This is a genomic window from Edwardsiella sp. A.80236 (assembly GCF_044540725.1).
Classification (GTDB): Bacteria; Pseudomonadota; Gammaproteobacteria; order Enterobacterales; family Enterobacteriaceae; genus Edwardsiella; species Edwardsiella tarda.
The window spans coordinates 402488-459070 of the sequence record NZ_JBIUCY010000001.1; the positions used below are offsets into that span (position 1 = coordinate 402488).

The 56583-nt window shown below is 59.3% G+C and carries 53 protein-coding genes, 1 pseudogene and 1 riboswitch (2 of these 55 only partly in view); of the genes and pseudogenes, 30 read left to right on the forward strand and 24 right to left on the reverse strand.

Annotated features, from left to right (window positions below; all coding sequences use genetic code 11):
• A riboswitch (cobalamin riboswitch) is annotated at positions 1-148 on the forward strand; it begins 30 nt to the left of the window's first position.
• A 94-nt stretch (positions 149-242) separates the two neighbouring features.
• From ACEQFP_RS01810 to ACEQFP_RS01865, 12 genes are read left to right on the forward strand one after another with little or no spacing between them, the layout of a single operon-like run.
• Positions 243-1622: a cobyrinate a,c-diamide synthase gene (locus ACEQFP_RS01810; protein ID WP_005293958.1), complete on the forward strand. Its 1380-nt coding sequence runs from the start codon at positions 243-245 to the stop codon at positions 1620-1622.
• Positions 1619-2578 carry an adenosylcobinamide-phosphate synthase CbiB gene (gene cbiB, locus ACEQFP_RS01815; RefSeq protein ID WP_370547393.1) on the forward strand — a complete coding sequence of 320 codons (960 nt, stop codon included), beginning with the start codon at positions 1619-1621 and terminating at the stop codon, positions 2576-2578. Before ACEQFP_RS01810 ends, cbiB begins: the two co-directional genes overlap by 4 nt.
• A 10-nt stretch (positions 2579-2588) precedes the next feature.
• Positions 2589-3227, forward strand: coding sequence for a cobalt-precorrin-8 methylmutase (locus tag ACEQFP_RS01820; protein WP_035597680.1), 639 nt, complete (start codon positions 2589-2591; stop codon positions 3225-3227).
• A complete protein-coding gene (cbiD, locus tag ACEQFP_RS01825; protein ID WP_005286987.1) occupies positions 3224-4363 on the forward strand; it encodes a cobalt-precorrin-5B (C(1))-methyltransferase CbiD in 1140 nt (379 codons plus the stop codon). Before ACEQFP_RS01820 ends, cbiD begins: the two co-directional genes overlap by 4 nt.
• On the forward strand, positions 4357-4962 hold the full coding sequence (locus ACEQFP_RS01830) for a cobalt-precorrin-7 (C(5))-methyltransferase (RefSeq protein ID WP_005293967.1): 606 nt from the start codon (positions 4357-4359) through the stop codon (positions 4960-4962). The genes cbiD and ACEQFP_RS01830 overlap by 7 nt, the downstream gene beginning before the upstream one ends.
• Positions 4952-5521: a decarboxylating cobalt-precorrin-6B (C(15))-methyltransferase gene (locus ACEQFP_RS01835; RefSeq protein ID WP_098143109.1), complete on the forward strand. Its 570-nt coding sequence runs from the start codon at positions 4952-4954 to the stop codon at positions 5519-5521. The genes ACEQFP_RS01830 and ACEQFP_RS01835 overlap by 11 nt, the downstream gene beginning before the upstream one ends.
• Positions 5514-6287, forward strand: a complete 774-nt coding sequence (locus tag ACEQFP_RS01840; RefSeq protein WP_035597688.1) for a cobalt-precorrin-4 methyltransferase — start codon at positions 5514-5516, stop codon at positions 6285-6287. Before ACEQFP_RS01835 ends, ACEQFP_RS01840 begins: the two co-directional genes overlap by 8 nt.
• On the forward strand, positions 6268-7323 hold the full coding sequence (gene cbiG / locus ACEQFP_RS01845) for a cobalt-precorrin 5A hydrolase (RefSeq protein WP_005286969.1): 1056 nt from the start codon (positions 6268-6270) through the stop codon (positions 7321-7323). The genes ACEQFP_RS01840 and cbiG overlap by 20 nt, the downstream gene beginning before the upstream one ends.
• Before the next feature lie 38 nt (positions 7324-7361).
• Positions 7362-8048 (forward strand): precorrin-3B C(17)-methyltransferase, encoded by a 687-nt coding sequence (locus tag ACEQFP_RS01850; protein ID WP_370547547.1) that lies wholly within the window; start codon positions 7362-7364, stop codon positions 8046-8048.
• Entirely contained in the window at positions 8045-8830 is a 786-nt protein-coding gene (locus tag ACEQFP_RS01855; protein ID WP_005286963.1) for a cobalt-precorrin-6A reductase, read from the forward strand. The genes ACEQFP_RS01850 and ACEQFP_RS01855 overlap by 4 nt, the downstream gene beginning before the upstream one ends.
• A 10-nt stretch (positions 8831-8840) precedes the next feature.
• Positions 8841-9635 carry a sirohydrochlorin cobaltochelatase gene (locus ACEQFP_RS01860; protein WP_005286960.1) on the forward strand — a complete coding sequence of 265 codons (795 nt, stop codon included), beginning with the start codon at positions 8841-8843 and terminating at the stop codon, positions 9633-9635.
• Positions 9632-10363 carry a cobalt-factor II C(20)-methyltransferase gene (locus ACEQFP_RS01865; protein ID WP_047059669.1) on the forward strand — a complete coding sequence of 244 codons (732 nt, stop codon included), beginning with the start codon at positions 9632-9634 and terminating at the stop codon, positions 10361-10363. The genes ACEQFP_RS01860 and ACEQFP_RS01865 overlap by 4 nt, the downstream gene beginning before the upstream one ends.
• 299 nt (positions 10364-10662) lie before the next feature.
• Here the strand turns inward: ACEQFP_RS01865 and ACEQFP_RS01870 are convergent, their stop codons facing one another.
• Together ACEQFP_RS01870 and ACEQFP_RS01875 are read right to left on the reverse strand one after the other, a co-directional pair.
• On the reverse strand, positions 10663-11067 hold the full coding sequence (locus ACEQFP_RS01870; protein ID WP_109578907.1) for a PPC domain-containing protein: 405 nt from the start codon (positions 11065-11067) through the stop codon (positions 10663-10665).
• 177 nt (positions 11068-11244) lie between these two features.
• The gene (locus ACEQFP_RS01875; protein ID WP_005286951.1) at positions 11245-12183 is read right to left on the reverse strand and encodes an ATP-grasp fold amidoligase family protein; all 939 of its coding nucleotides are present in this window, start codon (positions 12181-12183) and stop codon (positions 11245-11247) included.
• A 423-nt stretch (positions 12184-12606) separates the two neighbouring features.
• On the opposite strand from ACEQFP_RS01875, the pseudogene ACEQFP_RS01880 reads away from it, so the two are divergent.
• The 6 genes and pseudogenes from ACEQFP_RS01880 to ACEQFP_RS01905 form a co-directional block, all read left to right on the forward strand.
• Positions 12607-13035 (forward strand): annotated as a pseudogene (locus tag ACEQFP_RS01880) (transposase); the annotation flags it as partial.
• A 15-nt stretch (positions 13036-13050) separates the two neighbouring features.
• Positions 13051-13398 (forward strand): hypothetical protein, encoded by a 348-nt coding sequence (locus ACEQFP_RS01885; RefSeq protein ID WP_098143115.1) that lies wholly within the window; start codon positions 13051-13053, stop codon positions 13396-13398.
• A gap of 103 nt (positions 13399-13501) precedes the next feature.
• Entirely contained in the window at positions 13502-14470 is a 969-nt protein-coding gene (locus ACEQFP_RS01890; protein ID WP_098143116.1) for a LysR family transcriptional regulator, read from the forward strand.
• Between the two features lie 722 nt (positions 14471-15192).
• Positions 15193-17877: a ZirU family protein gene (locus ACEQFP_RS01895; RefSeq protein WP_370547394.1), complete on the forward strand. Its 2685-nt coding sequence runs from the start codon at positions 15193-15195 to the stop codon at positions 17875-17877.
• Positions 17878-18031: 154 nt separating this feature from the next.
• Complete coding sequence (locus ACEQFP_RS01900; protein WP_254654755.1) at positions 18032-18727, forward strand: ZirU family protein; 696 nt, start codon at positions 18032-18034, stop codon at positions 18725-18727.
• Between the two features lie 171 nt (positions 18728-18898).
• A complete protein-coding gene (locus tag ACEQFP_RS01905; RefSeq protein ID WP_068870915.1) occupies positions 18899-20257 on the forward strand; it encodes an invasin domain 3-containing protein in 1359 nt (452 codons plus the stop codon).
• Positions 20258-20614: 357 nt separating this feature from the next.
• Here the strand turns inward: ACEQFP_RS01905 and ACEQFP_RS01910 are convergent, their stop codons facing one another.
• A complete protein-coding gene (locus ACEQFP_RS01910; protein WP_005286922.1) occupies positions 20615-21418 on the reverse strand; it encodes a DeoR family transcriptional regulator in 804 nt (267 codons plus the stop codon).
• Between the two features lie 339 nt (positions 21419-21757).
• On the opposite strand from ACEQFP_RS01910, the gene rbsK reads away from it, so the two are divergent.
• The 3 genes from rbsK to ACEQFP_RS01925 are packed head-to-tail and all read left to right on the forward strand — an operon-like array spanning position 21758 to position 25048.
• A complete protein-coding gene (gene rbsK, locus ACEQFP_RS01915) occupies positions 21758-22678 on the forward strand; it encodes a ribokinase (protein ID WP_005286919.1) in 921 nt (306 codons plus the stop codon).
• Between the two features lie 28 nt (positions 22679-22706).
• Positions 22707-24035 carry an L-fucose:H+ symporter permease gene (gene fucP, locus ACEQFP_RS01920; RefSeq protein ID WP_047059683.1) on the forward strand — a complete coding sequence of 443 codons (1329 nt, stop codon included), beginning with the start codon at positions 22707-22709 and terminating at the stop codon, positions 24033-24035.
• Entirely contained in the window at positions 24035-25048 is a 1014-nt protein-coding gene (locus ACEQFP_RS01925) for an aldose 1-epimerase family protein (protein ID WP_370547395.1), read from the forward strand. The genes fucP and ACEQFP_RS01925 overlap by 1 nt, the downstream gene beginning before the upstream one ends.
• Positions 25049-25149: 101 nt before the next feature.
• Here ACEQFP_RS01925 and ACEQFP_RS01930 read toward each other — a convergent pair whose 3' ends face one another.
• The 10 genes from ACEQFP_RS01930 to ACEQFP_RS01975 form a co-directional block, all read right to left on the reverse strand.
• Positions 25150-27231, reverse strand: a complete 2082-nt coding sequence (locus ACEQFP_RS01930; protein WP_370547396.1) for a TonB-dependent receptor family protein — start codon at positions 27229-27231, stop codon at positions 25150-25152.
• Between the two features lie 86 nt (positions 27232-27317).
• Positions 27318-28457: an ABC transporter substrate-binding protein gene (locus tag ACEQFP_RS01935; RefSeq protein ID WP_370547397.1), complete on the reverse strand. Its 1140-nt coding sequence runs from the start codon at positions 28455-28457 to the stop codon at positions 27318-27320.
• A 49-nt stretch (positions 28458-28506) separates the two neighbouring features.
• Positions 28507-29679: a type III PLP-dependent enzyme gene (locus ACEQFP_RS01940; RefSeq protein ID WP_068870921.1), complete on the reverse strand. Its 1173-nt coding sequence runs from the start codon at positions 29677-29679 to the stop codon at positions 28507-28509.
• A complete protein-coding gene (locus ACEQFP_RS01945) occupies positions 29676-31436 on the reverse strand; it encodes an IucA/IucC family siderophore biosynthesis protein (RefSeq protein WP_005286899.1) in 1761 nt (586 codons plus the stop codon). The genes ACEQFP_RS01940 and ACEQFP_RS01945 overlap by 4 nt, the downstream gene beginning before the upstream one ends.
• Entirely contained in the window at positions 31411-32595 is a 1185-nt protein-coding gene (locus tag ACEQFP_RS01950) for an MFS transporter (RefSeq protein WP_370547398.1), read from the reverse strand. The genes ACEQFP_RS01945 and ACEQFP_RS01950 overlap by 26 nt, the downstream gene beginning before the upstream one ends.
• A gap of 1 nt (position 32596) precedes the next feature.
• Positions 32597-34309 carry an IucA/IucC family protein gene (locus tag ACEQFP_RS01955; protein WP_370547399.1) on the reverse strand — a complete coding sequence of 571 codons (1713 nt, stop codon included), beginning with the start codon at positions 34307-34309 and terminating at the stop codon, positions 32597-32599.
• Positions 34306-35475: a siderophore biosynthesis protein PvsA gene (locus tag ACEQFP_RS01960; protein ID WP_370547400.1), complete on the reverse strand. Its 1170-nt coding sequence runs from the start codon at positions 35473-35475 to the stop codon at positions 34306-34308. The genes ACEQFP_RS01955 and ACEQFP_RS01960 overlap by 4 nt, the downstream gene beginning before the upstream one ends.
• A 14-nt stretch (positions 35476-35489) precedes the next feature.
• A complete protein-coding gene (locus ACEQFP_RS01965; protein ID WP_005286887.1) occupies positions 35490-36287 on the reverse strand; it encodes an HpcH/HpaI aldolase/citrate lyase family protein in 798 nt (265 codons plus the stop codon).
• A 386-nt stretch (positions 36288-36673) separates the two neighbouring features.
• On the reverse strand, positions 36674-37453 hold the full coding sequence (locus ACEQFP_RS01970; RefSeq protein WP_097364555.1) for an ABC transporter ATP-binding protein: 780 nt from the start codon (positions 37451-37453) through the stop codon (positions 36674-36676).
• Complete coding sequence (locus tag ACEQFP_RS01975; protein ID WP_068871056.1) at positions 37453-38481, reverse strand: iron ABC transporter permease; 1029 nt, start codon at positions 38479-38481, stop codon at positions 37453-37455. Before ACEQFP_RS01975 ends, ACEQFP_RS01970 begins: the two co-directional genes overlap by 1 nt.
• A gap of 397 nt (positions 38482-38878) precedes the next feature.
• Here ACEQFP_RS01975 and ACEQFP_RS01980 point away from each other — a divergent pair, with 397 nt between their 5' ends.
• From ACEQFP_RS01980 to ACEQFP_RS02015, 8 genes are all read left to right on the forward strand, one after another.
• Positions 38879-39142: a type B 50S ribosomal protein L31 gene (locus ACEQFP_RS01980; RefSeq protein ID WP_005286872.1), complete on the forward strand. Its 264-nt coding sequence runs from the start codon at positions 38879-38881 to the stop codon at positions 39140-39142.
• On the forward strand, positions 39139-39264 hold the full coding sequence (gene ykgO, locus ACEQFP_RS01985) for a type B 50S ribosomal protein L36 (protein ID WP_005286868.1): 126 nt from the start codon (positions 39139-39141) through the stop codon (positions 39262-39264). Before ACEQFP_RS01980 ends, ykgO begins: the two co-directional genes overlap by 4 nt.
• An 825-nt stretch (positions 39265-40089) precedes the next feature.
• Entirely contained in the window at positions 40090-40731 is a 642-nt protein-coding gene (locus ACEQFP_RS01990; RefSeq protein ID WP_047059698.1) for an N-acetyltransferase, read from the forward strand.
• Positions 40732-40761: 30 nt separating this feature from the next.
• Complete coding sequence (locus ACEQFP_RS01995; protein ID WP_370547401.1) at positions 40762-41073, forward strand: NAD(P)H-dependent oxidoreductase; 312 nt, start codon at positions 40762-40764, stop codon at positions 41071-41073.
• A 114-nt stretch (positions 41074-41187) separates the two neighbouring features.
• Positions 41188-41370, forward strand: coding sequence for a hypothetical protein (locus ACEQFP_RS02000; protein WP_370547402.1), 183 nt, complete (start codon positions 41188-41190; stop codon positions 41368-41370).
• Between the two features lie 42 nt (positions 41371-41412).
• Positions 41413-42540, forward strand: a complete 1128-nt coding sequence (locus ACEQFP_RS02005) for an alkene reductase (protein ID WP_370547403.1) — start codon at positions 41413-41415, stop codon at positions 42538-42540.
• 142 nt (positions 42541-42682) lie between these two features.
• Positions 42683-43135, forward strand: coding sequence for a cupin domain-containing protein (locus tag ACEQFP_RS02010; RefSeq protein WP_370547404.1), 453 nt, complete (start codon positions 42683-42685; stop codon positions 43133-43135).
• A 45-nt stretch (positions 43136-43180) separates the two neighbouring features.
• Positions 43181-44656, forward strand: coding sequence for an MFS transporter (locus ACEQFP_RS02015; protein ID WP_370547406.1), 1476 nt, complete (start codon positions 43181-43183; stop codon positions 44654-44656).
• A gap of 10 nt (positions 44657-44666) precedes the next feature.
• Here ACEQFP_RS02015 and ACEQFP_RS02020 read toward each other — a convergent pair whose 3' ends face one another.
• From ACEQFP_RS02020 to ACEQFP_RS02055, 8 genes are all read right to left on the reverse strand, one after another.
• Positions 44667-45572: a LysR substrate-binding domain-containing protein gene (locus tag ACEQFP_RS02020; RefSeq protein WP_034164297.1), complete on the reverse strand. Its 906-nt coding sequence runs from the start codon at positions 45570-45572 to the stop codon at positions 44667-44669.
• A gap of 75 nt (positions 45573-45647) precedes the next feature.
• A complete protein-coding gene (locus ACEQFP_RS02025; RefSeq protein WP_370547407.1) occupies positions 45648-46871 on the reverse strand; it encodes a cytosine permease in 1224 nt (407 codons plus the stop codon).
• Between the two features lie 24 nt (positions 46872-46895).
• The gene (locus ACEQFP_RS02030) at positions 46896-47288 is read right to left on the reverse strand and encodes a hypothetical protein (RefSeq protein WP_035597932.1); all 393 of its coding nucleotides are present in this window, start codon (positions 47286-47288) and stop codon (positions 46896-46898) included.
• 18 nt (positions 47289-47306) lie between these two features.
• Positions 47307-48266: a carbamate kinase gene (locus ACEQFP_RS02035; RefSeq protein WP_116605216.1), complete on the reverse strand. Its 960-nt coding sequence runs from the start codon at positions 48264-48266 to the stop codon at positions 47307-47309.
• Positions 48263-49684, reverse strand: coding sequence for a DUF1116 domain-containing protein (locus tag ACEQFP_RS02040; protein ID WP_370547408.1), 1422 nt, complete (start codon positions 49682-49684; stop codon positions 48263-48265). The genes ACEQFP_RS02035 and ACEQFP_RS02040 overlap by 4 nt, the downstream gene beginning before the upstream one ends.
• Positions 49681-51243, reverse strand: a complete 1563-nt coding sequence (gene fdrA, locus ACEQFP_RS02045; protein ID WP_035597940.1) for an acyl-CoA synthetase FdrA — start codon at positions 51241-51243, stop codon at positions 49681-49683. The genes ACEQFP_RS02040 and fdrA overlap by 4 nt, the downstream gene beginning before the upstream one ends.
• A 100-nt stretch (positions 51244-51343) precedes the next feature.
• Positions 51344-52201: a DUF2877 domain-containing protein gene (locus ACEQFP_RS02050; protein ID WP_370547409.1), complete on the reverse strand. Its 858-nt coding sequence runs from the start codon at positions 52199-52201 to the stop codon at positions 51344-51346.
• Between the two features lie 5 nt (positions 52202-52206).
• On the reverse strand, positions 52207-52875 hold the full coding sequence (locus tag ACEQFP_RS02055; RefSeq protein ID WP_035597944.1) for a cysteine hydrolase family protein: 669 nt from the start codon (positions 52873-52875) through the stop codon (positions 52207-52209).
• A 369-nt stretch (positions 52876-53244) separates the two neighbouring features.
• Between ACEQFP_RS02055 and fumC the strand changes: the two genes are divergently transcribed.
• Complete coding sequence (gene fumC / locus ACEQFP_RS02060; RefSeq protein WP_370547410.1) at positions 53245-54645, forward strand: class II fumarate hydratase; 1401 nt, start codon at positions 53245-53247, stop codon at positions 54643-54645.
• 71 nt (positions 54646-54716) lie between these two features.
• Here fumC and nikE read toward each other — a convergent pair whose 3' ends face one another.
• The 3 genes in view from nikE to nikC are tightly spaced (each overlapping or abutting the next) and all read right to left on the reverse strand, a layout consistent with a single transcriptional unit that may run on beyond the window.
• Entirely contained in the window at positions 54717-55529 is an 813-nt protein-coding gene (nikE, locus tag ACEQFP_RS02065) for a nickel import ATP-binding protein NikE (protein WP_035606254.1), read from the reverse strand.
• Positions 55526-56290: a nickel import ATP-binding protein NikD gene (nikD, locus tag ACEQFP_RS02070; protein WP_370547411.1), complete on the reverse strand. Its 765-nt coding sequence runs from the start codon at positions 56288-56290 to the stop codon at positions 55526-55528. The genes nikE and nikD overlap by 4 nt, the downstream gene beginning before the upstream one ends.
• On the reverse strand, positions 56290-56583 hold the 3' end of the coding sequence (gene nikC / locus ACEQFP_RS02075; protein WP_005294026.1) for a nickel ABC transporter permease subunit NikC. Its footprint extends 540 nt past the window's final position; the window shows 294 of its 834 coding nt (coding positions 541-834); its start codon lies off the right edge, out of view; the stop codon is at positions 56290-56292. Before nikC ends, nikD begins: the two co-directional genes overlap by 1 nt.

The following is a 56583-nucleotide window of genomic DNA, read 5'->3' on the forward strand; positions in this document are numbered from 1 at the left end:
GTGTATGGCAGGGAAGGGGGTGTGAATCCCCCGCAGCCCCCGCTGCTGTGATGCTGACGACCCCGTAGATACCACTGATCGCAAGATTGGGAAGGACGGGCGAGGAGGACGCTAAGCCAGAAGACCAGCCTGTCGGTGACGATCAACAACTTCGGTGGGAAGTGGGTTGCTCAGATGCACACCGTCGCCAGAGCGCTGGCGTGCGTCGATACATCCCTACCACCCTGAATAGGATCAGGGTCATGACGGCGAAGCCGTATGCGTTTGTGTTGGCTGGCACCGGCAGTGGCTGTGGTAAGACCACGGTGACGCTGGGCCTGCTGAGGGTATTGCAGCAGCGTGGATTACGCGTGCAGCCCTATAAGGTGGGGCCCGACTATCTCGATACTGGCTGGCACACGGCGGTCTGTGGTGTCACCTCCCGCAATCTCGACAGCTTTATGCTGCCGACCCCGACGCTGAATGCGTTATTCAACGAGCAGATGCAGCAGGCCGACGTCGCCGTCATCGAGGGCGTGATGGGGCTGTATGATGGCTATGGCACCGATCCCGCCTATTGCAGTACGGCGGCGATGGCCAAGCAGCTCGGCTGCCCGGTGATCCTGCTGGTGGATGGCAAGGCGGTGTCCACCTCCATCGCCGCGACGGTCATGGGGTTTCAGCACTTTGACCCGAGCCTGAATATCGCCGGGGTGATCGTCAATCGGGTCAACAGCGCGGCGCATTTTGCGTTGCTCAAGACGGCGATCGAACAGTATTGCGCCCTCCCGGTCCTCGGCCATGTGCCCAGCGTCGAGGGCATCTCCCTGCCGGAGCGTCACCTGGGACTGGTGACCGCGCGCGAATCGTTCGTGACGGCGCAACCCTGGCGTGACTTCGCCGCCACGCTCGAACAGACGCTCGATATCGATCGGCTGCTGGCGCTGAGTCCGTTATCCGCGTTGCCCCAGGGGGCCTGGCCGGCGCTGCCCGCCGCCGATGCCGGACGCGGGCTGAGGCTGGCCCTGGCCGATGACGAGGCGTTCAACTTCTATTATCCGGACAATATCCTGCTGCTCGAACGCTGCGGCGTCGAGATCGTGCGCTTTAGCCCACTGCATGATGCCCAGCTGCCCGACTGCCAGATGGTCTGGTTGGGGGGCGGCTACCCGGAGCTGTATGCCCGGGCGCTGGCGGCGAACCAGACCATGCTGAATAGCCTGCGCCAGGCGCACCGGCGTGGCGTGGCGATCTATGCCGAGTGCGGCGGGTTGATGTATCTCGGCGGCACCTTAGAGGACGCGCAGGGCGAGACGCACCGCATGGCCAATATTATTCCCGGTCATAGCAAGATGGGAACACGGCTCACCCGCTTTGGCTATTGTGAGGCGCAGGCGTGCCAGGCGACGCTGCTGGCGGCGCCCGGCGAGGTGCTGCGCGGCCACGAGTTTCACTATTCCGATTTTACTCCGCAGACCCCGGCGCTGCTGGCGTGCCGCAAGGTGTGCGATGGCCAAACGCGCCAGACCTGGTCGGGGGGCTGGCAGGTGGGCAGCGCCTTTGCCAGCTATCTGCACCTCCACTTCGCCCAGCGGCCGCTGATGCTTACGCATTGGCTGGCGGCGGCCAGGAGGGCGCAATGACGTTGTTAGCCTGGTGTGTCGCCTGGCTCATCGACAGCCTGATCGGCGATCCCGCGCACTGGCCGCATCCGGTACGCTGGATCGGCGGTGGGATCAACCTGGTGCAACGCCAGGTACGGCGCTATTGCCACAGTGAGCGGGCGCTACGTATCGGCGGTGGGGTGATGTGGCTGTTGGTGGTCGGCGTGACCTGGGGCGTGGCCTGGGGAGGATTAGCCCTGGCGCGGGCCATCCATCCTTGGTTGGGCTGGATCGTCGAGGTGTGGATGATCTTTACCGTGCTGGCGGGGCGTTGTCTGGCGGAGGCGGCGCGTGCGGTGGCACGGCCGTTACAGGCGGGGCGGCTTCAGGAGAGTCGTGAGAAGCTGGCCTGGATCGTGGGGCGTGACACCCGCCAGCTGCAACCCGAGCAGATCAATCGCGCGGTGGTCGAGACCGTCGCAGAGAACACGGTGGATGGCGTCATCGCGCCGTTGTTCTTCCTATTGCTGGGTGGCGCTCCGTTGGCGATGGCCTACAAGGCGGTCAATACCCTCGACTCGATGGTGGGTTACAAGCAGGAAAAATACCGGGCGATCGGCATGGTCAGCGCCCGCCTGGATGATGTGGCGAACGCCATCCCGGCACGGTTAAGCTGGTTGTTGCTGAGTTTCGCGGCGGGCATATGCCGCGACGATTTCATCGGTGCGCTACGCATCGGCTGGCGCGATCGCTATCAGCATAGCAGCCCCAACTGCGCCTGGGCGGAGGCGACCGTGGCCGGTGCATTGGGCATCCGTCTCGGTGGCCCCAACGATTACTTTGGTGAGCGGGTCGAGAAGCCCTGGATCGGCGACGCGCTGCGCCCGATCGCCGTTGCCGATATCTCCCGTACGATTCGACTGATGTGGGTCGCCTCGACCCTGGCGTTGCTGCTGTTTATCGCCGCGCGCTGGCTGGTCGTCGGCGCGGCCTGAGGAGCAGAACATGCACTACATCCAACAACCCCAGGCGATCGAAAGCAAGAGCTTCGCCATTATCGACGAGATCATCCGGGAGACGCGGCCGAGTTATCGCTTCGCCAGCCCGCTGCATGAGGCGATTATCAAGCGGGTGATCCACACGACCGCCGACTTCGATTGGCTGGATATTCTCTGGTTTTCTCCGGATGCGCTGGCGCGTCTCACCGCGGTGTTGAGCCGGCCGTCGATCCTCTATACCGACACCACCATGGCGCTCTCTGGCATCAACAAGACCCTGCTGGCCCACTTCGGCGGCGAGTGCCGTTGCTATATCCGTGATGCGCGGGTGATGGCGCAGGCACAGGCGCAGGGGATCACGCGCTCCATGGCGGCGGTGGATGTCGCACTGACGGAGGCGGAAGGCGAGGCGTCGCTGTTCGTCTTCGGTAACGCGCCGACGGCGCTGTTCCGTCTGTTAGAGCACGGCGCTACGGTCGGCGGTGTGATCGGGGTCCCGGTGGGTTTCGTCGGGGCGGCGGAGTCGAAGACGGCGCTGACGCATAGCGCCTTGCCCGCCATCGCCGCGCTTGGGCGTAAAGGGGGCAGCAATGTGGCGGCGGCGATCGTCAACGCAATACTTTACCACCTGCGGGAGGCCGGATGAGCGATCCCACATTTAGCGCCCCGGTATGGCACCACGGCAAGGCCTTGCGTAAGGGGTATACCACCGGCTCCTGCGCGACGGCGGCGGCCAAGGTCGCCGCGCTGATGGTGCTGCGCCAGCATCTGATCCACCAGGTCTCCATCGTGACGCCGAGCGGCGTCACCCTATGCCTGAATGTCGAGTCACCGCATATCGCGGGGCAACAGGCCCTCGCCGCGATTCGTAAAGATGGCGGCGACGATATCGACGCGACGCACGGCATGCTGATCTTCGCGCGGGTGACGCTCGACGACAGCGGCGAGATCCGCCTGCGCGGCGGCGAGGGGGTGGGGACCGTGACGCGGAAAGGCATCGGCCTGCCGATCGGCAGCGCGGCGATCAATCGAACGCCGCGCCAGACCATTGAGGCGGCGGTACGCGAGGCGATCGGGCCGGCGCGCGGCGCCGAGGTCGAAATCTTCGCCCCCGAGGGGGCGGTCCGCGCGCAGCAGACCTATAACGCCCGTCTCGGCATCGTGGGGGGGATCTCGATCATCGGCACCACGGGTATCGTGACGCCGATGTCGGAGGAGAGCTGGAAACGCTCCCTGGCGTTGGAGTTAGAGATGAAGCGGGCCGCCGGGCTGACGCGCGTGGTGTTGGTGCCGGGTAATCACGGCGAGCGTTTCGCCTGCGCCCATCTGGGCATCGATGCCGAGGCGGTGGTCACCATGAGTAACTTCGTCGGTTATATGATCGAAGAGGCGGTCCGCTTGGGCTTTCAGCAGATCGTGTTGGTCGGCCATCCCGGCAAGCTGATCAAGGTCGCCGCCGGCATCTTTCACACCCACAGTCATATCGCCGATGCCCGCATGGAGACGCTGGTCGCGCATCTGGCGCTGCTCGGCGCCCCGTCGGCGCTGCTGAAAGCGGTCAGTGAGTGCGACACCACCGAGGCCGCGCTGGAGCCGATCGCGGCCTACGGTTTTCAGGCGATTTATGATCACCTGGCCGCGCGTATCTGCCAGCGTGTCCACGAGCGGCTGCGTTTTACCCGCCAGCCCTTGATCTGTGATGCCATCCTGTTCTCCTTCGATAACCAGGTGTTGGGTAGCAATCGCCCACTGGCCGCGATCGCCGAGGCGCTGCAATGTTAACGGTGGTGGGAATGGGACCGGCCGGGGGAGAGCTGATGACGCCCGCGGCGCGTGCGGCGATCGCGTGCGCCGAGATCCTGGTGGGGGGGCGGCGTCATCTGCAACAGTTTCCCGACTTTGCCGGAGAGACCTTCGTCCTGGGGGCCAATATTGCCGAGCTCCTGTGCTGGCTAGAGGCACAACAGGGGCGGCGGGTGGTGATCCTGGCCTCGGGGGACCCGCTGTTTTACGGCATCGGCACGCGACTCTTGGCGCATTTCGGCCGTGAGCGGGTGTGCATCATCCCCGGTATCAGCGCGCCGCAATACTTGTGCGCACAGGCGGGGATCGCGATGAACGAGATGTGGCTCACCAGTAGCCACGGGCGGGCGCTCGACTTTGATGCGTTGGCGCGCCATAGCAAGGTGGCGCTGGTCACGGATGCGCGCTGCGGCCCGCGTGAGATCGCCGCGCAGCTGGTGGCGCGTGGCCAGGGGCAGCGCTGGATGGTGGTGGGGGAGAATCTAGCGATGGAGAACGAGCGCATTCACTGGCTGCGCGCCAGTGAGGTCGATGGCGAGTATGACATGAATACGGTGGTGATCCTCGATGAAAGATGAGTGTTTCTTACGCGGCGAGACGGTGCCGATGACCAAGGAGGCGGTGCGTGCCGTGGTGCTGGCGAAGCTGGAGCTGCACCACGCCCATCACCTGATCGATGTCGGAGCCGGCAGCGGGAGCGTCTCGATCGAGGCGGCGCTACAGTGCCCGTCCCTGCGGGTGACGGCGATCGAGAAGGCGCCGGCGGCGCTGCGCCTGCTGGCCGACAATCGGCAGCAGTTCGCCTGCCATAACATGACGATCCTGGCAGGAACGGCGCCGTTGGCCGGGGTCGCGCCGGCCGACGCCCTGTTCATCGGTGGTAGCGGTGGCCGATTGACGGCGCTGATCGACTGGTCCCTGGCACAGCTTCGCCCCGGCGGTCGGCTGGTGATGACCTTTATCCTGCAGGAGAACCTGCACGAGGCGTTGACCCACCTGCGGCGTTGCGACGTCGCGGCGCTCGATTGCCTACACCTGCAGATCGCCACCCTGAGCGCGCTCGGGAGCGGCCACTACTTCAAACCGAATAATCCCGTCTTTGTCCTCGCCTGCCAGAAGGAGCAGCAGCATGTCTGAACGTTTCGATCCCCAGTGTGTGTGGTTTGTCGGCGCCGGACCGGGCGACCGAGAGCTGATCACCCTCAAGGGTTACCGCTTGTTGCAGCAGGCACAGTTGGTCATCTACGCCGGTTCGCTGATTAACCCGGCGTTGCTGGATTACTGTTCGCCCGAGACCGAGTGTCACGACAGCGCGACGCTGCATCTGACGCAGATCCTCGACCTGATGGAGGCCGGGGTGAAGGCGGGCAAGACCGTGGTGCGTCTGCAGACCGGCGACGTCTCGCTCTATGGCTCGGTTCGCGAGCAGGGCGAGGAACTGACGAAACGCGGCATCGCCTGGCGGGTGGTGCCGGGCGTCAGCGCCTTCCTCGGCGCGGCGGCCGAGCTTGGCGTGGAGTACACCGTGCCGCAGCTCTCCCAGAGCCTGATCATCACCCGCCTCGCCGGGCGTACCCCGGTACCGGAGGGGGAGCAACTGGAGGCGCTGGCCAGCCATCGAAGCTCGATGGCGATCTATCTCTCGGTTCAGCGTATTCAGCGGGTCGTCGAGCGGCTGATCGCCGGCGGCTATGCTCCCCAGACACCGGCGGCGGTGATCTATAAGGCCACCTGGCCGGAGAGCCGGACCGTGCGCGGCACCCTGGCGGACATCGCGCAGCAGGTGCAGGCCGCCGGCATCCGCAAGACGGCGTTGATCCTGGTCGGGGACTTCCTGGGCGATGAGTATCACTACTCCCGACTCTATGCGGCGGACTTTAGCCATGAATACCGTCAAGCCTGAATCCATCGCCTTGTTTTGTCTCACCCCCGGCGGCGTAGCGTTGGCGAAACGGCTGGCGGCGCAGCTACCGATCAGCTGCTTTACCAGTGACGCGCTGTTGGCGCCGGGATTTCTGCCGTGCGAGGGCGGCTTTGCCCAGGCGGTGCGTACGGCCTTCGCCCACTACTCGGCGCTGATTTTCATCGGCGCGACCGGCATCGCCGTGCGCGTGTTGGCCCCCTGCCTGCAAGACAAGCTATGCGATCCGGCGGTGGTGGTGATCGACGAGCGTGGCCAACATGTCATCAGCCTACTCTCCGGCCATGCCGGCGGCGCGAACGCGCTGACGCGCTATCTGGCGGGACGACTGGGCGCCGACGCGGTGATCACCACCGCCACGGATGTCAACGAGCTGGCGGCGTTGGATTCGCTGGCCATCCAGTTGCATGCCCGGATGCACGACTTTCGCGCGGCGGTCAAGCGGGTCAACCAGATGCTGGTGAGTCAACAGCGGGTGGGGCTATGGGCGGATAGCGTCTGGGCGGAGGCCCTCAGCCAGTGTGATCTGCGCGGGTTTATCCGCGTGGACGATCTACAGCGGCTTCCACCCTTGGATGGCCTGGTTTGCGTCACGTGGCGAGACACGCTGCCGCCTGTGGCGCTGCCGCACTGGAAGCTGGTGCCCCAGCGGGTGGTGGCGGGCATCGGTTGTCGACGCAACACGCCCTTTGCCTTGCTGGCGAGCTTGCTGGCGCGCCAACTGGCGGCGCAGGGTATCGATCCGTTGGCGCTGACGGCGATCGGCAGCGTGATGCAGAAGCGAGATGAGGCGGGGCTATGTCAACTGGCGGCCCATTGGCGGGTGCCCTTTACCCCGTTTACGGTCGAGGCGCTGCGCGCGCATGAGCATCGTTTTCCCGCCTCGGCATTCGTCCGCCGTACGCTAGGCGTCGGTAGCGTCTCGGCGCCGGCCGCCTGGCTGTTGAGCCAGGGACACTTATTGGGTGACACCCTGCGTGAGCAGGGCGTCACCATCACGTTGGGAGTGACACAGTGACATTAACCGTAATCGGGATCGGTCCCGGATCACAGGCCATGATGACCCAGGAGGCCATCGAGGCGTTACAGGCGGCGGAGATCGTCGTCGGCTACAAGACCTATACCCACCTGGTGAAGGCCTTTACCGGCGATAAGCAGGTGATCAAGACCGGCATGTGTAAGGAGATCGAGCGTTGCCAGGCGGCGATCGATCTGGCGCAGGCCGGCTATCATGTCGCGCTGATCAGCAGCGGTGACGCCGGGATCTATGGCATGGCGGGGTTGGTGCTCGAACTGGTCGCTAAGCAGCGGCGCGATCTGGAGGTGCGCCTCATTCCTGGCATGACCGCCAGTATCGCCGCCGCCGCTCTGCTTGGCGCACCGTTGATGCATGACTTCTGCCATATCAGCCTCAGCGATCTCTTGACCCCCTGGCCGGTGATCGAAAAACGCATCGTCGCCGCCGGGGAGGCGGACTTCGTCATCTGCTTCTACAACCCGCGCAGCCGAGGGCGGGAAGGGCATCTGGCGCGCGCGTTTGCGCTACTCGCCGCCAGCAAGCCGGCACAGACGCCGGTCGGGGTGGTGAAGTCCGCCGGGCGGAAGAAGCAGGAGAAGTGGCTGACCACCCTGGGCGAGATGGACTTCACGCCGGTGGATATGACGAGCCTGGTGATCGTCGGCAACAAGGCGACCTACGTGCAGGATGGCCTGATGATCACGCCGCGCGGGTACACGCTGTGACGGCGGGCGAGGTGCTGGTCATCGGCGGCACCAGCGACGCCCGGGCGTTGTGCCAACAACTGGATGCGGCGGGGGTGAACTATACCCTGTCGGTGGCGACACCGACGGGCGGGGCGTTGGCCGCAGGGCTCCTCGGCCAGGTGCGCTGTGGCCGCATGGAGCGCGCGCAGATGGAGGCCTGGCTACGGGCGAACGGTACACGCTGGGTGATCGATGCCTCGCACCCCTATGCCGAGCTGGTGAGCCGCAACATCGGCGCGGCCTGCCAGGCGCTGGGCGTGACGTTGACCCGCTACCAGCGGCCGACACAGCTCAGCGCGTTGACGCACCCGTTGCTCCATCGTGCGGCGGATATCGAGGCGGCCTGCGCGCTGGCGCGGCCTTTAGGCCAACGGGTGTTGCTGACCACCGGCAGCAAGGATCTGGCGCGTTGGTGCGCCGGCTTGCCGGAGAAGACCTTGCTGGCCCGGGTGTTGCCGCTGCCCGAGGTGGTGGCGCAATGCGCCGCGCTCGGCCTGGGCGTCGGGCAGATCTTCGCGCTGTGCGGCCCCTTCGACGCAGCGTTTAATGCCGCCTTCTATCGCCACTGCCGCGCCGACGTGGTGATCAGCAAAGACTCCGGCGCGGAGGGCGGCTACCAGGAGAAGGTGCTGCCTTGCCTCGATGCCGGTATCCCTTGCATCGTCGTGAGCCGCCCAACCCCGCCGGTGACGGGGGAAACCGTATTGGACAGTCCGTCCGCATTTCAACAGCGTTTGGCGCGCTGGTTGGCCGAGAATTAAGGAGTATCAGATGAAAAAGGCGCTGTTGGTGGTGAGTTTCGGGACCAGTTATCACGAGACCGGCGAGAAGAATATTGTGGCCTGCGAACGCGATCTGGCGGCCAGTTGCCCCGATCGGGAGCTGTTTCGGGCCTTCACCTCCGGGATGATCATTCGCAAGCTCCGCGAGCGGGATGGGCTGGCGATCGATACCCCCTTACAGGCGTTGCAAAGGCTGGCGCAGCAAGGCTACCAGGATGTGGCGATCCAGTCGCTGCACATCATCAACGGCGATGAGTACGAGAAGATCGTGCGCGAGGTCCAGATTATGCGCCCCTTGTTCGCGCGTCTTACCCTGGGCGGGCCGTTGCTGAGCAGCCATGCGGATTATCAACAGTTGATGCAGGCGTTGCGTCAACAGATACCGACGCTGGCGGCACGCGAGCGGGTGGTGTTTATGGGCCACGGCGCCAGTCATCACGCCTTCGCGGCCTATGCCTGCCTCGACCACATGATGACGGCGCAGGGCTTCCCCGGCCGGGTCGGCGCGGTAGAAAGCTACCCGGAGGTCGAGGTGTTGATCGCGAGTCTACGCCACGCGGGGATCGAGGCGGTGCATCTGATGCCGCTGATGCTGGTCGCCGGCGATCACGCAATCAATGACATGGCCTCCGACCAGGCGGACTCGTGGAAAACGCGCTTCAATGCGGCGGGTATCCCGGCGACGCCATGGCTGAGTGGCTTGGGCGAGAATCCGGCGGTTCGGGCGATGTTCGTCGCGCATTTGCAACAGGCGCTCAATGGCGGCATGGAGGCGGCGGCATGACGGGCAGACTGTACGCCCTGAGTACAGGGCCGGGGGCCGCCGATCTGGTCACCGTGCGCGCCGCGCGTCTCCTCGCCACGCTGGATGTCCTCTATGCCCCGGCGGGACGGCGCGGCGGCGACAGCTTAGCGCTCTCCATCGTGCGGGAGTATCTCACGCCGCAGACCGAGATCCGTTGCCGCCACTTCCCGATGAGCGGCGACAGTGCGGAGAAGGAGGCGGCATGGGATGGCATCGCCGCCGAGCTGATTCAGGCGGTCGAGGCCGGGCAGCGCGTCGGCTTTATCACTCTCGGTGATGCCATGCTGTTCAGCACCTGGGTCTTCCTGCTCCAGCGTATCGGCAGCCCCGCGTGGCTGGAGATCGTACCCGGCGTGACCTCGTTCGCCGCCATCGCCGCGCGGGCGCAAACGCCGCTGGCGATGGAGCAACAGTCGCTGGCGGTGATCGCCTGTACCGCGCCGGAGGCGGAGATCATCCAGGCGTTGCAGCAGCATGACAGCCTGGTACTGATGAAGGTCTATGGCCGTTTTGCCCGCATTAAGGCGTTGCTGGCGCAGGCCGGACTACTGGAGTGCGCGTTGATGATGGCCGAGGCGACCCTCCCCGGCGAGCGCTGCTGGCGCCATCTGGATGAGGTCGACGAGGAACAGCCGCTGGCCTACTTCTCGACCATCCTGGTCAATAAACGCTGGCGGCAGACGCGATGCGATACGAATACTCAATGAGGCGCGGGTCATGCGGCGCGGGGGGCGTTATGCCTGCTGGCAGCACCGCCACCGGCGTTGGCAATGCACATCATGGAGGGTTTCTTGCCGCCGATGTGGGCGCTGGCCTGGTGGCTGCTGTTTTTACCTTGTCGCTGGCGGCGATGGGGCGCTCGCTAGCGGCGGTGCTGCCGGAGTGGCCTGACGGGCGCCTGCGGCGAATGGCGCAGGCGAGGTTGGCGAGCGTCTCCGCCAGTGGCTCTGGGCGCAAAGCCGTTGACGCGCGCGGGCGGAGCATGGGTCCACGGATGTGGTGGCGGTTAGTTCGTTATTTGCAGATCGAAACGATAGGGCTTCTGCTCATGGCGTCGCGCCTCCGCACGGCTCTGTAAGACGCGGATCTCATACTTCCCACTGGCGGGTAAGGTGTAGCGACCTTGGTTATCCAGGGCCGACGAGTATTTCCCTAAGTCGATCGAATCGTCGATCCCCGGTCCGAATAGCACCGCATCGACCGTCTCCTTGGACAGGGTGAGACGCAGGTGTTGATCTTTGTTGGCGCGGAAGACATAGCTATCGTAATCGTACCCCTTGATGCGGCCAGAGTAATGCGCGCTATCCTGTCCCCGGGGGAATTCGACGTTGATCTGCTTGCCAGCGGCGTAGGCGGTGCTGCCGAGGGTGGAGAGCAGTAAGCTGAGTGCGGCGATGGCTGTGCGGTTCATGTACGGTGATCTCCTTAGTGCGGATAGGGGGCGATGTTAGCGCGAACGCGGTGCGCGGTTTAAGCGGATTTTTCTGGTAACTTCGTGGGGCGGGAGGGCTTTCCCCCCCCGCCGGGAGGGGCGTTGCGGCGGTCACCTGGGCCGCCACGGCTGATCCCATCAGCCGGGCGACGTCATCTATCGTGCCGTTCGCTTGCTCTCGGGATGGATCTGTTGCTGCCACGCCGCCCCGAAACGGTAGTCAAACTCCGCGGGGAAGAAGCGCATCCGCCCGGCGTAGGGCGTAAAGGTGAATTCGCTGAAGTAAATATCGTCACCGACTACGAACCAATCCATCCGGCAATAATCGAAGTCGGCGGTCAGTTGGCGTGAGAGAGCCAGCATTTCGTCGAGCTTGGCGGGCTTACTGATACGCGGATCGAGATTGTTGGGGTAATGGGTTTGGCGATAGCCTACACGGACATCTTGGCGTTGCCAGTTTTCATCATAAATATTGACCGACTCCCGCCCCCGGCTATCACTAAAATCGACTTCGATAAACTTAGGCTGCCCCGAGAAACAATGTACCCGAAATAGTTCGGGAGTAATATCTTGATCGCGCTGAGCAAAGACATCCAAGTATTTCTCACAGATTATTCTCGGAGTTATATTTTTATAGTGTCTTTCGCGCGTGGTTACATACATATTGCGAGATAAGTAAAAGTTTATTTTTGCACGCGCGCCGGCTATGTCGAACCGTGCTTTATCGGTGCAGACGATGGCGCTGGCGCTATCGTGCGAACATTTAATCACGAATTTCTGCGGCAGCGTATTAAAATCGATATGATCGAAGGCGGAATATACTCCTAACGTCGCTACCACATACTTTTCACCGATCTGTTGACGAATGAAATCACGGGCGATGACCTTGTCAGCCAGCTCCGTAAAGCGTTTATTTCTATCGAAAATCATACGGAATATGATTTTTTCATTGAACGTCTGCGGTGGTGATAGTTGTAGCTCTCGGCCAAAATCATCATAAAAGCGCTTGGCTTTAAATCGTCTATCGCTTTGTAACCAGGCGCGTAATACTTTTAGGCGATACTCAACCCTTTTTAACAGCCATTTATTTTTCATGGCGAATTTCCCTTGTCTAAAAACAATGCCGCAGAGTGTTATTTGTCGTTGCTGTACGAGTAATTGTGTGATTTATGTGCGGCATAAATAATACCTATTTTTTGCCTTGAAAAATAAATGCCAGGTAAACGGGATAGCACTTTATGATAATTTCTATTTTGAATTATAACTTCGGTTACTGTGTATTGTGCCGGATGTGGGGCATCTGGTTGCGCTATCGGATTATGGTATATCGACAATAATCCCTACGCTCATACGGTAGATTGTTTCATCCAAAAGAAAAAAAGGATATGGGGATTTCCCAACCAATCAAACCACTCACAACGATTGGGCGCTCGTAGGCCATGATAAAGAGAGCGCGAGTGAGTTAGTGAAATCACGCCGTCCTATCGATGATCGGACTTATCTCGACAACATTGCCGGGCACTGAACAATGTTATCGATGCTGAGGCTTTCCTGGGACTGATCCGGCAGACCCTGCGAAAAATCAGGCCAGCGGCGGCGGGGGCTGATTACGACACCCGGTGGTGTCACGATGAACTGCGGCGTAAGAACATCTGCCCCCTCATCCCTCCTCGAAAGGGGGCAGGTGACTGGCCGGGTGAGTATGCAGATCGTAATCGCGCTGTTGCGCATCAGCGGCCGAGTGAGAACGATGTACGCTGGAAAGGGACAATAGATGATAACCGGCGGTCGATAGCGGAAACGGCGATGTACCGCGTTAAACAACGGTTCGGTGGTTCATTGACACTACGGGATGATGATGCACAGCTTGCAGAGGCGTGGGCCATGATGTGTGCGCTGAATAAAATGATGAAGGCAGGAATACCAGAGAGCGAGCGTATTGACTGACAGCAGCAACCTGCAATGGGGATACTTATCCTAACTCTGATTTATTTAACCAAGCCAGCCTCTGCCATGTGCGTCAATGTCGTGGATCCAGAAAATCTCTTTTGCCAAATCGCTGTCGATGGTTTTAATGGTCATGATGGTCGCTCTGCTTTAGTCGTGACGATTTATCGTCCCACTGTGCTACAAGATGCAGGAGGCGACGATCCCATTAACAATGGCCCCCTAGATGTGGTTACACCAATGCGTGATAGCAAAGCCTCTGTCATTGTGAGGGTTGAGTATAAGCATATTTTTCACCATTTATTCAATGTCCTTCTTTTTATCATGCTCAGAATAAAATTTATCTGTTTATGTTTGATATAACATTATGGCATTGTCTTGAATTTTTAATTATTTTGTACCATATTGTTTTGTAGAGATAACTATAGCAGAATGTATAGTTTCAAACCATAGGGTGATTTTTATCATGAAAGATTTACTTAAATTGAATGACATGATTATTATTCAGGAGTTGGCTAAAACAGGAAGCGTGTCTTTAGCTGCAGTAAACTTAGGGCTAGCCCAAGCCAATATGAGCCGAATGTTGCATCAGTTAGAGTCAAGAATCGGTGTTAAAATATTCGATCGTGATGCTCGCCCATTACGTCTGACTACATTTGGTCATGATATTTTACCTCATATAGATCGAGTCTTAGCTAATAATGAGTTGCTCAAGTTATATATTCACAATCATAAAAAATCCCCTGGAGGAGTAGTTAACATTCATCTTCCTATCTTTGCACAAACTCTATTGAGTCTGGATTTTATTCCAAGATTTAGTCAAGAGCATCAAGATATAAAGCTTGTTTTCACTACAAGATCAATTGCCAGTAAAGAATATTTTGAGGGTGTGAAATACCCAAAGGATTGCGATATATTAATAACATTTACCTCACCTACTGATGAAAATCTTATTGCTCGTAAGCTTCTTACTATGGAGTTGTCGATCTGTGCGAGCAAGGATTTTATAGCAGATAAAAAAATATCAACATTGCAAGATCTACAACTTTATCCATGGGTTTTACAACAGGCGTGGCTTAATGATGATTATTGTAATCCAATCTCATTGGTAAATAAAAAGACTGATGAAAAAACAAGTATTGTGACGCAAGGAAGTATTGTTTGTGATAATTTTCTTTCTGCTATTCATATAGCTACCCATGGCATGGGTTTTGTTCTTGTGCCTAAATACATTCATGTGAATTATCCAGTTGGTTCTCAGCTTGTGCCAGTTCTCATGGGTGATTACTCTATTAACCTAGATATTTTTATGGTGTATAGAAAACGCGAACTACAACCATACCGGCTTGGTTTAGTCGTTGATGCTATCTTTAATAACGTCACGGGATTATATCAACAATATAAAGATAGTCAGAGGAGTGAGGGTGGTTCATAAAAATAATATCACATGTGGTCCGAGAGTAATTAATTCAATTTAATAACGTGCGAGTAAGTCATATCTTTATTTATATGCCGTGACTATGGCATTTTTGATATAGTAATATATCGTTATGATTTCTAGCTATTGTAATTGCAAACTATATAGAATGGAGGTGAGCAAAGATATTAATCTATTAATGGTTTGGTGAATATGAATTGGAATAACTCGTCATTACTCTTGTTTGCCATTTTAGCATTGCTATTAGTTAGTGTTGTTGAGCTTTCTTTTAATGTTTTTTATTATTATATGCATATATTTTCTATGTAGTCAGCATTTCCATGCTTTAGCTGGAGAGCAGAACTTAACTTAGTCGATGGCATTTCTCATGATTTAATTGATGGCGATATAAAATGAATTAATCTTTTATTTCGATCATCTAAGAGTTATTGCCATCCAGTCGCCAGTTGTATTTTTACTCATAATCTCTTGATTGTCTAGATGAGTTAATATGTGTGCTACTAGTATAGCTCTGCTGTTTTTAGTTTTTTGTCGATTTATAACTAATGTGCTATATCCTTAGCATCAAATAGCATGGTAATCCATGCTCGGATATAGTTAATCCTCACCTCAAGCACGGCTCTTATTAAAACAGTTCATGTGTCCTGTTGAACTACTTGAGTATGGTGGATGTGGAAAGTGCTAAGTTATTTTTATTGGTAAATTGAGGGTTTGATAAAATGTTTGGGAAGCCCCATTTAGAATGGAATTCGCCAGCGCGTCGTAGTGATTTTATTGCCTGGGCAAATATCTTGATCCAATTGTTTATTCCTTGTGGTATTGCTTTTACGCCGGCTTTCGCTAATGCACCAACCTCTAAGAGCGTTAATCCTATTGTATCCACAGAGCCCTACCGATTGGCGCCTGGTGAAACTCTGGAGAGTGTGGCAAAAAAGTACCATCTATCCGTTGATAAACTTAAACAAATCAACCAATACCGAATACATTCTAAGCCATATGAGGCGTTAACGGTTGGGGATGAATTGGATGTTCCACGTAAACACTCTCCGTTTTTAGAGAGTGCTCAGCCTGAGGCGTCGACATCAAGCCTATTAGGTTCTCACTTGGTAACAGGAGCTACCTTGTTATCCAGTGATGATGTGGCTAGATCTGCCGCGCGATTAGTTCGTAGTTCTATGAACAATGAAATTAATAATTCTGTTCAACAGTGGTTGAATCAATTCGGTTCTGCCCAAGTCCAGTTGAACATGAATGACGACTTCCAGCTGGATGGTAGCGCGATTGATGTTTTGTTTCCCATCTATGATAGCCAGACAAATACTTTGTTTACTCAGCTAGGTGGACGTAACAAGGATAGCCGCAATACGCTTAACCTTGGCGTCGGCCTCAGAACCTTCCAGGATAACTGGATGTTCGGTATGAATGTTTTTTTTGATAACGACCTGACGGGTAAAAATCGCCGAATAGGTGCAGGGATTGAAGCGTGGATGGATTACCTAAAGCTATCAGCCAATGGATATTTTGGTCTGACCGGTTGGAATCAATCGCGTTCTTTTTCAGATTATAATGAACGCCCTGCTCATGGTTATGATTTGCGTGCCGAGGCTTATTTCCCCTCACACCCTCAACTTGGCGGAAAATTGGTGTATGAACAGTATCGTGGCGATGATGTCGCGCTATTTGGTAACGCTAATCGCCAAAAGGATCCGTATGCTATTACAGCCGGCGTGAATTATACACCGTTTCCTCTGTTGACCGTTGGTGCAGAGCATCGTACAGGGAAAGGCGGTAGTAATGATAGCCGGATTCAGATCCAACTGAACTATCGGTTTGGTGAGTCTTGGCTGGCTCATATCACGCCCACCTTCGTGGCAGCTAATCGAACACTAATGGGGAGTCGATACGACTTAGTAGAGCGTAATAATCAAATCATTTTGGATTATCAGAAGCAGGAGTTGGTACATATCGTTTTACCGGAGCAACAAGCCGGTGAGTCGATCTCTTCCCTAACAGTGAATGCGCAAGTGCGGGCGAAATATGGACTTGAGCGGATTGACTGGAGTAGTGCAGATCTCATTGCCGCAGGAGGGACATTGGTGCAGGTTGCACCACAGATAATAACGATAACACTGCCATCTTATCAGCCAAGCCGTAATAGTAATGTGTATACATTGAGTGCGGTGGCTTATGACAGGCAGGGAAATGTGTCCCCGCGGGCAATCATGCAAATAGTCGTACTGCCGGAGAGAAACCAAGATATTACAGACCAAGATCTTGCCGATACGGCAGAGATTGTCCGTGAGCAGCTGACTATCACCCGCAATAACGCGCTGGCCAACGGTATCGTGACTAATGCCGTGCAAGCCCGGGTAACGGATGCGTACGGTAATCCGGTTGCGGGACAGACGGTAAACTTCACCGCAGACAATGGGGCAACCATCAACACCACCGCTGAGACCGGTGCCGATGGTGTGGCCACCGCCACCCTGACCAATACCACCGCCGGCACCACGGCCGTCACGGCCGAAGTGAATGATTCACGCCAGACGGTAAACACTACCTTTGTGGCTGATGCGAGCAGCGCGACCCTGATGGAGGGGAGCCTGACGATCACCCGTAATAACGCGCTGGCCAACGGTATCGTGACTAATGCCGTGCAAGCCCGGGTAACGGATGCGCACGGTAATCCGGTTGCGGGACAGACGGTAAACTTCACCGCAGACAATGGGGCAACCATCAACACCACCGCTGAGACCGGTGCCGATGGTGTGGCCACCGCCACCCTGACTAACACGACTGTCGGCACCACGGTCGTCACGGCTGAGGTGAACGGGCAGCGCCAGAGCCAGGATGTGGCCTTCGTCGCCGACCCCAGCTCGCTCCACTTTACCGGGGCCCCGACGGTAACGGGCGACAAGGCCCTGGCCAACGGGAGCGCCGCGGTCGGTGTCGACTTTGTGGTGAAAGATGCTAGCGGCAACGCGGTGGCCAATCGGGAGGTGGTGATCCACACCAATAATGGCGCGCAACCCGATACGGTCACGGTACAGACCGACAGTAACGGGGTGGCCCACATTGCGCTGACCAACACCACCGCTGGCATCACGGTCGTCACAGCTGAGGTGAACGGGCAGACCCAGAGCCAGGATGTGACCTTCGTGAGCGTGCTCACCAGGGTGAGTGTGGCGGGATTGGTAAATGGTTATCCCTTGGTTGGGTCTTCGTTGGCCGCAGAGGTCAGGTGTGCAACAGGATGTCCCACCTCACTGACTTACCAATGGCAAATAGAGGATGCCATCAACAGTGGCTCTTACATTGATATCTCAGGAGCAACCTCGCCAACTTACATGCCGCTAGGGGCAGACCAACGACGCCGTATTCAGGTCATCGTGGGGGCGCGATAAGTGTTCGTGCGCTTTGATTGATTGAAAAAAAGATGAAATGTCTCTGCGAAATTATCGCTGAGTATAACAAGAGGAAGGGATGTCTCCTCCTCGCCAATAACACGGGCAGTAACAACCTAATGGTATGAAGTCATTAATGAAAATAGGAATTACGATGTTTAAGAAAAAAGCGCTGTTGGCCCCGGTCATTCTGGCTATTTCCGGAGCGGCATTGGCCGCAACAACGTCAATACCAACCGAAACGGTTAAAGGACGAGCGCCCGTGTATGGCGATGTTGGGATTGTCTTTCGGGATAATGACACTAATGGGGTTGCTAGTGTGGGAGATACGCTTACGGCAAGCGCCAATGCGTTCTCAGATCCAGATGGCGATACCGCGACAACACCGACCTATCAGTGGTACAGCGATGACGCTCCCATTAGTGGTGCAAATAACGCTACTTATACACTGACGAAAGGCGATATTGGCCGTGTTATCAGAGTGGGTGTGATTCCGAATACGGATCCGTCAGTGACCGATCCGGCTACGGGTGCCGAGGTCTTCTCAAGCCACGGTGGCGCCATCGATGGCTCTGATAGCGGTGACGGCACTATCACTATCGACAGCAACGCTGTGGCATCTGTCACTATTAGCGGTATGAGCAGTCCGAATCCGTTGGTGGGTGATACGTTGACCGCAGTCGCGACCTGTACGTCGGGTGATGATTGTACGGCAACGTCTACTATCCGGTGGCAGATTCAGAACGCGAGTGGTACCGGCTGGGATGATATCGCAGGGGCTAACGCGTCGACCTACACCATCCAGAAGGGAGACCAGAAACGTAAGATTCAGGTGGTGGCAACCAAATAACCGTAACAATCAGGCGTTATTAAGCACAAAACCAGCGAACGCGATTGATACGGTGTGTTGGTCGCGTGAGTGGGGGCAATATCCCTACCAGGCACACTGTCTGGTGGGCCGTATAGGGCAGAATCGTAGCCAAGAGTCGATGCGCTAAGAGCTGCTGTAGAGAATAATCACATGAGAATAACACGCAGGATAGGGTATCACCCGGTCGTTGCGCTGATGCTGGGGTTGCTGCTCGGGCACCCGGCGTCGGCTGCATTGAAGAGCACCGAGACTGTCAAAGGTCATGCACCGACGGTCAGCGGTGTGGCTATTATTGCGACGACGGGGAATCCGCTGGAGGGGGATACGCTGCAATCCTCCGGCTCACCGCTGTTTAATGATGTGGATGGGGATGCTGAGTTTAACAGTCTGAAACAGTGGTATCGCTCAGGCGGTACCACGCCGGTGGCGTCAGGGACATCGTACAGACTAACAGCCGGTGATGCCGGTCATACGCTTCAGTTTGGGTATACGCCCGCGACAGACCCGTCAATAACCGACCCGGCGGTCGGCATGGAAGTTCGCTCAGCTGCCTCGGCTGTGGTTCAGGGCCTGCCTGTCGCTGCAGGCTCTGCCTTTACGGCCAGTAAAGCCAGTGTTATTGCCAATAACAGCGACAGTACTGTGCTCACCCTGACGTTGAAGGACAGCGGGGGTCGCCCCGTGACCGGTATCGCGACACGTCTCTCCCTGGTGGCGAGCGTGGTCAGCGGATTTAGTGGCGGACCTCCCGCACTTCCCCAGCCCGTGGAGACAGCTCCAGGAAGTGGTATTTACGCGGCCACCGTCAAAAGTGGGAGCGTGGGTACAATAAACGTGACGCCCAAACTTAACGGCGGGCCGCTGTCGGTGACACCCGGTACGCAGCAGATTACATTTGTACCACCAAGAGTCACGGAGGTAAGCCCGGTGATAAATGCATTCAGCTTTGGAAGCAGTAGCGGGTTCCCGCAAACGGGATTTGCGAATGCGAGATTTAAGGTGAGTCTGAGTGACAATAACCCGACAGCGTACCAGTGGGCGGTGGATGGCAGCAACAATGGTACAGGCTACACCAGCGTCGACACGACGGGGGTCGTCACTCTGAACACGGCACGCAGCGGTCCGCAGGTTATCCAGGTGAAAGATAAAACCAGCGGAGCAGTTTTGGCCAGCTATACCTTCACCCTGAATGGATGGTTCGCGAACGATGCGAAAATTACGATGACCTGGACGGCTGCAAATACCTTCTGCTCAACGCGTGGTGGACAACCCACAGTGGCACAACTGTCAAATGGTGCAGTTGATGTTGCAGGTACACGCTCTGTAGGTAATTTGTGGGGTGAGTGGGGGGCTATGATGGGCAAAGGCGCTGCTTTCCCCGGCTACTACTACTGGTCCTCTGAGGCCAGCGGTGCTGGCCGCCACTACTACGTCTACCTGGGCACTGGCGTCGTCGTCAGCATCAACTCCAACTACAACTACTATGCGGTCTGTCGGCAGGGTCTTTAGCCTTTAGTTTTTATATTTTAATCTTGGTTTTTTATTGGTTTCGGTTGTACGGGGGGGGCTAGGAAAAGCCCGGTAGGAGAAGTCAGTCCGGAGACCGTTGAATGGGCCTCGTCGTGAGGACAGAATTTATCTACGGTTCTGGGCTCATTCCATTATTGATGGATTTAATCATACGGCGAGTTTGTCGGCGAACCGCCCCGACGGCACCTTGGCGTCAGGATATGTCATCAGGCATGGGGCGGTCGGGTGCCAGGGGACGGCGCCGTTGCTTGTCATGCGCCAGGGAGACGCGTTGTTCTCCGCTCGGCGCTTGGCTTAGATCATGGCGACTCACACGCCTGGCGGCGTGCGTGCGAATCACGGCGACTCGCTCTCCGCCTCGGAGTCCGGCGTGATGACGCGTACCCCCGCCGCCCGGCAGCAGGTCGCGTATTCTCCCGGTAGCGCCCTATCGCTGATCAGCAGATCGAAGGCCGCGAGCGGGGCGATGTTGACGGGGGCCACATCGTCGAACAGACCATGGCGTGCCAGCAGGATCTTACGGAGCCCATGATCGATAGCCTTGCGCTTGAGCGCCGCGTCGTCTAGCTCTTGCCAAGTGACACCGTAACGCTCGTCGACGCCATTGGCGGAGATGAAGACCTTACGCGGGTTCAGGGTATCGAGCATCGAGGGGTTGGCGTGGTCATAGAAGGTGTCGTTTCTGGCGCAGTAACGGCCGCCGCAGAGGATGGCCGAGGCTTGCGGTTTCTCCCGGAGCGCCAGGAAGACGGCGTGTGAACAGCAGATCCCGGTAAACGGGATATCATCGGGGATCAGGCTGACCAGGAGCGCCATCTCGGGGCCATTATCAAAGAAAACCAGATCGTTGTCGGCGATCAGCCCGGCGGCCAGAATAGCGATGGGGAGATCGTCCGGATGATGTTGCGACGGCGTGCTCTCTGCTTGGGGAAGCGCTGAGTGGGGGGCATTCATCGCGACGATATAGCCGCCGAGCAGGGCGAGCGGTAGCGGCTGCGGGTGATTATCGGGGCTTAGATCACGGCGGATGGTCATCACCGAGACCTCGAGCATACGTGCCGCATCTTTCAGATGAATGCGATCGGACTTTTGCAGCAGGGCTTGCAGGCGACGGATGCGCTCTTTTTGTTTGGTTTCCATGCGGATTCTCCACGCTCACAGCAAAATGTTTCGCTAGTAACATTTGGCGTGTGAGGGAACAGGCCATTTATGTTTCTACTATAGCGCCGGACAGGATGAAAAAAAAGCCTTGTTGCGGATGATGAGAATTTATCTATTTGTTATTAAATGACTTTAATCCATCACTTTCTCCCATGCTAACGCGGGATGATCGGCCGATCATCTGACGCAGATCTCACTGTATGTATTCCGTTTTACTCCACGTGACTAATCGCGATCATAGTCACAAATGTTGCTCATGTAACATGATAATGTTTCTTCACTATCATTGTTATCTGGACGTTGTTAAGGAGTAAGAGAATGGATATTGCTGTTATTGGTTCCAACATGGTGGATCTCATCACCTATACCAACCAGATGCCAAAAGAGGGGGAAACGCTAGAGGCGCCGGCATTTAAAATCGGTTGCGGCGGGAAGGGGGCGAATCAGGCGGTGGCGGCCGCCAAGCTGAATTCTAAGGTGATGATGCTGACGAAAGTTGGGGATGATATTTTTGCCGATAATACCATTCGCAATCTCGAATCCTGGGGCATCGATACCAGCTACGTGGAGAAGGTGCCCTGCACCAGCAGCGGTGTGGCGCCAATTTTTGTCAACGCGAACTCCAGTAATAGTATTCTGATTATTAAAGGGGCGAATAAATTCCTCTCCCCAGAGGATATTGATCGGGCGGCGGCGGATTTAAAGAAATGCCAGCTAATCGTGTTGCAATTAGAGGTGCAGCTGGAAACCGTCTATCACGCCATCGAGTTCGGTAAAAAACATGGCATTCAGGTATTACTGAATCCGGCCCCAGCACTGCGCGAATTGGACATGTCCTATGCCTGTAAGTGCGATTTCTTTGTGCCCAATGAGACCGAGTTAGAGATCCTGACCGGTTTGCCGGTGGACACCTATGAGCACACGCGCATCGCGGCCAGAAGCCTGATAGAGAAGGGGCTGAATAATATCATCGTGACCTTGGGCGAGAAGGGCGCGCTCTGGATGACGCGCGAGCAGGAGGTCCATGTTCCGGCGCTCAAGGTGTCTGCGGTGGACACCAGCGGTGCCGGTGATGCCTTTATCGGCTGCTTCGCTCACTATTACGTACAGGAGGGTGATGTTGAGGCGGCGATGAGAAAGGCGGCCTTATTTGCCGCATTCAGTGTGACCGGGAAAGGAACGCAATCTTCTTATCCCAGTATCGAGCAGTTCAATGAGTTTCTGGCGTTGAACGCCTAATATCTCTGTTAATAAGGTAGCATTCATTATGAATAATAAAAGCATCATCCAGATGCCAGATGGCTATCTGAATCGTACCCCGCTGTTTCAATTTATTTTATTATCTTGTCTCTTCCCACTCTGGGGATGTGCGGCGGCACTCAACGATATTCTGATTACGCAGTTTAAAAGTGTTTTTGAATTAAGTAACTTCGCCTCGGCATTAGTGCAGAGCGCCTTCTATGGCGGTTATTTTCTGATTGCCATCCCCGCGTCACTGGTGATTAAGAAAAGCAGCTATAAGGTCGCCATAATGATCGGCTTGGCGTTATATATCGCCGGCTGCTCGCTGTTCTTCCCCGCCTCCCATATGGCGACCTATACGATGTTCTTGGCGGCGATTTTCGCCATCGCCATCGGCTTGAGCTTCCTCGAGACCGCCGCGAACACCTATAGCTCCATGTTGGGGCCCCAGGCACAGGCTACGCTGCGTCTGAATATCAGCCAGACCTTTTATCCCATCGGGGCGGCGGCCGGGATCCTGTTGGGCAAATACCTGGTGTTCTCCGAGGGCGATAGCCTCGAGAAGCAGATGGCGGGGATGAATGCCGAACAGATCCATGCGTTTAAACTGGCAATGCTGGAGAACACGCTCGAACCGTATAAGTATATGATCATGGTGTTGCTGGTGGTGATGGCGCTGTTTCTGTTGACGCGATTCCCCAGTTGTAAAGTGGCGCAACAGGCAGGGCGCCCGCGCCCTTCGGCGGGCGAGACACTGCGTTATCTGGCGGCGAACGCCCGTTTCCGCCGCGGTATCGTCGCCCAGTTCCTCTATGTCGGGATGCAGGTTGCGGTCTGGTCCTTCACCATTCGACTGGCGTTGGAGCTGGGTGACATCAACGAACGCGACGCCTCGACCTTTATGGTCTATAGCTTCGCCTGCTTCTTCATCGGCAAGTTTATCGCCAACATTCTGATGACCCGTTTCAACCCGCAAAAGGTGCTGGTGATCTATTCGCTGATCGGCGCCCTGTTGCTGGCCTATGTCGCGCTGGCGCCCAGCTTTAGCGCGGTCTATGTCGCGGTTGCGGTGAGCATTCTGTTTGGCCCCTGCTGGGCGACGATCTATGCCGGCACGCTGGATACCGTGGACAATGAGCATACGGAGATGGCCGGGGCGGTCATCGTGATGGCGATCGTCGGCGCAGCGGTGGTGCCGGCGGTGCAGGGATATGTGGCCGATATGTTCCATTCGTTGCAGCTCTCATTCCTGGTATCGATGCTGTGCTTTGTCTACGTCGGTGTCTATTTCTGGCGTGAGAGCCGGGCAGCGCAGGGCGTGACGGCAGCGGATACGTTACGAGGAGAGGCGTGATGAAAAGCAAAATTCAGTTATGGCGCACACTGTTCAGCGAGCAACCGCGCATCCTGCTGGAGAATGACGATTTTCGTGTAACGGCGTTACGTTATGCCAGCGGCGTCGAAGGGTTACGGGTAGAGAACGGTCGTGGACATCTGCTGATCCTGCCCTGGATGGGGCAGATGATCTGGCAGGCTTGCTTCGACGGACACGATCTGACAATGCGTAACCCGTTCCGTCAACCGCAGCCGGCGCGGCAGGTGGTGGAGACTTACGGCTGTTTCGCCTTCCACTCCGGTCTGCTGGCCAACGGCTGCCCATCGCCGCAGGACGATCATCCGCTACACGGTGAAATGCCTTGTGCGCCGATGGATGAGGCCTGGCTGGAGCTGGATGAGGGTAGCCTGAGCGTCACCGGCAGCTATGAGTATGTGATGGGCTTCGGTCATCACTACCGGGCCCAGCCTACGGTGGTGCTGCATCGAGATAGAGCGTTGTTCGATATCGGCATGCAGGTGACGAACCTCGCGTCGACGCCGATGCCATTACAGTATATGTGTCACATGAACTACGCCTATGTCCCCGGGGCGGTGTTCAGCCAGACGATCCCGGACCAGGCCTGGACGCTGCGTGAGTCGATCCCGGCTCACGTGGTGCCGACGCCGCAGTGGCAACGCTTTATCGAACGGCTGCGCCAGGGAGAGGTGACGCTGAGCGCCTTGGACGATCCATCGTGTTACGACCCTGAGATCGTCTTCTTCGCCGATCGCTTGGATCGTTACGGTGAGCGACAAGAGTTTCGCATGCAGGCAGCGGACGGCACCACCTTTGTCACGCGCTTCTCCAGTCGCGACTTTAACTATGCGACGCGTTGGATCTTGTACAACGGCGATCAGCAGGTGGCCGCTTTCGTCCTGCCGGCGACCTGCCGGCCGGAGGGAGCCTTGGCGGCGCAGCGCAATGGCACCGTGTTGCAGTTGGCCGCGCAGCAGAGCCGGAGCTTCTGGTTGACCACAGGGATCGCCTAAGCGCTCCCACCTGACCTTGCTCATCCCCGCGTTCCCTTGATATCAGGGGAACGCGGGAGGCGCGCTTCCCCTGCCGGGCAGGGGGCGAGTGACCTAGATGATTAGAAGGTGTAGTCGACGCCCAGCGTGACGGAACGCCCCGGCGCGGGCTGGCGTCCCCAGGGGCTGGTATCGATCCCGCGGTAGTAATAGTCCTTATTCAACAGGTTATTCACGGTGAGGTAGCCGGACAGTTGGCTATCTCGGTCATGATATAGCTGCTGAGTCACCTGAGCGTTCCAGACGGTATAGGCGGGCAGGCGTCCGGCATCGCCCTTCGCCGACTCCTCGCGGCTATTCTCTTTGTCGGAGAAGGCGGCGCTGTAATAGTACGCGGAGAGCGCGAAGGTGGTGTCACGCCACTGGTAACGGCCATCTAGCACCAGCTGGTGGCGGGAGGCATAAGGCATCTGGCGACCGGCGTTGGCGCCGACCAATTGCTGGCTGTCAAGGTAGGCGTAACCGGCGTGCAGTTTCAGCCCATCGAGAAAGGCGGGGGAATAGAAGGCCTCCAGCTCGATGCCTTGATAACGCGCCCGCCCCAGGTTGACGAAGGTGGCGCTGGCGTTGTCGTAGATGATCTTACTGTCCGTGTAGTCGATGCGGTAGTAGTCGGCCTGTAGGCTGAGGGTCGTCCAGGGGGTATAACGCACCCCGGATTCGTAGTTCCACGCTAATTCCGCGCCACGTTGCCCGCCCTTGACGATCTGAGTGACCTGTGGGGCGCGCAGACTCTTCTGGGCGTTGGCATACAGGAACCAGGAGGGGGTCGCCTGATAGCCGAGAGTGATCCCGGGCAGCCACTGTTGATCGCGGTTCTTCACGACCTGGCCGCTTTGATTATCGCGATAGTGTTCGTTGACCTGTTCGAAGCGTATCCCGGGGGTGAGGGTTAGGCTGTCGTCGAATAGCATCACGGCATCGCTGAGGTAGCCGGCCACCCCCTGATTGCGGAATTTCCAATCACGCGTAACCTGATCCGGGCGCGCGCTGGTCAGATAGTGGCGCTGAACCAGGTAGTCGATATTTTCATCGATTAAGCGAGCCCCCAGGGTGATCTTCTGGTTGATGGCGCTTCCCTCGTGGTACAGCGTCAGGCGGGGTTCGGTGCCCCAGACCTTGAAGTCGCGCGGCGAGCTTTGTTTGATGTCCGCCGGACGATCCGGCGCCCAGACTAATCCCGGCTGCTGGCTCAGGCCGACGTCGAAACTGCGATGTGACAGGTGGCCGAACAGCGTCCAGTTGAACTCCCCCGAGTCGAAGGGACCGACCCGATCCAATAGGGTGTTATAGACCGCGCTCAGGCGTTGAGTACGCCCCTGATAACCATCTTGCAGGCGGGTGCTCTGGGTCCGATCCTGTTGGTAATCCGCGCTAGAGAGGGCGCCGGGAAGTTGGGCATCGGCATCGTAGTACTGGTAGGTCAGATTCAGACTGCTGTCATCGTTAATGTTCCACAACCCCTTGATGCGGTAGTTTTGCACGGTTTGTCGGCTGTGCTGACGGAACGCGCTACCCTTGATCAGATTGCCCTCGATCTGGAGGCCGACACGATCATTCAACATACCGCCGCTACTGAGGTAGGTGTCATACAGATTGCGGCCATGGCCGGCCAGCGTCGTGCGCTGTGACACGGTATTCGTCCAACGGAGAGGAATGGGTTTACTGATGATGTTGATCACCCCGCCGACGTTGTTCGGTCCATACTGTACCGCCGCGCCGCCGCGTACTACGTCGATGCGATCGATGGTCTGGAAGGTGACCGGGAACAGGGACAATCCCGTTTGACCATAGGGCGCCAATGCCAGCGGGATGCCATCGAGCAACATCTGCACGTAGCCGCTACGGCTGTCCTGCAGGCCGCGCACGGCGATCTGTGCCAGTATTCCGGTGCCGGTTTCATCTTGAATTTTCACGTTGGGAACGTGCTGCAAGGCGTCATCAATGGAGCGGTTGGCATCCTGTGTCAGCTGTTGGTTACTGATGACGCTACGGCTACCGGGGTAGGTTTTCACCGCCTCGGCGCGCGCATCGCCCAGTAGATTGCCGCTAACGATGACGCGCTCCTCGGCATGGGCGGTACTGAGTCCGGCCAGCAGTAGGGCGACAGCGACGGGGTTGAGAGCGTAGCCAGCTATTTTCATTACTATCCCTTACTTAGTCTAATTATAAAAATGATGAGTGTTTTTATTCTCATTATTGGGCGTACTACGCCGCCGGTTGGTGGCGTTCAGGACGCCGCATCGGCCTGGAGAAAGAACAGGCCATGCACGTCGATACCGGCGAACTGCCGGTACCAGATCTGCAAGTCACGCTGTGGATCGACATCGTGGAAACGCGCCGGGTGGAGGAACTTGGCGATGGCCTCCAGGGCGATGACGTTGAACGGGCTGTCATAGAACTGGTGATACACCGCCATCACCCGCCCCTGGCGGACGGCCGGCAGCGTGTCGAAGCCGCGCCGCGTCAACAGCTGTTGTAGACGTGGGCGGGTGTCGGCCTCACTGGCCTGATAGCCGAGGGGGACCGCCAACGACAGGCCGCCGCGCCGGGTCCAGTCGGCGCCACTGAGTAGGTAGTAGTCGGGGCGGGCGGCGATCAACTGTTCGCTATTGATGTCGCCGCCGTGCTCGGGAACGCGGTCAGCCAGTAGGTTGCGGCCCCCGGCGGCGCTGATGAAGCGTCCGAAACCGCTGCGACCGAAGACCGCGCAGCAGGTATTACCGGTCATGCCGGCATGGTTTTCGAACACCACGCCGGGGCGCTCGTCGTCAGGGAGAGTGGCGATGCGCTGTTGTACGCGGGCGAGTCGTTGCTGGTAATGTGCGATGAAGCGTTCGGCATTGGCCGACTCACCGAGGGCCTCGCCCAGCAGACGTAGGGAGGGAACGGTGTTATGCAACGGCTGGCGGCGGAAGTCGATGAACAGCGTCGCGACGCCACTACGCGCTAATAGATCCAGGGTGCCACTCTCCCGCAGCCGAGGCAGTAGGCCGAGATCGAAGATGGCCAGATCGGGACGCAGCGGCAGCAGAAACTCGACGCTGAGATCGCTGCGGTAGGGGTTGGCGAACACGGGGATCTGCGCCAGGTGCGGGTAACGCTGGGCGTAGCGGCGCGCCATGTCCGGCGCGCGTCGACGCAGTGAGTCATCCCAGGCGACGATGCCGCGTAGCGGATCGTTGGGGCGCAACAGGCTCATCGCCAGTAACAGACGGCTGTCGCCCAGCACCACGCGCTGTGCGGGCGCATTGAGGGTGACCTGACGTCCGGCCAGATCGGTGAGCGTCAGGGGGGCTGCGCGTAGTGCCGGTACGGCGCACCCCAGCATCAGGGCGAGCAACCAGGGCATGAAAGACATGGGCTTCATAACGGATCTCATGCAGATAGTGATCGGGACAGGATGGTGGCCATGGGTCTCATGCCAGCCAAACCGTGTGCGGCGCGGCGTGCATCAGGAAGTGCCGATGAGAGATGTTCCAGGCGTAGGCCCCCGCCAACGGGAAGACCAGCCAGTCACCCGGAGCCAGTGCGGATATGGGTTGGCGACGCGCGAGTACATCCTTGGGCGTGCATAGCTGGCCGACGAGGGTGACGCGTTGATCGCGGATTTGCGCGGGCGTCTCGCGGCGTACCACCTGGAATGGATGGTCGTGCCCCTGGGCCACCGGGGTGCGGAAGTGGTGAGTGCCGCCATGGCCGATGGCGAACCACTCGCCCAAGTTACGTTTGATGTCCAATACCTCCATAACATAGTAGCCACAGGGGGCGCTGATGTAGCGTCCACACTCGAAGCGCAGCAGCCAGGACGTCGCCTGGCAGGCGTGGCGGACGGCGGGCAGGCGTTGGCAGAAGTCGTCCCAGTCGAAGTGGTGGCTCGGATCGCGGTAGTTGATGCCGAAACCACCGCCGAGATTGACCATCTCGATCGATAACTGAAATTGCCGGCACCACTGCCCGACCTGTGTCAGGCAGTGCTGGATCAATGCCAGATGGTTGTCGACGCTGAGTTGGTGGGAGAGTAGATGGAAGTGGAACCCGCGTAGCCTCAGCCAGCGGCAGTCGGCGATCAACCGCAGCGCCGCGGCCAGATCGGTGGTGTCCAGGCCGAAGGGCGTCGGCCTGCCAGCCATCATCAGCGGGGTATCTGTCCCGCCGGGTAAGGGGATATTCATCCGTAATAACAGGGGCAGTACCTGGCGCCGCTGCTCGGCCAGCATGGCCAGGCGCTGCAACTCGCCGAGGCTCTCGACATGCAAGGCGTCGACTTTCAGCTCACAGGCTAACGCCAATTCGCTGGTCAATTTGCCGGGGCCGCCGAACAGTAATTTGCTGTCCAGCGACTGCTGTGCGAGCCAGGCCAGCTCCCCCCCGGAGGCCGCCTCAAAGCCATCGACCCATGGTGCCAGGGTGCGTAGGATCGGCGCTTCGGCGTTGGCCTTGGCGGCGTAAAATAGCTCACAGCCTATGGGTAGCCGATGTTTCATGTCGGCGATGCGTTCACGCAACGCCGTGAGATCATACAGATAAGCACAAAACGGGCTGTGTTGCTGTTGCAGCTTACGGATTTCACGTCGTACGGCGGGGGTCATGGACGGCTCCTCATCGGATGGGCTAAGGGGGTGTAGTCGGACTGCCGATCGCGACGTTGCAGTAGTCGCGTCCGCAGGTTGTTTTTGCTGGGGAGCGGGGCGCCTGCCAGTAGCGCGGCGATCTCCGGCTGATGGCGCCAGGCTTGCAGATGGTGCGCCAGGCGATCCCAGAGGCGCTGCTCCAGCGAGCGATCGCCGTCCGCCAAGCGGAATAGAGCCTCGGAGAGGTGATTGACGAACAGGCAGTAGGCGATGCGTTGCCAACCCTGATGGCGGCTATACCACACCGACTGGCGAGCCGCGTCGGACAGGGAGGCCAGGCGGCTGGCATCCCATTGGCTTCGATCGAGCTTGGTTCCCTCCAGGTCGCGTAGCCACAGGCGGCAGGGCAGGTGCGCTTCCAGCCCGATCAACACATTTTGTAGATGCGGCTCGAAGACGATCCCCTGGTCGAAGAAGGCCGACAGGACGCTGGGGAGTAGCAGGCTCAGATAGCGATCCAGCCAGAGTTGCGCCGTCTCCGCGTACTCGAGACCGCGTAGGGCGGCCAGTTCTCGGATAAGGTGGCGCAGCGGGCTGTCACCGTCGCGGTCGAGGCCAAAGAGAGTACCGGCTAGGTGCGCCTGGTCGCTCTGCCGAACGCTGGGGGGCAGAGCCTGGCGATACAGGATGCCGAAACACTCTTGCAGGTGGCATACCGCCGCCTGTTCGTGCGCTTGGGCGAGGGGGCTGAAGTCGAGGGTCGTCGCGTTGGGTTCGCGCAATATGCTCAGGCCGGGAACTGCACGCTCAAGCCACCGGAAGGCGTCGTCGAGCAGGGCGCTTAGGGTGACGGCGCTCTCGAGTTCGTACCAGGCGTTCTTGCGCACGCAGTTGGTCAGCCGTACATGGATCGAGCATTTGAGGAACCACGGTAAGGTGGGGTGAAACAGGGTACGCACCGATGAGGTCGGTAGCAGCGCCGTGCCGCGTGCGCCGAGCGGGGTGATCATCCCCTGGCGGACGGCGCGGAGGTACAGCGGAGAGCGCATAATGTGCTCGACTTCCCAGGGATGGCAGGGGTACAGATTGTGCGCACCGCTCAATTCGTACAGTAGTGCGCCGATGTCGTCGTGTCCTTGCTGGCTGAGCAGACAGGGATCGATGCGAAACCAGAACAGCGGAAAGCGGGCGCCGACCTCGGGGGAACAGGCCAGCAGGGCGCGTGGGTCGACGCCGCTGCGGCTCTTTGGACTGGGGTGCAGCGGATGTCCCCAGATCAGGCTCTGCTCACTGCCGATGTAGTCGGGCGTCGGGCGGAAGTCGTCGGCCAGGAAGGTCGCCGTCACGGCGCTACTGTTGGCGATCTGCTCGGCCAACTCCGCGTTATGATCCACCCCAAGGCGTGCGGCCATCTCGCGTTGTAGTAGCGCGCAGGCCTGTGTTGGCGTCAGCGGCCGCCAGGCTTGGCCAAAGCGTTTCACAAAGGGGACCTGATCGAAGTCACCACGTCCCAGCAGGCTCCAGCGTCGCGCCTTGACGGCCAAGAGGCAGGCGCTCGCGGGAAGCGTCAGGCGTATGGGCTCGCCCTCTATTAAGGGAGAGCTCAACGCCTGGGGGATGTCGCCACGTGGGCACAGATGTACGCCGTCGTCGCCGAGGGCGAATTCGCGGATATAGCAATTGAGCAGGGCGGTAAAAGTGGCGTGGCAGGCCGCCGTGTAAGGCTCGCGCTGCTCGCTGGCGACAGGGTTAGGCGTCAGGGCATCGGTAGTCATGGCAAGGCTCCTTAAAGGGGAAAAGCAGGCAGAGCGCCAGCGCGGCCAGGGCCGCGGCGGCAGAGGCGATAAACGGGGCGGCCGGCGAGAAGCGGGCGCTTAAGCCGGCAGCACACAGGCCTGCCGCGACGCCGGCCCATTTGGCGCTGGCGTCCAATTGCGCCAGACGGTAGGCGGCATCGTGGTCACGCAGACGCGTGGCGATGTGGCGATTGAGGCCGATATAGGTCATCAGCATTCCCAGTCCGAAGAGGGTACGGGCAGCCAGTAACGCGGCGATAGTGGTGAGGTGACCTTGCCATAGGGCGGACAGCGCCAACATGCCTAGTCCCCAGGCGAGCGGGCGCCGCGTCGCGCGCGTCCGTTGCACCATGGGGAGCAATAACAGATACAGCAGATGAGGCCAGCTATAGAGCACGCCGATCAGCGCCGGTTGCCTGACCCAGCCCTGGGCGTAGGGCAAGAAATAGGGAAAGGTGGTGACCATGGCGAAGCTGAACAGAAATTGTAACGTGAGCAGGATGCCGTAATCCGTCGGCGCGGAAGAGGGGGATGCGCGCCTGCGTCGCTTTGGGAGCGCGCTCGGTGTCGCGTGGTGCACGCGCTGATCGTCCGGTAATCCCAGGCTGAGCAACAAGCCAGCCAGCGGCAACAGCGCGAGCCATAGCCAGAGCGTTTGCGCCGCGTGTATCCCGTCTTGCCCCAGCGCCAATCCGAGGAGTGGTGGGGCGCTTAGCAGGGCCAGTCGAGCAGAGAACTGCGTCCAGTTGAGCGCGTGCGCCAACGCTTCACCCGGGTAGTGGCGGTACAGGTAGCCATTGGCGGCGGCTAAGGTCCCACCGGCCAAACCTTGCAGGAGTAAGGCCATGATCAGCCAAGGCAATGAGGGCGCGGCGCCAGCCAGGATGAAGGCCAGCGTTAGCCCCAGCAGCGCTCGTTGTAACGACAGGCGGCAACCATAGCGATCGGCGAAGCGCCCCCAGAACGGTGCGCTCAGCGCCATGACGACCGTCGGTAGCGTGTAGAGCAGGCCGATCCAGGGACTGGCGGGCGCAATGTGGAAACCGCGCAGCAGGGCTGGCAGAAACAGCGGTACGCCGAGGACGGTGAACGCCGCGAGAAAATGGCAAGCCAGAACGATAGGCAGGATCGGTACCATGCTACGCCGTCTCGCTACGCAGGAAGTTCGGGCCGCTGTGGCCATAAAACTTATTGATGTCCGCCGCCCCCGAGGCGCGCTTACTGAGCAGGCTGCCGCTTTGTAGGAGATACTTCACCGGCTGACGGGGATCGTCGAACAGCACGTGGCGCGCAAAAGCGGTCTCGACGCCCTGACTCGCCAGCTTCTCCAGGGTTTGTGCCAGGGCTTGACGCAGTGTTCGATAGGCGGCGGAACGCTCCAGTTCACCGGCGGCGGCGAGGCTTTCCAGCACGGCCGCTAGATCGAGTTGTAAGGTGATGGTAATGAACATCTGCGCCAGCGCCTGCTCGTCATCCACGCAGATACGTTCGTCGCGCAGCAGAACGAGGCGTTCGGCCAGATCGGGGCAGGCGGCTCGAAAACGAGGCGGCCATAGGCGGGCGGCGTCGTTGTCTTTCATCATCAGCGTCAGTGGCTGACCGGGAACCAGGCTGAGCATGGCGTTTTGTTGATTGGACTCTAGCGCGATGCCGTAACGTAGCCAGAGGGTCAGGTGGACCTCGGCCATTAGCGAACAGTATTCCTGCCACCATGCGGTGAGTGAGGGCATGCCGGGTTGATCGAGCACGAAGCGCAGGTAGCTGCGTCCATCGGGTAGCTGGCTGCCGAGGGCTGCCACCGGTGCCAGCGTTTCGTCGGCGCGAGGCGCCGGGTAGCGGCGCAGCAGGAAGGCCAGTAGCCTGTTGTCGCCGACGTGAGCGCCAACGCTTTCGTCGACGTGGCGTAGACGTCCGCACAGTAACGGATCGCGTCGCGCCAGCCGTGGCAGAAGGTCGGCGAACCATTGCCCGTCATACAGCGTCGATGGCTTGATGAGACGTAGATTTTTCTGCCCTAAGGTGCGCATCGCCAAGGGAACCTTGATATGGCAAGTGGGGTCGTCGGCGAGCTGGACGGTGCGGACCGATAGCGTGGGATAGACCGTGAGATACGCCGCGGGCGCCGCCAGGCTGCCGGGCGGTAGCGCGTCGAGCTGTGGCCAGGTCAGTGGATGTACCGGCAGCAGGATATGGTGGGCGACGAGACGAGGATCCAGCCCAACCTGTGCCGGTTGCGGCCACCAGGTTGGCAGCGGCTGATCGTCGCAAAGGGTCACGGCTGCGCGGGGGACGGCCAGCCAACGCAGGGCGAAGCTGGGAGCAAACTCAGGGGCGTAGGCGCGTAATTGCTCGGCGTTGAAGCCGAACTTGGCGCGGGCGGTGGGGTAATAGGGGTGGTCGAGGAAGCTGGCCATGCGATCGGCATGGCGTAGACGCTCGCCCCAGCTACAGCGCGCCAGATCGGGTGTTAAGGCGGCAGCCTGTTCGATGAAGATGGCGCGGCAGAGTTCCCCCTGCTGACAGGCGGCGTCAGCCTCGGCACGGTAGGCGGCATACAGCTGGCGCGCCTCGGGATCGTCCGCCGGTGTCAGGCGTGTCAGCCATGCCTCGTAACCTGAACAGTCACGCCACTCCCCGGCGTGCCGCTCCTGCCAGTGGGGGGCGGCGGCGCGCCAGGATTGCATATAGTCATGCGGGAGCACAGCCAGGCGCAGTGGGACGGAGAGGTGCGTGGCGTACAGCCAGTGGATATCCCCCTCTTGGCGCAGCGTCGCCTGGCTCACGAGGCTGGCGACATCCTCGCGAAGGCAGGCGTCGATGATGCGCTGCGTAATATAGTGGCGTTGATTCATTGCGCGATCTCCCAGGTTAGTGAGGGCAGGACCTGCTCACTCAGCGCTTGTAGCTGCGGTCGATCCGCCGCTTGCAGGTAGAGCACGCCCAGATAGTCTTTGTTGGAGTGGGTCTGTTGGATGCGCTCGCCACGGCGACGCAGCGCTTGATAGCTGACGCCGGGCGGACAGTGCGGTGCCGGTGGACGACGCAGGGTGCCAGCGCGCTCGGCGACCAGATAGTGGATTAGTGCCACCGTCGCAGGCAGCTCGATCTCGGGTAATGCCTGGCCGAGATGGAGGCGCAGAATAGGGGCGAACCAGCCTGAGGGCAGTAGGCGATCCAAGAGAAACTCTCTTCCATCGCCGATGCTGCGATAGTTGATCTCAACCAACACGGGGCCGTGTGGACCGACGATGAATTCGCTGTGGCATACACCGAGCCCGACGCCGAAGCGTTGTAGTTGCGCCAGCGCTTGAGCTTGCCAGCGTTGACTCTGCTCCCCCGGCCAGTGCGCCTGGGTCTCGATGAAATAGGGGGCGGCACCGAGGGTGACGTCAAAGCCACCGATGGCGATCAGCCGCTCACCGTCGCCTAGTGTCTCGAGAGTAAACAGGGGGCCTGGAAGATACTGCTCTAACAGAATCGTACTGCCGGGCGGGAAGGCGTCGCGCGCCGCGGCTAATTGCGCGGGGTTCTCTACCCGAGTGACGTGCAGCGAGGCCACGCCTTGGCTGGGTTTCAGCACTAAGGGCCACGGCCAGTCGGGGTCGATGGGCGTATCGGGCAACAATGGCAACGACCAGACGGAGGGGAGTCCTAGGTGCGCCAGCCGCTGGCGCATGCGCCACTTCTCTTTGGCGGCGTAGCAAATCGGCCATGGCTTGCCCGGTAGTTCGAGGGCGGCCGCGGCGATGGCGCAAGCGCTCTGGAGATGGTCACTGTTGCTGAATAGACCGCAAGGCGTAACTCCCAACGCCGTCAGGGTCTCTAGGATGGCGAGCGGATTAAAGACGTCGCATGCCGTCAGATCGATATTGCTGTCGAGTCGGGCGCGGTGTGCGGCGGCGCGATCGGTGAGCAGCAGTATGGGTAATCCCAGCCGCTGAGCCGCAGGAATAAAGCCATCGATGAGTGCGGCATTCACGACATGGCTGACGATGACCAGAGGTGCAGAGTGAGACATAGGCAGTATCCGTGTTACAGGGTGAGGGCGGCGCGAGAGGTGCCGCGGGATGTCGCGGCACAGAGCGTGTCGCGCCGTTGGCGTAATGTGCGGAACAGCAGGCCACGGTCCTCGCCGCATAGCCAGGCGCTGATGCCGGCGCGTTGCCAGTAGGCTTGCTGTTGCTCGTTGCGCGGATTGGCACAGAAGGGTATGCCGGCGGCGCGGCAGCGGCGGGCCAATCGGCGCAGTTGGCGGGTTACCAGCGGATGAGTCGGCTGGGCACCCAACCCCAGACTGAGCGCGAGGTCTAGCGCGCCCTCGAGGATCATGCTGACGCCCTCGAGCGCCAGTAGCTCATCGAGTAGGGCCAGCCCGGCAGGCGACTCGATCATCGGGATGAGAACCAACCCTTGATTGGCCTGGTGTAGATAGTCGTCCAGCGGACGGCTACCGAAGCCGGTGACGCTGCCACCGGTGATACCGCGCCGTCCGAGTGGTGGGAAGCGCATGGCATCGCGTGCCGTGCGTACCTGTTCGATGGATTCGACCTGGGGGAGTACGATGCCGTGGGCGCCGAGATCTAACACCCGACCGATACGCTTGGCCGTGGCGTCAGGGACGCGTACCAGCGGTGCGCAGCCCTGGTTCTGAGCAAGCTGGATGCAGTGCTGTAGTCGCGTTTCGTCGTGAGCCAGGTGCTCCATGTCGAGGATGACAAAGTCGTAGCCGGCGCAGGCGATCATCTCAACCAGCATCGGATGCAGCAGTGAGTTGAGAATGCCAAATACCGGCTGGCGAGCTAACTTAGCAGAGAGTGATAATTCCAACATAATTATTAATGATAATAGTAATGATTCTCATTTAGTTGATGTTAGCGAGAATGGTTGGGGTGAGAAAACGAATAAATGTTGCAAATTGTTTCATAATGGGGCGAAGCCAGAGGGGACGCGGCGTTCGCCATAAAAAAATATAACATTATGTTTGTGAAGGTTATTTTTTGATGCGTGGATGCGTGGATGCGTGGATGCGTGGATGCGTGGATGCGTGGATGCGTGGATGCGTGGATGCGTGGAGGCATTGAGACATGGTGATGTGCAGATCTAAGGATAGGGGGACATGGCGCCGTGGTGGCAAGGGCGGATATGACGCGTGCTAAGCGTTAAGAGGGCGATAGGACTCGCTGCGGCGCGCAGGCGTGGCGCAGCGAGTCGGAGGGCTAGCGTAGCGGCGGCGTGCTGAGTCCATCGATTATCAGTTGGGGATGCCCTGAGGAGCAGGACTCGACGCGAGCCTGGACACCATAGACCTGGGCCAGATGCGCCGGGGTGATCACCGACTGCGGTGGCCCGTCGGCGATATACCGCCCGCGCGCGAGTAACAAGGCGTGATCGGCGTGGCGCAATGCGATGTTGAGATCGTGCAACACGACGAGGGTCACGATGTTACGTCGTTGAGTCTCCTCGCGCAGCAGCGTCATCACATGGAACTGGTAGTTGAGATCCAAGGCACTGAGCGGCTCATCCAGCAACAGTAACGCGGGGCGACGGATCAGCGATTGTGCCAGTCCAACCAGCTGTTTTTGCCCGCCGGAGAGGGCATCGAGATGATGTAGCGCCAGATGGTCGATCCCGAGGCGAGTCAGTAGCGCCAAGACAGCCTGCGGGTCGGCGCGCGCCTCACCGGCGGCGCGCTGTGCCACCAAGACTGACTCCAGCACACTCAGGCGTACGCCATCGGGCAGCGACTGCGGCAAATAGACCACCTGGCGGCTACGGTGCGCCGGTGTCAGGCCCACTAACTGTTGGCCATTGAGCCGCAGGCTACCGTGCGCCGGGTGTAGCCCGGCCAGCGCGCGCAACAGCGTCGATTTTCCGCAGCCGTTGGGGCCGAGTAAGGCGCAGATTTGTCCACGCGCCAGCTGTTCTACGCTGAGGCGTTCAATGACCGTACGCGCACCATAGCCAGCGCTCAAGGCATCGATCTGTAGACCCTGCATTATACACGCCCCCGATGACGAAAGATGATGCTGAGGAAGAAGGGGACGCCGACCAGCGCGGTGACGATGCCTACGGGTAGCACGACGCCGGAGAACAGATTTTTGGCGGCGACGGAGGCCAAGGAGAGTACCAATGCTCCGCAGAGGGCGCTGGCGGGCAGGTAAAAGCGATGATCTTCGCCGAATAGGAGGCGCGCGATGTGCGGCGCCACCAAACCAATGAAGCCGATCGGCCCGACGAAAGCGACCGCCAGCGCCGAGAGGGTGCTGACGCGTAGCAGGGTGGTCAGGCGCAGCCGGCGGACGTCGATGCCAAAGCTGCTCGCGCGCTCCTCCCCGAGGCGTAGCGCGGTGAGTTGCCAGGCGCTACGTAGGGAGAAGGGAAGCAAGAGCAGTAAGGTGGCACTCAATAACGCTAACTTTGTCCAGGAGGTCCGCGCCAGACTGCCCATGGTCCAAAACACCAGCCCTTGCAGGGTATCTTCGCTGGCGATGAATTGCAGCATGGCGACCAGGGCGTTGAAGGTGAAGACCAATGCGATGCCGAACAGGACGACGCCGGAGGTGGCGACGCCACTCCAGCGGCTGACGACATACAGCAACAGGGTGGCCAGTAGGGCGCAGAGGAAAGCATTGGCGGAGATCGCCCACTGTGCATCCAATCCGGGCAGCGATAGCCCCAACACGATGGCCAGGGCGGCGCCGAGGGCGGCGGCGGAAGAGACGCCCAGGGTGAAGGGGCTGGCCAGCGGGTTATTCAGGATGGTCTGCATCTCGGCGCCCGCCAATCCCAGCACCATGCCGACCATCAAAGCCATCAGTGCATAGGGTAAACGGATATCCCAGACGATGACCCGCGTCGCGGGATCGGCGGCGTCGGGGTGCCAGAGCGTGTGCCATAGCGTAGCCGGGGAGAGGCCAGAGGGGCCGAGGGCGAAGTCCAGTAGCAGCGAGGCGACGATGGCCGCCAACAAGATGGCGAGCAGTGCCAAGCGTCGTCGTAGCTGTCGGCGGTAGGCGCTTTGCATGGTGTGGCTGTGGTCCACCGGCAGCGTTGCCAAGGCATCATGCGCTGATGCGGCGGCAACGTCTCCCTGGCGCGTGTCGAGGGGCAACGATGAGGCGTAGTGAGTTTTCATTGACGATAATACCGTGAGCGGGCTCTTTGTTGATAACGCTAATCAATATCGGTAACAGTGTAAATGAAAATTATTTAACATTGTGCGGCGTTAGGGATCTCGCAGTGCGCCATGGTGGGTTGGCGTGTCCCTGCGACGCCAGGCAGTGCGCCTTGATAGGACGCCTTCTCCCTCCGATGACTTGGGCCGCGCTGTGATCGGGCGTGATATCCGGGCTTGCTAATCCGTGGTGACTTCCATTACACTGCCAAAATCATATGTTATAACATAACAAAATGGAGTTGAGATGAAAAAAGGTATCCACCCGGCGTATCGTCCGGTGTTGTTCCACGACATCGCGGCCGATGCATTCTTCCTGCTAGGCTCCACCATTGCCACTCAGCGTAGCTACCGTTGGCATGATGGTCGCGACTATCCTTATGTGACCCTGGATGTCTCCAGCGCCTCGCACAGCTTCTATACCGGGAAGCAGAAACAGGTGAGTCAGGATGGACAGGTCGCCCGCTTTACCCGCCGTTTCGGCGCACTGACCGGGGGGACGCGCGGATGAAGGTCTTGGCTTCGTTAAAGAGGGCGAAACAGCGCCACCCCGATTGCCGTATTGTGCGTCGCCACGGCAAGCTGTATGTCATCTGTAAGAGCAATCCTCGCTTTAAGGCGCGCCAGGGCTGAAAGGCCCATGTGCCGTTCGACCCGCCGCACGGGCGGGAAGAGCAGGCGAGGATAGCATGGCGCGTCTATGTGAGGAGGGGCTCGCGCCATGAGCCTTTTCTCTCCGCGCGCCATGATCGCGAGCGCGATGGCATCTCCTGTCCCGCTTTCCTCTTGCGCGTCGAGATCTGACTGAGCGACGACCTCACGGACAACACCGTTGATGATGCCCCGCGACTTGCCGTTGCAACCTGGCGATCTTCGGCCTGTGGCGGCCGGGTGGTGTGGTTGCGGGTGGTGTTGATGGTCGGGGGATCGCCATCTAGTCAACGGGATCTCGCATACCACCATCGAGCCGCTGCGCCCCATTCGCATGCCTCTCCTCTTAGGGTCACTCCCCAGTGAATCATCGTGGCGATGACGGCCAGATTGGATCGATCGCAGTCGACGCCGCCGGCGGGGCATCGTCAGCGCAAAATACTGTACCGCGTTATACCACTCATTCATTGTGACTCGCATAGTTGCACCCACGTTGACACGCCTGTAGCCGCGGGCCGCGCTGTAGGGGGGCGGGGCATGCCGAGATGGGATCTGTTGAGCCTTTCCTGCTGATATTCCTCAAGATATTTTCACGTCAATCATGTAATTCATTGATTTTATTTGAATTAAATCATCGTGCTCAAATTGAGCGACTGCTCATTTTTAATATTGAGCAACCGCTCAATTGTGTGTATAGTGCCCACATTACTCGCGTGACGCTGACTGAGACACGCCACCTGAGTGCTCGCGCGGCGAAAACGATGCGCTGGACGAGGGACAACCTAATAATAAGGAAATGCTACGGTGATGAATTCTATTGAGATAGCCGAACTCTCGCAGATCGATGGCGACGCTTATGCCCAACTGACCACGTTGATTATTAAAACATGGGAGTATGACGATTGGCTGGAGGATGATCAGGTCTCGCCGATGGCCGAGTATTTTTTAAATGACATTATTCTCTCATCGCAAAAAATTTATGTGGCGCGCTGCGCGCAGCAGATCATCGGCATTATTACCGTCGGCCAATCGCCCGACTTTCTCTATGAGAGTCAATTTAGCTATAAGCGATTGACGGCGATGTCGGCGTTGATCGCTCGTAATGGTAAAAGTGAGGTGTTTGCGCAATATATTGATACGTTACGCGTCAATCAGCGGTTATTGCAGCGTACACATCGTCACTATCATGCGTCATTGAATTTCTTTGCCATCGATGCCCAGTTCCGCGGCTTAGGACTCGGGAACCGTTTGTACCATCAATTTATTACCTATCTACAGGCACAAGGTATCGATACCTTTTTTGTCTTTACGGATAGCTCGTCGAATTATCAATTTTACGAGAAGAAGGGACTGCACAAGATCGCGAGTGAGACGTTCTATTGGCGGGATGAAGATGAAGTCGAGGAGTATTATCTGTATGAGGGACATCTCGCGGCGACCCCCCGTTGAATAATGAATCCAGGAATCAGAGGGAACAAGATGAAAAAGATCCATATGATTTGGGCTAATCCACGTGCCGATAGTTTGACCGCGCAGATCGCCGCGCGCGTAAAAGATCGGGCGAGTGCCTATGACATGAGCGTGCGGGAGACAGATTTATATCGTGTAGGGTTTGATCCCCGACTAGGCGAGGCGGATGAGCCCGATTGGCATAATCCAGGCAAGATCTATTCACCCCAGGTGCAGCAATTAGCCAGCGAGTTATCCCCTAATGATTTAATGATTATCATCTTTCCCGTCTGGTGGTACGCCATGCCGGCAATATTAAAGGGATATATCGATCGGGTCTAGAATCATGGCATCACCTATGGTGCCGGGAGTTCACCGCCGGCGAAAAAAATCCTCTGGGTTGCCTTAGTCGGGGAGACCGAGAGGGGATTTATTAAGCGAGCTAATGACCAACATATGGCACAACATCTTAATGCCAATGTCGCCAGTTTTAATGGCGTAAAGGCGTCGGAGGTGCTGTTTCTGTATAACACCATCGCTGAAGAGGTGGTTGATTTGCCCGGCCATTATCATGCCCTTATCGAACAAGCCGAGCAGGCGCTGGAGCGGCACATCTCGGCCTATATTTTATCTCCGTAGTGTCAGCGTGTTTTTTACTATTTAATTGGATTAATTTAATTTATGCAGAATGATACCCTTTTTTCTCCACTACGCTTAGGTGATCTGGATTTAAAGAATCGGATCGTGCTACCGCCCTTAACACGCTGTCGCAGTGAGCAACCCGGCAATATTCCTGGTGCTCTGATGGTGGAATATTATCAACAGCGTGTCGGTGCCGGGTTGATGATTACCGAAGGCACACAGATCGAGCCTCGTGGTCAAGGATATGCCTGGACGCCGGGGATCCATAGTGCTGCGCAGATCGCCGGTTGGCGTCAGGTGACGGAGCGTGTGCATCAACAGGGTGGGCTGATCTTTTGCCAGTTGTGGCACGTGGGGCGTGTCTCGCATGTCGCGTTACAACCGGATGGTCAGCCGCCCGTTGCGCCCTCGGCATTGTCCGCTACGTCGGTGCGGGTCTTTATTGAAACGGCGCCAGGTGAAGGAAAACTGGTACCGCCCTCGGAACCACGCGAACTTTCTACTGCCGAGGTGAAGGCGTTGGTTACGCTGTATAAGCAGGCCGCGATCAATGCCAAACAGGCGGGGTTTGATGGCGTTGAGATACATGCCGTTAATGGCTATTTAATCAATCAGTTTATCTCGGAGCACACAAACCAGCGTCGCGATGAGTATGGCGGCTCGCTGAACAATCGCCTACGTTTCTTGCGGGAGATCGTGCAGGCGGTGAGTGAGGTCTATGACAGCCAGCGTATCGGGGTGCGCTTTTCGCCGCTATTCAGTTCGACGGATGAGGAGCGCGTCTATTTGGGGTTGGTGGAAGCCGATCCCCAGGCAACCTATATCGCCGCCGCGCAACTTTTGCAGGATTTACGTATCGGTTATCTCTCTATCGCCGAGCCCGATTGGCAAGGTAGCGAGGGGCTACCATTAACGTTTCGCCGCGCATTGAGGAAGGCGTTCTCGGCACCGATTATGTATAGCGGTCTGTATACGGCGGACAAGGCACGGCAAATGTTAGCCAGCGCTGTCGGCGATATATTCGGTTTTGGTCGACCCTTTATCGCGAATCCGGATTTACCGCGCCGCTTAGCGGAGGATCTCCCACTGAATACATTGGACGCTACGACCTTATATGGCGGTGGACACAAAGGGTATGTCGACTATCCACTGTATCGTGACGCGTAACGGACGCAATTAATCTCCGTGAGGCTATACCGTTAGCGACGTCATCCTACTGCAAGTTGTCTGCCACGCGGATGAGTCGCCACGCTATAGCCGGTATCCGATGTGCTGAGTCACCCCGGTCATTATTTAAAGGAATTAAACGATGAAAATATTATTTTTGGCGTGGACTACGGCGTTGTTCTCGCTGACGGGTCAGGCCTATGCGGCTCCCACGTCTGCTGAACCGCTCGCTATCTTGGATAAGGCGCGCTCCGATATGACGTTAGCGCAGCTGGATGACTGGGGCGATCTCTCGCAGCTGCAGGCCACCCTTCTTGACGGTGATGGGAAAATCTATGGTAAATATCTTATTAATGATCCAGCGCGTCGCGTCGATGCGGGTTATTTTGCCGTGAAGCAGAATAAGTTCAGTATGACATTTCCTTTCTCAGAGTTAGCGACCGTGTTGCAGGGGAGTGTGACCCTAACCAATAGCGCGACGGGCGAGCGTAAGACTTATCACCCAGGGGATAGCTGGATTATTCGTAAAGGGACGCCGATCGTCTGGGAGACGCACTCTGCTGAGTTTGTTAAATACTATTTTAAGGCCGAATAAACGACGCGCCGATCGGTGCACCACTTCGGGATGGAAAGATTTTTTATGTTCACGTTAAAAAAGATAACGGTATTATTCGTTATTATCTTAGTCTACTTGCCCGTGTCGCTGGACGCGACCATTTTGCATGTCGCAGTGCCGACGTTAAACCGTAGCCTGAATTTAACCAGTAATCAGCTGCTGTGGGTAATCGATATTTATGCCTTATTGATGGCGGGATTATTGTTACCGATGGGCAGCCTCGGTGATCGCATCGGTTATAAGAAGCTGATGCTGGTCGGCGTGCTGATCTTCGGCTTGGCGTCGTTGGCGGCGGCGCGCTCTCAGAGCGCGCAGATGCTGATTGCCTCCCGAGCGCTGTTGGCGCTGGGGGCCTCGATGATCTTACCGGCGACGCTCGCCTGTCTGCGCGATGTCTTTACCGAGAGTGCCGAGCGTAATAGGGCGATCGGCGTGTGGGCCTTTGTCGGCGGTGGTGGCGCGGCATTGGGGCCGCTAGTCGGCGGTTATATCCTGAATCATTATGATTGGACGTTAGTGTTTTTGATCAATATTCCCATCGTGCTGCTCTCTATCCCCTTGATGGTCTATCTGTTGCGACGCCAAGAGACAAATAACCGGCAAAGCATCAATCTATTGCAGGCGCTGGTATTCATTAGCGCGATCATCGCCATCGTCTTCGGTCTTAAGCATGTCTTCGCGGCATTGACGTTTTTTAACCTGGCGGTGTTGCTCATCGGTCTATTGGTGATGTATGGCTTCATCCGCTTCTCCCTGCGGAGTGAGCATCCGCTGATCGACTTCTCCCTGTTTGGCAACTCGTTGGTGTCGACCAGTACCGTGGTGGTGGTATTTTCGATGGTGGCGGTGGTGGGGTTTGAGCTGTTAATGGCGCAAGAGTTGCAGTTTACTCATGGCTATTCGCCGTTACAGGCAGGCCTCTTCATGTTCCCCTTTATTCTGTCGTTTGGCCTCTCCTCCTTCCTGGTGGTGATGCTGCTAAACCGACTCGGCTTTAAACTCACGGCCTGTATCGGATTAGTCGTGGGGGGCGCGGCCATGCTGAGCCTGGCGTTGATCGATGTGACGGCAGCCTATGTGACGTCGACGTTGTTGATGATCCTGCTGGGGGTTGGCCTGGAGATGGCGTTCCTGTCGGCTACCTCGACCATCCTGGCGGCGGCGCCGAAGGATAAGGCGGCGGCGGTGGGGGCGATCGAAGGGATGGCCTATGAGTTGGGCACCGGCCTCGGCGTGACCCTATTCGGGATCCTGCTGTCGCTGTTCTATGTCGGCAATCTGCGTGAGCGTCTGGGCGAGATGGCTCCCACCGAGTTCGGTAGCTCGCTGGGGGAGACCATCCAGGTGGCCGCACAGCTGAGCCCGGATAATCGGGAGACGGTGCTCAACATCGCCAGCGAGGCCTTTCTGTCGGCGCATAGCACGGTACTGATCATCGCCAGCCTGATCCTGTTTCTGTTGGCCGCGCTGTCGTGGCGCCTGATCCCGGCGAGATCGTGAGGAGGAGCGCTTAGCCACCGCTTAGGCGAGCGATGATGCTAGGATGTTGTAGATAATCCATACACCAGTTACCCACCTTGCCCATACCATCGGAGCGCGCCGCCAGAAAGAGTTTGGTGGCGTGCTTGTGCTCCCGCATCGGTTTTTTCAGGATGCGGCCGCTATTCAGTAATGGCAGCGCCAGATGGTGGGGAATATAGCCGATGCCGACATTCTGTTCGATCAGCGCGATGGCGGTAGTAAAATCCGGGACGAACAGCGGCTTTTGTCCTTCAAGCAGCCAGGCCTGTAACGGAGGAAAATTGATCGCCGTATCGCGGATACAGACCGCCGTATGGTGGCGGAGCTCGGCGTTCTCCAGCGGATGGCGCGCGGCGGCCAGCGGGTGGAGCGGGCTGACCACGAAATCCCACTCCATTTGCCCACACGCCTCGCTGATGATGCCCTCACTACTGGGCACGGCGTGAGGGGCGCCGATGACCAGATCGGCACGGCGGCTGTAGAGGGCGTCCCAACAGCCGTTATACACCTCAAGATTGACCGTGAGGGTGGTGGTGGGAAATTGTTGTTCGAAATCGCGGATAAACGTCACTAGCACGGTATTGGGAATAATATTGTTGACCGCGATGGCGATCTCCCGCTCCACGCCGTCGTGGATCAGCACGGTGTTGCGTCGCAACGCCTCCATGTCGCCGATGATGGTGCGGCTATGTTCAATAAAGTAACGCCCGGCCGGGGTGAGTTCGATATAGCGCCCCTTGCGCAGGAATAGCGTCGCACCGAGCGCCTCTTCACTCTTTTTGATGGTATAGCTGATGGCCGATGGCACCTTATTCAACTGCTCGGCCGCGCTGGTGATGCTTTGATGGCGGGCGACTAACTGAATGATACGTAGGGTTTCGTCGGAGATGAACATAGGGCTTCCCTGTCGGCAAAGAGCGGCTGAACCCGGTATGGGTTCAGCCGTGATAGCGCCTATTATACGCGGGAATTAACGCCGTTGGTTGACTCGACTGAGCAACGCATAGGCGACACAGGCCACTAAAATGGAGTCGAGCGAGGGAATGGTCGTCAGGGTGAAGACCCCCTTCACCGTGAGGAAGCCGACGACGGCGCCGAGGATCCAGGCGGCGAAGGTCAGCAACTTAACGGCAGGCTCCTGGCTAAGCACCGTCTCCTGGTAGCCGTTTTGGCGGTAGAGGAAGAAGTCTGCGATATAGATCCCGGCGACCGGAGGGGTGGCGATGCCGAGGAACAGCAGGAAGGGAATGAACCACGCCATGATATCCAGGCTGCCGAGGAGGGTGGAGAGCACCCCCAGCGCCACAGTGATCTGCCACTTAGGCAGGCTCGGCCACAGGGTGGAGAGCACCAGCGTGCCCTGGAACAGGTTGCCGGCGTTCCCCGTGACACAGGCGAAGATCAGCAGCAGGGCGGCGGGTAACACCGCACCGAATACCGCCATCGCGCCCAATAATGAGCCTTGACCGCTTAGCGCGCTCGGTGTTGCACCGGCCCAATATAGCAGCGGGTAGGCGACCAGGAAGGCGATGATGGCGGCGATCAGCGCGTGCTTACGATCGTGGACGAAGCTACCGAAGTCGGGCAGGGTGGCGACCAGCACGATGATGGTGCCGACCACCGTCGAGACCGCTACGCCGGTGTTCATGCTGGCGACGGTATCCGGCACGCTCGTCGTGCTCTGGGTGGCGATATACAGGATATAGCACAGCATCAGCGCGATGATCGGTACCGCGATCTGCGCGACGCGGCCCAGCACGGCGAAACCAAAGGCCGTCGAGGCGACGAAGATCACACTGCCTGCCGCGACGAGCAGCGGTACTGGCAACGTCAGGCCATGTTGCGCCAGCAGATCATGCACCGAGTGACCGAACATATTGGCGGTGACGGTGATCCAGCCGAACAGGCTGATCGCCATCAGTACGTTGATGGCGATGGCGCCCCGTTCGCCGAAGGCATACTTTACGATGCCATAGGTGGGGAGACGCGCCTTCTCGCCGACGCTGATGGTGATCGCCGCCAGGACGGTCAGGATCAGCCCGCCCAGCAGTACCACGGTGATGAGGTTGCTGCTGGAGAGTTGATTCCCCAGGCTGGAGGAGGAGAGTAACACCGGCGTGACCGCGATCCCCAGGAGGATCATCGCGATGTGAAAGCCCGATGCGGTGTTGAGATTCGCTGCTGTTTTACGCATAGCTTGTTCCCTCTAAAAGGCACGTTACACGGTGTGGTAGTGTCCGGTGTATTTGCGCCAGCTGCCCAGGTCGGTGATTTCACGCTGTCCTTCGGTGAGCCAATTCTCCGCCAATACGCCTAAGACCTCGCTGCCATCGGCAAGCTTGACCTTACCGATGGTCAACCCGGCTGGTTCGCTCATCAGCAGTTCGGCAAAGCTGGCCAACGGCAGTGCCCAGATCTCCAGTTCGACCTGTGTGCCGCCTTGCGCCACGCGGATCATGCCCGGATGGCGATCGTTAATGCTCCATAGGCGGTAGTGGGCATCGGTGCGATCCTCACGGACGAAGACGCCGCCCGCCTGTTGCATGTTCTTGTTGAGTTCCAGGCCGCGCATTAGGGTGCCATTAACGGCCAGTAGGGTGGTGGTGGTCATGCTGTTCTCCGATGAAATTTATGGGATGATCCAAGTGCCGTTCTGCTGCGCCAGCGCCGCTTTAATCGCCTGCGGCGTGGTGATCAGGCCACGGGCGTTGTTGCCGCGTTGCTGACTGGCGTCGATAAAGTTGAGGATCGCCTCGATCTTGGGCTGCATACTGCCGACGCCGAACTGGCCGGCCTGGAGCAATGTCCGCGCTTGGGCGCGATCGAGGTGATCCAGCCACTGTTGCTGCGGTGTGGCAAAGTTAATCGCGACGCGTTCGACGCCGGTGGGGATCAGCAGTAGGTCGGCGCCGAGCTGGCTGGCGAGCAGGGCGGAGGCGAGATCCTTGTCGACCACCGCCTCGACCCCACGCAGCTGCCGTTGTGCGTCGCGCACCACGGGGATACCGCCGCCGCCGCAGGCGATGACGATGTATCCCTGACGTACCAGTTGGGCGATGGTGTCATGTTCGATGATCGCCAACGGCGCCGGCGAGGGGACGGTACGTCGCCAACCGCGCCCGGCATCCTCCATCACGCTCCAGCCAAGTTGCTGTTGTCGCGTTCGCGCACACGCCTCGTCGAGAAAGCCACCGATGGGTTTGCTCGGCTGGTTAAAGGCCGCGTCGTGCTCATCAACCAGCGTCTGAGTTACCAGGGTGACGACGGGCTTGGCGATGCCGCGCCGCGCCAGCTCGTTGTGTAGCGCCTTTTGGAACATGTAGCCGATGGCGCCCTGGGTGTCGCCGACCGCATAATCCAGCGGGACAGGGGCGATCTCGTCGCTGGCCAACTCGGAACGGCGCAGGATGAAGCCAACCTGGGGGCCGTTGCCATGCGTTATCACCAGATCCCAGCCCGCGTCGACCATATCGGTGATGTGCCGTACGCTTTCCATTACGGCGGCATATTGATCGGGAATACTGTTGCGTCGCTCATCCTGGATCAGGGCGTTACCGCCGACGGCGACGACGGCTAATGGCTTACTCATTGTGCTTCTCCTTGGGCGACGCGTTGGGCCAGGGCGCGGATCGCCGCGTTAAAGCAAGGCATCGGCGCGGTGGTGATCCCCGCCCCGATCTGGCCGATGCCCGCCTGCTTGTGGGCGATCCCGGTGTTGATGATGGGCAGGATGCCGCGATCGACCACCTTGCGGGCGTCGATGCCGGCGGCGGTGGGGGCGAAGTTGAGCGCCGGCAGGGTAAAGGCGGGGTTATTCCCCAGCGTGATGGCCTGCATACGTCGACTGTTGTTGGTGGCATCGGCCGGGGTGCCGCCGACAAACTTCACGATGGCCGGCGAGGAGGCCATGGCGAAACCGCCGACCCCCGCGGTCTCGGTGATGGCGCTGTCCCCTAGATCGGCGGCGGCGTCATCGACGCCATAGCCTGGGAAGAACAGCCCCTCGACGGCGTTGGCTGGGGCCTGGAACCACTGATCGCCGGTGCCAGATAGACGGATACCGAAGTTCACCCCGTTACGTGCCATCACCGTCACCAGTGAGCTGAAAGGCACCCCGGCGGTGGCGTCCATCATCGCCTTACAGGCCGCCATCGACAGGTTGAGGAAGAAGTGATCGTTGGCGGTGATAAAGGCGACGCTACTTTGCAACTGAGGCAAAGGCAGGTCGCAGGCCAGCAGGGCGGGCAGTAGGCGCTTGATCAATAGCCCGGTGGCGGCGGCGTTGCGGTTATGCACCTCGTCACCCATGTGCAGCGCCTGCGCCATCAACGGCTTAAGTTCCAGCTCACCCAGCTGGTGGATGGCGGCCTTGAGCGCCGGAGCCAACTGATCGCGCATCCAGCTTAGGCGGGTAAGCACCTCCTGGCTGTTGGCACCGAAGCGCAGCACCTTGCCTAACCCCTCGTTAAAGTTGCTGAAGGTGCGCTGGCCGTTGCTTTTATTTTCCACCACCCATAATGGCATCGACGGGCTGATGATCCCTGCCATCGGTCCGACAGCGTGGTAGTGATGGCAGGGTTCGAGGCTGATTTCGCCCGTCGTGATCTGGCGTTCGGCCGCCTGGTGGCTATCGGCCCAGCCTTCGAACAGGATGGCGCCGATGATCGCCCCCTTGACCGGACCACACATCGCCTGCCAGTCGATCGGCGGACCGGCATGCAGAATACGCTTCTGCTGCGCCAGCGCCGGGATCGCCTCGCGCGCGCTCATGACGTCGATCAATACCGGCTGTGCCTCGAGGTAACGCGCCATGGCGATCTGGTTGGCCTGCTCGACGAGCGGGTGCGCCAGCAGGGTGGCGAGATCGAGACCGGTTGCGATGTCGCCCTGAGCGGGCGGCTGCCAGTTGAGGGCGATCACCTCGCCGCCGACCTGCTGGATGGTGTTGGCAAAGCTTTGTAGCCCGGCATTGACGACCTTTAACGGCTGACTAAATAAGGTGTTCATGCGCTTACTTCCTTTTTCTTCTGAGCTTGAATGTGTGCGACGTAACTGGCCCATTGGGCGGCCTGAGCATTGCAATCGGCGACCAGGATGCCGGCCTGACGGAGCGCCTGGATCTGCTGGCTGCGGCACTGCGGATCGGCCTCGGTGCCGCAGACATGGGCGATCAGCAGCGGAGCGTGCTGCCGGTCGATCTGCGTCAGTTGCTCCAGCAGCGCCTGCGCCGGGGCGTCGGCGGCGCCGTAACCCAGCACCAGGTCGAAGAGCACCACGGCGCAGCTGGGATCGCGCAACTCCGCCAGCAGGCGTTGGTTGCGCAGCGTCGGATCGATCATCGGATGGGGCTTGCCGCGGGTGAAGTCATCGTCGCCCATGTCGATCAGGGTATGGTCATGACTGCGCCAGATGTCGCTCAGGGGGGCGTTGCCGGCGATCGGCGTGTTGGAGTGAGCGATCAGCCCCTGTTGTTGGCAGATGAGCTGCGCTTCGTAACAGAAGGTACCGCCAGCGAAGACGCCGCGAATGGCCTGACGTTCGGCGTTGAGCTCCTGGCTGGCCTGTTGCAGTGAGGCCATCTGCGCTGCGGATAACGTCGGCTGCGTTGGCGGCAGCGCCTGCTGGTTGAGTAGCGCGACGGCGATATCGGCGGCGCTGGCCAGGGTCGGCGCGGCGGTGACGTTCGGGCGCGTGATAGTCTCGGGTGCGGCGCCGAGGAAGTTGACCACCACCGGTTTCGCCGCGGATTGGGCCTGCGCCAGGATGCGTTCGGCGACGGCGCGAGCCGGCGGCTTCGAGATCAACACGATGACTTGCGTGTCGTCATCCTCCGCCAGCGCCTGCAGGCCGAACAGCATGGAGAGGCCGCCGATCGCCTCGCTGAGATCGTGCCCGCCGGTGCCTAATGCCTGCGAGATGCCCGTCCCGAGCTGATCGAGGCGGCAGGTGACCTCCTGTAGCCCGGTTCCGGAGGCGGCGACGAGGCCGATCGCCCCGCGGCGCACCACGTTGGCGAAGCCCAGCGGTGTGCCGTTGACGATGGCGGTGCCGCAGTCCGGCCCCATCACCATGCGTTGGCAGGCTTGGGCATGCAGCTTGATCGCCCGCTCTTGCTCCAGGCTGACGTTGTCGCTGAACATCATCACGTTCATGCCAAGGTTCAAGGCCTTCAGCGCCTCGGCGGCGGCGTAATCGCCGGGCACGGAGATCAGGGCTAAGTTGGCGTCCGGCATCACCTCCTGAGCCATGGCGAGGCTGACCAGTTCTGGCGTCTTGATGCCCTCGCCGCCGCTCTCTTCCGGCTTGCTGTTCAGACGTTGCTCCGCCAGCAGCAGGGCGTCGGCACAGGCCTGCGTGTCGCCCTGCACGGCGATGATCAGATCGTTAGGCCCGGCCTGGATATCGTCGCCCAGCCCGGCATCGCGCAGTTGCCCCAGGTTGGTGGGCGTGCCCATCACCACCGAGGCCTGATGAATCCCAGGTAGCTTACTGATTTGTGAAGAGATCTGCATCAGGGAGACCGAGTCCTGATACAGATTGTTGAAGACGGTGTAATTCACGTTCATTGCATTATATCCATTGTTTCTGTCGCCTAAATTCGCTGAATTTGGGCAAAGCGAAGCCGCGCAGCGAGCGAAACGGCTGCGGAGGACTCCCGGGTATCATTCACTGCACGGCGTTAAGCGTTCGCATGCCGTGCAGCAGGCCGGCCAGACAATCCACGCCGGAAGTGGCGCCGAAGCGCATGACGCGCTCGGCAGCGGCGTGGAGGGCAGCCGGCGCTGTATTCGTGCTCAGCTGACTGAGCAGATGGTAAATCGGTTGTGAGAAGTGCCCCTGCAGGGCGCGGCTCAGGTAGTGTGCGCTGATGTCGGTGGTCAGGGTTAAATGTGCCTGAATGATGCCGCGTAATCGCTCACGATGGGCCGCCAAGGTCGGGGAGAGTGGCCACCAGGTGAGGGCGGCCAGGTAACCCAACAGGTAGTCATCACCATCCGGCGTCAGCCCTTTACCGTAGCCAATCAGACAGGGCACTTGCCGCTCAAGGCGCTCCGGCGTCTCCTGAGGAATAAGCGCGTCTGAGCGCGTCAGTGGCTGCCACGCGAGATCGCTGACACAGGTGTGTGCCAGGCTGTATTGCTGTAACTGCGCACACAGCCGCGGGTAGTGCGTGGCAAACGCCGCCGCCGTAAGCGGCCGGGTCGCGCTGCGCGCCGTGGGTCGCCAGACGGGCGCGTGGCGCAGATCGATCTCGAAACGTTCCGCCAATAAGCGGCCCGCCACCAGCCTGACGGGGGCGTGCCGGACGGCCATATGCCGCCACTCCCAGCCTACCGGCAGGGCGACCCGCAGCGCATCGGGTAAATCGGGGTAGCGCTGGCCGCACAGTAGCGTGAACAGCGCTCCTTGGGCATCGCGCAGATTGAGCGCGTGTGCGAAGCTGCTGTGTACCGACAACGACTGCGCGCTACGCTCGGCGGCAAGATAGCCACACGAGAGCGCGGGAAGCAGCGGCGGCCTCATACAACTTAGCCCTGTAACCCGGCGATGATGGAGTCGGCGTCGCTGACCCAGCCGAAGATCGCTCCCTGCGCCTTGATCATCTCCAGCGCGGATTTCTGGAACTCGGGGAAGTAGGAGCCGACGCAATCGGCCGGGATGATGCACTGATAACCGCGATCGTTGGCTTCACGCACGGTGGTATTGACGCACACCTCGGTGGTCACCCCGCAGACGATCAGCGTCTTGATGCCATGGTTTTGTAGGATCAGCTGCAGATCGGTCTGGTAGAAGGCGCCTTTACCCGGCTTATCGACCACCGGCTCCCCGGCGATAGGGTAGAGCTCTGGGATGATGTCGTGGCCTGGTTCACCACGCACCAGGATGCGACCCATCGGGCCCGGCTCGCCGATGAAGGTCTTTCCGCCACGGGTGAGCTTGGCGGCGGGGCAGTCGCTCAGATCGGCGCGATGCCCTTCGCGGGTATGGATCACCAACAGCTGATGGGCGCGCGCGGCGGCGAGCACTTTTTGGCAGGGGGCAATGGCGCTACGCACCAGCGAGACATCATTACCGAGCGCCTCGCCAAAGCCGCCGGCCTCGACGAAGTCACGCTGCATGTCGATCATCACCAGCGCGGTGCTCTGGGGATCGAAGGGCAGGGCGAAGGGTTGAGCCTGGAATGTCTGTTGCGTCATGGTACTTCTCCTGTGCGTTGAATTAACCATCCGTTATCTCTGGAGGCGAGTATTCCCGACAATAGCGCGTTGCGACAGGAAAATAGTTTGCCGCACAGCGGCAAAATTTTTGCAGCGAGCGGGCGGTGGCACGCCAGGGTGTGAGGGCGCTCATGGCGAAGTTCGCAGCATCAATATAATCGATGATGAATATTTTTTAATTCAAAAAATTAGTTGATGGAGTGTGATGACGCCCGCCTATTTTACCGTCATGTTCGAGGGGAAAGTGCGGGGCGCAAGAAGTGTCTGCGCCGTCTGGCGGAATGGGGCTAAGGTAAAAGCATCAGGTTAACGCCCTGTGGCGGATCACGATCAGAGGAGGAGTGGAGGATGACGGGGTATCGTACTGAAAGCGACTCGATGGGGGAGGTCGCCGTCGCGGCGGAGCAGTTGTGGGGCGCACAGACGCAACGCTCGCTGACGCATTTTCGTATCTCCGACGAGAAAATGCCGAGCGCCTTGATCCACGCCTTGGTGCGGATCAAACGGGCGGCGGCCCAGGTCAATCGGGAGCTTGGCCTGTTGAGTGCCGAGAAGGCGGCGGCGATAAGCCAGGCGGCCGATGAGGTGTTGGCGGGTCAGCACCCGGAGGTGTTTCCCTTGGTGGTGTGGCAGACCGGATCGGGGACACAGAGCAACATGAACGTCAACGAGGTGTTGGCGAATCGCGCGAGTGAGTTGTTGGGCGGCGAACGGGGGATGGCGCGCCGGGTGCATCCCAATGACGATGTGAATAAGAGCCAGAGCTCTAACGACGTCTTCCCCAGCGCGATGCATGTCGCCGCCAGTGTGGCGCTACGCGAGCAGTTGCTCCCCGCGCTACAGCAGCTGACGACGACGCTGCATGCCAAGGCGCACGCCTTCGCCGCTATCGTGAAGATCGGTCGTACGCATCTCCAGGACGCGACGCCGCTGACGCTCGGCCAGGAGATCTCCGGCTGGGTCGCCATGTTGGATCACGCTCGCCAACACATCGAGGCAAGCTTGCCGCATCTAGCCGAATTGGCCTTGGGCGGTACGGCGGTGGGAACCGGCCTCAATAGCCCGCCCGAGTATGCGCCGCGCGTCACGGCGTTGTTGGCGGAGATGTGCGGACAGCCCTTCGTCAGCGCGCCCAACAAGTTCGAGGCGTTGGCGAGTTGCGATGCCCTGGTGCAGGCGCATGGTGCCCTGAAGGGGTTAGCGGCCTCGTTGATGAAGATCGCCAACGATGTCCGTTGGCTGGCGTCTGGCCCGCGTTGCGGCATCGGCGAGATCCAGATCCCGGAAAACGAGCCGGGTAGCTCGATCATGCCGGGCAAGGTGAATCCGACACAGTGTGAGGCGTTGACCATGATCTGCTGCCAAGTGATGGGGAACGATGTGGCGATCACCATGGGGGGCGCCTCGGGTAACTTCGAGTTAAATGTCTACCGCCCGATGGTGATCTATAACTTCTTGCAGTCGGCACGCCTGCTGGCGGATGGCATGGCCAGCTTCGAGCACTATTGCGCGCGCGGCATCGAGGCGAATCGCGAGCGCATTGCACACTGGCTGGAGGCCTCGTTAATGCTGGTCACCGCCTTGAGCCCGCACATCGGTTATGACAAGGCCGCGGCGATCGCCGAGAAGGCACACCGCGAGGGATTGACCCTGAAGGCCGCCGCATTGGCGCTGAATTTTCTGACGGAGGAGGAGTTTACGCGTTGGGTGCGCCCCGAACGCATGGTCGGTCAGCCGGCGGCGCGTTAGGGGACGTCGCGCCGGGCGGGAGGGGGCGTGGGGGATGCCCCCTCTTGCCGCCTGAACGGCGCCAGGCAGGGTTAGTGGGGCGTCGCGTCTTCCGCCGGTGCATGGCGGCACGGGGGAAAGGCGGGCAGCACCGCCTGCTGGAGTGCCCGTCCGGCGGCGGAGGTGAGCGTCAGGCGTTCACCGACGGTTTGCGTCTCGACGATCTGCCCTTGATCCATCACGACCACTCGGTGGCAGAAACGTTCGACCAGGCGCAGATCATGGGTGATGAACAGATAGCTGGTGTCCCGCTGCTGCTGGATCCGTTTGAGTAGCGCGATGATCTCGGCCTGTAACACCAGGTCGAGGCTAGAGACGGCTTCGTCGAGGATCAGCAATTTGGGGTTGACCACCAACGCCCGCGCCAGGCAGACGCGCTGGAGCTGGCCGCCGCTCAACTGGGGAGGGCGTTGGTCGAGCACCCTCTCGTCCAACTCCACCGCCTGCAGTATCTCGCTGGCTCGCACCCGTTGCTCCGCCGAGGAGAGCGACAGCAGATGGCGCATCGGCTCGCGCAGGATCGCCCGTACCGTCTGGCGTGGATCGACCGCGCTGATCGCATCTTGGAACACCAGTTGGATGTCGCGGCGGAACGCCTTTTTCGCCCGCCGATCGAGCTGTGGCAGGGGGGTATCATGCCAGCATACGCGCCCTTGCGTGGGCGACTCCAACCCGACTAACAGGCGCGCCAGCGTGCTCTTGCCGCAGCCGCTGCGCCCCAGCAGGGCGACACTCTCGCCGCGATGTAGTTGCAACGAGATCGCCTGGAGAACCGGTTGTGCCTGGCGTCCCAATGCCGCGAGGCGATAGTGGTGGGAGAGGGTCTGCGTACTGAGTAGGCTCATCCGGCGATCTCCAGGCCATACAGGGCCAAATGTGCGGCGACTAACGCCCGCGTCACGTCGTGATGGGGCGCGTGGAACACCTGCTCGACTGTGCCTTGCTCCACCACCCGTCCATCGGCCATCACCGCCACATCGTCCGCCAGGCGGGCGACAACCCCCATGTCATGGGTGACCAGCAGCATGCCGGGTGCGCGTTGGCGCATGATCGTCGCCAGCAGATCCAGGACGCGCGCCTGCGCCACCACATCGAGATCGGTGGTCGGCTCGTCGGCGATGAGAAACGGCGCGTCGCTCAGCAGCGCCATGGCGATCATCATCCGTTGCAACATGCCGCCGCTCATCTCGAAGGGATAGCTCTGTAATACCCGCTGGGGATCATCCAAGCCGACCGCTATCAGGGCGCGTGTCAGCGTGTCGTCGTCTGCCGGTTTCGCCAACGCCAGGCAGGTTTCTCGGGCATGGCTGGCCATGGTGTGCAGGGGATTAAAGGCGCTGCGCGGATTCTGCATGATGGTGGCGACATGGCGGCCACGCAGTGCGGCGGGGTCGATGGGCATGCCATCCAGCCGGATCTGACCGGCCAGTTGGCGCACCCCGGCGGGTAGGACGCCCAGCGCGGCGGCGCAGGTCAGGGACTTGCCGCTGCCGCTGCTGCCGACCAACGCCAGTACTCGGCCGCGTCGTAGGGTCAGCGAGACCTCGTGCACCAGCGGGCGCGCCGCCTGGAGGGAGATCTGGTGTAAATCGAGTCGTTGCGGCATCAGTGTGCGTGCTCCGTTACCAGATGGGGATCGAGATGGTCACGCAGTGCGTCGCCCACCAGATTAAAGGCCATCACGCTGAGGAACAGCGCCAGGCCGGGCCAAAACATTTGTAGCGGCTGGGTCCAGATGTACTGGCGGGCGTCGTTGATCATCACCCCCCATTCGGCGGTTGGCGCCGCCACGCCGAGGCCGAGGAAGGACATGCCGGCGACGTGTAGCATCATGTGGCCGATGTCCAGCGTCGCCAAGACCAGTAGCGAGGGGATCACCGCCCCCGACAGGTGGTCGAC

Bases quoted from the DNA above. Each gene is read 5' to 3' on its own strand.
- ACEQFP_RS01810 (WP_005293958.1), top strand. From the start codon at position 243: ATGACGGCGAAGCCGTATGCGTTTGTGTTGGCTGGCACCGGCAGTGGC.
- cbiB (WP_370547393.1), top strand. From the start codon at position 1,619: ATGACGTTGTTAGCCTGGTGTGTCGCCTGGCTCATCGACAGCCTGATC.
- ACEQFP_RS01820 (WP_035597680.1), top strand. From the start codon at position 2,589: ATGCACTACATCCAACAACCCCAGGCGATCGAAAGCAAGAGCTTCGCC.
- cbiD (WP_005286987.1), top strand. From the start codon at position 3,224: ATGAGCGATCCCACATTTAGCGCCCCGGTATGGCACCACGGCAAGGCC.
- ACEQFP_RS01830 (WP_005293967.1), top strand. From the start codon at position 4,357: ATGTTAACGGTGGTGGGAATGGGACCGGCCGGGGGAGAGCTGATGACG.
- ACEQFP_RS01835 (WP_098143109.1), top strand. From the start codon at position 4,952: ATGAAAGATGAGTGTTTCTTACGCGGCGAGACGGTGCCGATGACCAAG.
- ACEQFP_RS01840 (WP_035597688.1), top strand. From the start codon at position 5,514: ATGTCTGAACGTTTCGATCCCCAGTGTGTGTGGTTTGTCGGCGCCGGA.
- cbiG (WP_005286969.1), top strand. From the start codon at position 6,268: ATGAATACCGTCAAGCCTGAATCCATCGCCTTGTTTTGTCTCACCCCC.
- ACEQFP_RS01850 (WP_370547547.1), top strand. From the start codon at position 7,362: ATGATGACCCAGGAGGCCATCGAGGCGTTACAGGCGGCGGAGATCGTC.
- ACEQFP_RS01860 (WP_005286960.1), top strand. From the start codon at position 8,841: ATGAAAAAGGCGCTGTTGGTGGTGAGTTTCGGGACCAGTTATCACGAG.
- ACEQFP_RS01865 (WP_047059669.1), top strand. From the start codon at position 9,632: ATGACGGGCAGACTGTACGCCCTGAGTACAGGGCCGGGGGCCGCCGAT.
- ACEQFP_RS01870 (WP_109578907.1), bottom strand. From the start codon at position 11,067: ATGAACCGCACAGCCATCGCCGCACTCAGCTTACTGCTCTCCACCCTC.
- ACEQFP_RS01875 (WP_005286951.1), bottom strand. From the start codon at position 12,183: ATGAAAAATAAATGGCTGTTAAAAAGGGTTGAGTATCGCCTAAAAGTA.
- ACEQFP_RS01885 (WP_098143115.1), top strand. From the start codon at position 13,051: ATGGGGATACTTATCCTAACTCTGATTTATTTAACCAAGCCAGCCTCT.
- ACEQFP_RS01890 (WP_098143116.1), top strand. From the start codon at position 13,502: ATGAAAGATTTACTTAAATTGAATGACATGATTATTATTCAGGAGTTG.
- ACEQFP_RS01895 (WP_370547394.1), top strand. From the start codon at position 15,193: ATGTTTGGGAAGCCCCATTTAGAATGGAATTCGCCAGCGCGTCGTAGT.
- ACEQFP_RS01900 (WP_254654755.1), top strand. From the start codon at position 18,032: ATGTTTAAGAAAAAAGCGCTGTTGGCCCCGGTCATTCTGGCTATTTCC.
- ACEQFP_RS01905 (WP_068870915.1), top strand. From the start codon at position 18,899: ATGAGAATAACACGCAGGATAGGGTATCACCCGGTCGTTGCGCTGATG.
- ACEQFP_RS01910 (WP_005286922.1), bottom strand. From the start codon at position 21,418: ATGGAAACCAAACAAAAAGAGCGCATCCGTCGCCTGCAAGCCCTGCTG.
- rbsK (WP_005286919.1), top strand. From the start codon at position 21,758: ATGGATATTGCTGTTATTGGTTCCAACATGGTGGATCTCATCACCTAT.
- fucP (WP_047059683.1), top strand. From the start codon at position 22,707: ATGAATAATAAAAGCATCATCCAGATGCCAGATGGCTATCTGAATCGT.
- ACEQFP_RS01925 (WP_370547395.1), top strand. From the start codon at position 24,035: ATGAAAAGCAAAATTCAGTTATGGCGCACACTGTTCAGCGAGCAACCG.
- ACEQFP_RS01930 (WP_370547396.1), bottom strand. From the start codon at position 27,231: ATGAAAATAGCTGGCTACGCTCTCAACCCCGTCGCTGTCGCCCTACTG.
- ACEQFP_RS01935 (WP_370547397.1), bottom strand. From the start codon at position 28,457: ATGAAGCCCATGTCTTTCATGCCCTGGTTGCTCGCCCTGATGCTGGGG.
- ACEQFP_RS01940 (WP_068870921.1), bottom strand. From the start codon at position 29,679: ATGACCCCCGCCGTACGACGTGAAATCCGTAAGCTGCAACAGCAACAC.
- ACEQFP_RS01945 (WP_005286899.1), bottom strand. From the start codon at position 31,436: ATGACTACCGATGCCCTGACGCCTAACCCTGTCGCCAGCGAGCAGCGC.
- ACEQFP_RS01950 (WP_370547398.1), bottom strand. From the start codon at position 32,595: ATGGTACCGATCCTGCCTATCGTTCTGGCTTGCCATTTTCTCGCGGCG.
- ACEQFP_RS01955 (WP_370547399.1), bottom strand. From the start codon at position 34,309: ATGAATCAACGCCACTATATTACGCAGCGCATCATCGACGCCTGCCTT.
- ACEQFP_RS01960 (WP_370547400.1), bottom strand. From the start codon at position 35,475: ATGTCTCACTCTGCACCTCTGGTCATCGTCAGCCATGTCGTGAATGCC.
- ACEQFP_RS01965 (WP_005286887.1), bottom strand. From the start codon at position 36,287: ATGTTGGAATTATCACTCTCTGCTAAGTTAGCTCGCCAGCCGGTATTT.
- ACEQFP_RS01970 (WP_097364555.1), bottom strand. From the start codon at position 37,453: ATGCAGGGTCTACAGATCGATGCCTTGAGCGCTGGCTATGGTGCGCGT.
- ACEQFP_RS01975 (WP_068871056.1), bottom strand. From the start codon at position 38,481: ATGCAAAGCGCCTACCGCCGACAGCTACGACGACGCTTGGCACTGCTC.
- ACEQFP_RS01980 (WP_005286872.1), top strand. From the start codon at position 38,879: ATGAAAAAAGGTATCCACCCGGCGTATCGTCCGGTGTTGTTCCACGAC.
- ykgO (WP_005286868.1), top strand. From the start codon at position 39,139: ATGAAGGTCTTGGCTTCGTTAAAGAGGGCGAAACAGCGCCACCCCGAT.
- ACEQFP_RS01990 (WP_047059698.1), top strand. From the start codon at position 40,090: ATGAATTCTATTGAGATAGCCGAACTCTCGCAGATCGATGGCGACGCT.
- ACEQFP_RS01995 (WP_370547401.1), top strand. From the start codon at position 40,762: ATGAAAAAGATCCATATGATTTGGGCTAATCCACGTGCCGATAGTTTG.
- ACEQFP_RS02000 (WP_370547402.1), top strand. From the start codon at position 41,188: ATGGCACAACATCTTAATGCCAATGTCGCCAGTTTTAATGGCGTAAAG.
- ACEQFP_RS02005 (WP_370547403.1), top strand. From the start codon at position 41,413: ATGCAGAATGATACCCTTTTTTCTCCACTACGCTTAGGTGATCTGGAT.
- ACEQFP_RS02010 (WP_370547404.1), top strand. From the start codon at position 42,683: ATGAAAATATTATTTTTGGCGTGGACTACGGCGTTGTTCTCGCTGACG.
- ACEQFP_RS02015 (WP_370547406.1), top strand. From the start codon at position 43,181: ATGTTCACGTTAAAAAAGATAACGGTATTATTCGTTATTATCTTAGTC.
- ACEQFP_RS02020 (WP_034164297.1), bottom strand. From the start codon at position 45,572: ATGTTCATCTCCGACGAAACCCTACGTATCATTCAGTTAGTCGCCCGC.
- ACEQFP_RS02025 (WP_370547407.1), bottom strand. From the start codon at position 46,871: ATGCGTAAAACAGCAGCGAATCTCAACACCGCATCGGGCTTTCACATC.
- ACEQFP_RS02030 (WP_035597932.1), bottom strand. From the start codon at position 47,288: ATGACCACCACCACCCTACTGGCCGTTAATGGCACCCTAATGCGCGGC.
- ACEQFP_RS02035 (WP_116605216.1), bottom strand. From the start codon at position 48,266: ATGAGTAAGCCATTAGCCGTCGTCGCCGTCGGCGGTAACGCCCTGATC.
- ACEQFP_RS02040 (WP_370547408.1), bottom strand. From the start codon at position 49,684: ATGAACACCTTATTTAGTCAGCCGTTAAAGGTCGTCAATGCCGGGCTA.
- fdrA (WP_035597940.1), bottom strand. From the start codon at position 51,243: ATGAACGTGAATTACACCGTCTTCAACAATCTGTATCAGGACTCGGTC.
- ACEQFP_RS02050 (WP_370547409.1), bottom strand. From the start codon at position 52,201: ATGAGGCCGCCGCTGCTTCCCGCGCTCTCGTGTGGCTATCTTGCCGCC.
- ACEQFP_RS02055 (WP_035597944.1), bottom strand. From the start codon at position 52,875: ATGACGCAACAGACATTCCAGGCTCAACCCTTCGCCCTGCCCTTCGAT.
- fumC (WP_370547410.1), top strand. From the start codon at position 53,245: ATGACGGGGTATCGTACTGAAAGCGACTCGATGGGGGAGGTCGCCGTC.
- nikE (WP_035606254.1), bottom strand. From the start codon at position 55,529: ATGAGCCTACTCAGTACGCAGACCCTCTCCCACCACTATCGCCTCGCG.
- nikD (WP_370547411.1), bottom strand. From the start codon at position 56,290: ATGCCGCAACGACTCGATTTACACCAGATCTCCCTCCAGGCGGCGCGC.